Origin of the sequence: Pseudovibrio sp. Ad13 (assembly GCF_001623225.1) — a bacterium.
Taxonomy (GTDB): Bacteria; Pseudomonadota; Alphaproteobacteria; order Rhizobiales; family Stappiaceae; genus Pseudovibrio.
In genome coordinates, this window is sequence record NZ_LMCC01000004.1 from 1 (window position 1) to 57671 (window position 57671).

At 51.0% G+C, this 57671-nt stretch carries 50 protein-coding genes, 3 tRNA genes and 1 riboswitch; of the genes, 16 read left to right on the forward strand and 37 right to left on the reverse strand.

The genetic code is table 11. The features are described from left to right. Positions 1-794: 794 nt before the first annotated feature. The 3 genes from PsAD13_RS04685 to PsAD13_RS04695 form a co-directional block, all read right to left on the reverse strand. The gene (locus tag PsAD13_RS04685; RefSeq protein WP_063308148.1) at positions 795-1160 is read right to left on the reverse strand and encodes a hypothetical protein; all 366 of its coding nucleotides are present in this window, start codon (positions 1158-1160) and stop codon (positions 795-797) included. 199 nt (positions 1161-1359) lie between these two features. Next, the gene (locus PsAD13_RS04690; protein ID WP_063317440.1) at positions 1360-2736 is read right to left on the reverse strand and encodes a sodium:solute symporter family protein; all 1377 of its coding nucleotides are present in this window, start codon (positions 2734-2736) and stop codon (positions 1360-1362) included. 203 nt (positions 2737-2939) lie between these two features. Further along, the gene (locus PsAD13_RS04695) at positions 2940-4298 is read right to left on the reverse strand and encodes a P-loop NTPase fold protein (protein ID WP_063317441.1); all 1359 of its coding nucleotides are present in this window, start codon (positions 4296-4298) and stop codon (positions 2940-2942) included. A gap of 177 nt (positions 4299-4475) precedes the next feature. Here PsAD13_RS04695 and PsAD13_RS04700 point away from each other — a divergent pair, with 177 nt between their 5' ends. Continuing rightward, positions 4476-5222, forward strand: coding sequence for a hypothetical protein (locus tag PsAD13_RS04700; RefSeq protein WP_063317649.1), 747 nt, complete (start codon positions 4476-4478; stop codon positions 5220-5222). Positions 5223-5237: 15 nt separating this feature from the next. Here PsAD13_RS04700 and PsAD13_RS04705 read toward each other — a convergent pair whose 3' ends face one another. Next, a complete protein-coding gene (locus tag PsAD13_RS04705) occupies positions 5238-5660 on the reverse strand; it encodes a DUF805 domain-containing protein (RefSeq protein ID WP_063317442.1) in 423 nt (140 codons plus the stop codon). A gap of 18 nt (positions 5661-5678) precedes the next feature. On the opposite strand from PsAD13_RS04705, the gene PsAD13_RS04710 reads away from it, so the two are divergent. Beyond that, the gene (locus tag PsAD13_RS04710) at positions 5679-5864 is read left to right on the forward strand and encodes a hypothetical protein (RefSeq protein WP_063317443.1); all 186 of its coding nucleotides are present in this window, start codon (positions 5679-5681) and stop codon (positions 5862-5864) included. A 126-nt stretch (positions 5865-5990) separates the two neighbouring features. Beyond that, positions 5991-7046, forward strand: coding sequence for a helix-turn-helix domain-containing protein (locus tag PsAD13_RS04715; RefSeq protein ID WP_063317444.1), 1056 nt, complete (start codon positions 5991-5993; stop codon positions 7044-7046). On the opposite strand, the gene PsAD13_RS04720 is transcribed toward PsAD13_RS04715, so the two are convergent. After that, a complete protein-coding gene (locus PsAD13_RS04720; RefSeq protein ID WP_063290183.1) occupies positions 7043-8878 on the reverse strand; it encodes an SLC13 family permease in 1836 nt (611 codons plus the stop codon). The genes PsAD13_RS04715 and PsAD13_RS04720 overlap by 4 nt on opposite strands. A gap of 375 nt (positions 8879-9253) precedes the next feature. On the opposite strand from PsAD13_RS04720, the gene PsAD13_RS04725 reads away from it, so the two are divergent. Then, positions 9254-9961 (forward strand): DUF4336 domain-containing protein, encoded by a 708-nt coding sequence (locus PsAD13_RS04725; RefSeq protein WP_063308154.1) that lies wholly within the window; start codon positions 9254-9256, stop codon positions 9959-9961. A 90-nt stretch (positions 9962-10051) separates the two neighbouring features. On the opposite strand, the gene PsAD13_RS04730 is transcribed toward PsAD13_RS04725, so the two are convergent. Together PsAD13_RS04730 and PsAD13_RS04735 are read right to left on the reverse strand one after the other, a co-directional pair. After that, a complete protein-coding gene (locus tag PsAD13_RS04730) occupies positions 10052-10423 on the reverse strand; it encodes a DUF4345 family protein (protein ID WP_063308155.1) in 372 nt (123 codons plus the stop codon). Between the two features lie 131 nt (positions 10424-10554). Then, a complete protein-coding gene (locus tag PsAD13_RS04735) occupies positions 10555-11478 on the reverse strand; it encodes an SDR family NAD(P)-dependent oxidoreductase (protein ID WP_063308156.1) in 924 nt (307 codons plus the stop codon). A 122-nt stretch (positions 11479-11600) separates the two neighbouring features. Here PsAD13_RS04735 and PsAD13_RS04740 point away from each other — a divergent pair, with 122 nt between their 5' ends. After that, entirely contained in the window at positions 11601-12515 is a 915-nt protein-coding gene (locus tag PsAD13_RS04740) for a LysR family transcriptional regulator (RefSeq protein WP_063317445.1), read from the forward strand. A 164-nt stretch (positions 12516-12679) separates the two neighbouring features. Here PsAD13_RS04740 and PsAD13_RS04745 read toward each other — a convergent pair whose 3' ends face one another. The 9 genes from PsAD13_RS04745 to fliI all read right to left on the reverse strand — a co-directional run bounded on the left by PsAD13_RS04745 (position 12680) and on the right by fliI (position 24549). Then, the gene (locus PsAD13_RS04745; protein WP_063317446.1) at positions 12680-13726 is read right to left on the reverse strand and encodes a 4-hydroxyproline epimerase; all 1047 of its coding nucleotides are present in this window, start codon (positions 13724-13726) and stop codon (positions 12680-12682) included. Between the two features lie 86 nt (positions 13727-13812). After that, the gene (locus PsAD13_RS04750; protein WP_063317447.1) at positions 13813-15048 is read right to left on the reverse strand and encodes an FAD-dependent oxidoreductase; all 1236 of its coding nucleotides are present in this window, start codon (positions 15046-15048) and stop codon (positions 13813-13815) included. Beyond that, on the reverse strand, positions 15030-15947 hold the full coding sequence (locus PsAD13_RS04755; RefSeq protein WP_063317448.1) for a dihydrodipicolinate synthase family protein: 918 nt from the start codon (positions 15945-15947) through the stop codon (positions 15030-15032). Before PsAD13_RS04755 ends, PsAD13_RS04750 begins: the two co-directional genes overlap by 19 nt. A gap of 193 nt (positions 15948-16140) precedes the next feature. Next, positions 16141-17640, reverse strand: coding sequence for a glycerol kinase GlpK (gene glpK, locus PsAD13_RS04760; protein ID WP_063317449.1), 1500 nt, complete (start codon positions 17638-17640; stop codon positions 16141-16143). Positions 17641-17864: 224 nt separating this feature from the next. Next, complete coding sequence (gene glpD, locus PsAD13_RS04765; protein WP_063317650.1) at positions 17865-19388, reverse strand: glycerol-3-phosphate dehydrogenase; 1524 nt, start codon at positions 19386-19388, stop codon at positions 17865-17867. A gap of 307 nt (positions 19389-19695) precedes the next feature. Then, the gene (locus PsAD13_RS04770) at positions 19696-21969 is read right to left on the reverse strand and encodes a mechanosensitive ion channel domain-containing protein (protein ID WP_063305027.1); all 2274 of its coding nucleotides are present in this window, start codon (positions 21967-21969) and stop codon (positions 19696-19698) included. A 138-nt stretch (positions 21970-22107) separates the two neighbouring features. Further along, a complete protein-coding gene (locus PsAD13_RS04775; RefSeq protein ID WP_063305028.1) occupies positions 22108-22548 on the reverse strand; it encodes a paraquat-inducible protein A in 441 nt (146 codons plus the stop codon). Positions 22549-22785: 237 nt separating this feature from the next. Continuing rightward, positions 22786-23193, reverse strand: a complete 408-nt coding sequence (gene fliJ, locus PsAD13_RS04780) for a flagellar export protein FliJ (protein ID WP_057461950.1) — start codon at positions 23191-23193, stop codon at positions 22786-22788. A gap of 30 nt (positions 23194-23223) precedes the next feature. Next, positions 23224-24549 (reverse strand): flagellar protein export ATPase FliI, encoded by a 1326-nt coding sequence (gene fliI, locus PsAD13_RS04785; protein ID WP_063291574.1) that lies wholly within the window; start codon positions 24547-24549, stop codon positions 23224-23226. Between the two features lie 373 nt (positions 24550-24922). Here fliI and PsAD13_RS04790 point away from each other — a divergent pair, with 373 nt between their 5' ends. The 4 genes from PsAD13_RS04790 (at position 24923) to PsAD13_RS04805 (ending at position 28069) form a co-directional block, all read left to right on the forward strand. Then, entirely contained in the window at positions 24923-25612 is a 690-nt protein-coding gene (locus tag PsAD13_RS04790) for a response regulator transcription factor (RefSeq protein WP_008551652.1), read from the forward strand. A 135-nt stretch (positions 25613-25747) separates the two neighbouring features. Continuing rightward, the gene (locus PsAD13_RS04795) at positions 25748-26482 is read left to right on the forward strand and encodes a methyltransferase domain-containing protein (RefSeq protein WP_063305029.1); all 735 of its coding nucleotides are present in this window, start codon (positions 25748-25750) and stop codon (positions 26480-26482) included. A 154-nt stretch (positions 26483-26636) separates the two neighbouring features. After that, complete coding sequence (locus PsAD13_RS04800; RefSeq protein ID WP_063305030.1) at positions 26637-27113, forward strand: SAM-dependent methyltransferase; 477 nt, start codon at positions 26637-26639, stop codon at positions 27111-27113. Between the two features lie 110 nt (positions 27114-27223). Next, on the forward strand, positions 27224-28069 hold the full coding sequence (locus PsAD13_RS04805; RefSeq protein ID WP_084404644.1) for a DMT family transporter: 846 nt from the start codon (positions 27224-27226) through the stop codon (positions 28067-28069). Between the two features lie 3 nt (positions 28070-28072). On the opposite strand, the gene PsAD13_RS04810 is transcribed toward PsAD13_RS04805, so the two are convergent. The 8 genes from PsAD13_RS04810 to PsAD13_RS04845 all read right to left on the reverse strand — a co-directional run bounded on the left by PsAD13_RS04810 (position 28073) and on the right by PsAD13_RS04845 (position 36593). Beyond that, positions 28073-29077 (reverse strand): MBL fold metallo-hydrolase, encoded by a 1005-nt coding sequence (locus PsAD13_RS04810; RefSeq protein WP_057461953.1) that lies wholly within the window; start codon positions 29075-29077, stop codon positions 28073-28075. Positions 29078-29392: 315 nt separating this feature from the next. Beyond that, positions 29393-30319: a protein-glutamate O-methyltransferase CheR gene (locus PsAD13_RS04815; protein ID WP_057461954.1), complete on the reverse strand. Its 927-nt coding sequence runs from the start codon at positions 30317-30319 to the stop codon at positions 29393-29395. Next, a complete protein-coding gene (locus PsAD13_RS04820; RefSeq protein ID WP_193757847.1) occupies positions 30316-31551 on the reverse strand; it encodes a chemotaxis response regulator protein-glutamate methylesterase in 1236 nt (411 codons plus the stop codon). The genes PsAD13_RS04815 and PsAD13_RS04820 overlap by 4 nt, the downstream gene beginning before the upstream one ends. A 24-nt stretch (positions 31552-31575) precedes the next feature. Next, complete coding sequence (locus PsAD13_RS04825) at positions 31576-31941, reverse strand: response regulator (protein ID WP_057461955.1); 366 nt, start codon at positions 31939-31941, stop codon at positions 31576-31578. 31 nt (positions 31942-31972) lie between these two features. Further along, positions 31973-32470, reverse strand: coding sequence for a chemotaxis protein CheW (locus PsAD13_RS04830; RefSeq protein ID WP_057461956.1), 498 nt, complete (start codon positions 32468-32470; stop codon positions 31973-31975). After that, entirely contained in the window at positions 32467-35220 is a 2754-nt protein-coding gene (locus PsAD13_RS04835) for a hybrid sensor histidine kinase/response regulator (RefSeq protein WP_063317451.1), read from the reverse strand. The genes PsAD13_RS04830 and PsAD13_RS04835 overlap by 4 nt, the downstream gene beginning before the upstream one ends. A 149-nt stretch (positions 35221-35369) precedes the next feature. After that, positions 35370-36026: a histidine phosphotransferase family protein gene (locus PsAD13_RS04840; RefSeq protein ID WP_057461958.1), complete on the reverse strand. Its 657-nt coding sequence runs from the start codon at positions 36024-36026 to the stop codon at positions 35370-35372. A 93-nt stretch (positions 36027-36119) separates the two neighbouring features. Further along, a complete protein-coding gene (locus tag PsAD13_RS04845) occupies positions 36120-36593 on the reverse strand; it encodes a hypothetical protein (protein WP_208860350.1) in 474 nt (157 codons plus the stop codon). A gap of 243 nt (positions 36594-36836) precedes the next feature. Between PsAD13_RS04845 and PsAD13_RS04850 the strand changes: the two genes are divergently transcribed. Both PsAD13_RS04850 and PsAD13_RS04855 read left to right on the forward strand, forming a co-directional pair. Further along, positions 36837-37433, forward strand: coding sequence for a DUF1134 domain-containing protein (locus tag PsAD13_RS04850; protein WP_153039858.1), 597 nt, complete (start codon positions 36837-36839; stop codon positions 37431-37433). A gap of 105 nt (positions 37434-37538) precedes the next feature. Next, positions 37539-38858 carry a hypothetical protein gene (locus tag PsAD13_RS04855; protein ID WP_063317452.1) on the forward strand — a complete coding sequence of 440 codons (1320 nt, stop codon included), beginning with the start codon at positions 37539-37541 and terminating at the stop codon, positions 38856-38858. 166 nt (positions 38859-39024) lie between these two features. On the opposite strand, the gene PsAD13_RS04860 is transcribed toward PsAD13_RS04855, so the two are convergent. Further along, the gene (locus PsAD13_RS04860) at positions 39025-39837 is read right to left on the reverse strand and encodes a DeoR/GlpR family DNA-binding transcription regulator (RefSeq protein ID WP_063301085.1); all 813 of its coding nucleotides are present in this window, start codon (positions 39835-39837) and stop codon (positions 39025-39027) included. A 292-nt stretch (positions 39838-40129) separates the two neighbouring features. Between PsAD13_RS04860 and PsAD13_RS04865 the strand changes: the two genes are divergently transcribed. Next, entirely contained in the window at positions 40130-40399 is a 270-nt protein-coding gene (locus tag PsAD13_RS04865; RefSeq protein ID WP_208986440.1) for a hypothetical protein, read from the forward strand. Positions 40400-40592: 193 nt separating this feature from the next. On the opposite strand, the gene PsAD13_RS04870 is transcribed toward PsAD13_RS04865, so the two are convergent. The 4 genes from PsAD13_RS04870 to PsAD13_RS04885 form a co-directional block, all read right to left on the reverse strand. Continuing rightward, positions 40593-40667, reverse strand: a tRNA-Glu gene (locus PsAD13_RS04870). Between the two features lie 71 nt (positions 40668-40738). After that, positions 40739-40813: transfer RNA gene (locus PsAD13_RS04875), tRNA-Glu, on the reverse strand. Between the two features lie 72 nt (positions 40814-40885). Further along, positions 40886-40960: transfer RNA gene (locus PsAD13_RS04880), tRNA-Glu, on the reverse strand. 90 nt (positions 40961-41050) lie between these two features. Then, positions 41051-41407, reverse strand: a complete 357-nt coding sequence (locus PsAD13_RS04885; protein ID WP_063317454.1) for a hypothetical protein — start codon at positions 41405-41407, stop codon at positions 41051-41053. Here PsAD13_RS04885 and PsAD13_RS04890 point away from each other — a divergent pair. The 3 genes from PsAD13_RS04890 to PsAD13_RS04900 all read left to right on the forward strand — a co-directional run bounded on the left by PsAD13_RS04890 (position 41406) and on the right by PsAD13_RS04900 (position 45824). Continuing rightward, entirely contained in the window at positions 41406-42455 is a 1050-nt protein-coding gene (locus tag PsAD13_RS04890; protein ID WP_063317455.1) for an RluA family pseudouridine synthase, read from the forward strand. The two genes, PsAD13_RS04885 and PsAD13_RS04890, sit on opposite strands and share 2 nt — an antisense overlap. A gap of 150 nt (positions 42456-42605) precedes the next feature. Beyond that, positions 42606-43499, forward strand: coding sequence for an RNA polymerase sigma factor RpoH (gene rpoH, locus PsAD13_RS04895; protein ID WP_063312745.1), 894 nt, complete (start codon positions 42606-42608; stop codon positions 43497-43499). Positions 43500-43760: 261 nt separating this feature from the next. Then, on the forward strand, positions 43761-45824 hold the full coding sequence (locus tag PsAD13_RS04900) for a CHASE2 domain-containing protein (RefSeq protein WP_063317456.1): 2064 nt from the start codon (positions 43761-43763) through the stop codon (positions 45822-45824). A gap of 72 nt (positions 45825-45896) precedes the next feature. On the opposite strand, the gene PsAD13_RS04905 is transcribed toward PsAD13_RS04900, so the two are convergent. The 4 genes from PsAD13_RS04905 to PsAD13_RS04920 all read right to left on the reverse strand — a co-directional run bounded on the left by PsAD13_RS04905 (position 45897) and on the right by PsAD13_RS04920 (position 51080). Further along, positions 45897-46835 carry an ABC transporter substrate-binding protein gene (locus PsAD13_RS04905; protein WP_063317457.1) on the reverse strand — a complete coding sequence of 313 codons (939 nt, stop codon included), beginning with the start codon at positions 46833-46835 and terminating at the stop codon, positions 45897-45899. A gap of 26 nt (positions 46836-46861) precedes the next feature. Continuing rightward, positions 46862-47620, reverse strand: coding sequence for an ABC transporter permease (locus tag PsAD13_RS04910; protein ID WP_208986441.1), 759 nt, complete (start codon positions 47618-47620; stop codon positions 46862-46864). A 126-nt stretch (positions 47621-47746) separates the two neighbouring features. Then, positions 47747-47854, reverse strand: a riboswitch (TPP riboswitch). Between the two features lie 129 nt (positions 47855-47983). Then, a complete protein-coding gene (locus tag PsAD13_RS04915) occupies positions 47984-49750 on the reverse strand; it encodes a hypothetical protein (RefSeq protein ID WP_063317458.1) in 1767 nt (588 codons plus the stop codon). 37 nt (positions 49751-49787) lie between these two features. Further along, the gene (locus PsAD13_RS04920; RefSeq protein WP_057461970.1) at positions 49788-51080 is read right to left on the reverse strand and encodes an adenylosuccinate synthase; all 1293 of its coding nucleotides are present in this window, start codon (positions 51078-51080) and stop codon (positions 49788-49790) included. A 367-nt stretch (positions 51081-51447) separates the two neighbouring features. Between PsAD13_RS04920 and PsAD13_RS04925 the strand changes: the two genes are divergently transcribed. Further along, positions 51448-52368, forward strand: coding sequence for a DMT family transporter (locus PsAD13_RS04925; protein WP_063291540.1), 921 nt, complete (start codon positions 51448-51450; stop codon positions 52366-52368). A 68-nt stretch (positions 52369-52436) separates the two neighbouring features. Here PsAD13_RS04925 and PsAD13_RS04930 read toward each other — a convergent pair whose 3' ends face one another. The 4 genes from PsAD13_RS04930 to PsAD13_RS04945 all read right to left on the reverse strand — a co-directional run bounded on the left by PsAD13_RS04930 (position 52437) and on the right by PsAD13_RS04945 (position 57603). Then, entirely contained in the window at positions 52437-53483 is a 1047-nt protein-coding gene (locus PsAD13_RS04930) for a M20/M25/M40 family metallo-hydrolase (RefSeq protein ID WP_063291539.1), read from the reverse strand. Between the two features lie 143 nt (positions 53484-53626). After that, positions 53627-55225, reverse strand: a complete 1599-nt coding sequence (serA, locus tag PsAD13_RS04935) for a phosphoglycerate dehydrogenase (RefSeq protein ID WP_063290211.1) — start codon at positions 55223-55225, stop codon at positions 53627-53629. 129 nt (positions 55226-55354) lie between these two features. Beyond that, positions 55355-56527, reverse strand: coding sequence for a phosphoserine transaminase (locus tag PsAD13_RS04940; protein WP_063317459.1), 1173 nt, complete (start codon positions 56525-56527; stop codon positions 55355-55357). 281 nt (positions 56528-56808) lie between these two features. Continuing rightward, positions 56809-57603: an outer membrane protein gene (locus PsAD13_RS04945; protein ID WP_063317460.1), complete on the reverse strand. Its 795-nt coding sequence runs from the start codon at positions 57601-57603 to the stop codon at positions 56809-56811. Positions 57604-57671: the final 68 nt, after the last annotated feature.

Below are 57671 nucleotides of genomic sequence, written 5' to 3' on the forward strand. Positions count from 1 at the left end.
AAATCTTTGGTGTTCTGAAAAACGTAAACTAAGTCAGCTATTCCGTAACAGCGTCTTGTTACCAAGACACTCGCGAATAACCGCCGTCCACGTTTCTCTTTCTTCTTCCGTATTCAATTGTCAATGAGCGGAGACTTTCGCCTCAATATCCAGACTTACAAGACCTCTTAAAAACCCCGTAAATCCTTCTGTTTTTGTGCCTCCAGAACCGCGCCTCAGTGGCCCGCCCCGGTGGCGTGAAGCGGGTTATAGGGATACCAGACCGACCCGTCAACACGCAAACTCCAAAAAAACAAAACAATCGGGCAAAAACTAAAATTCAAACAATTCAATAACTTCATATATCAACCCACACACCACCACCAGCACCCCCAAAGCCGCAGAAACAAGCCAATAACAACCAGCCAAAACACCAAAACTTAACAAAACCAAAATTTGCACAGACGGGGATATCCAACTTTTTCAAACGAAACCCACACCCCCAGCACACCCAAACCACCGCAAACGCCCCTCTGATACTTCAGCGAGTCGCTCAACCGCCGCAAACCGCCCTTCACCGGGTTTGCGTTCTTATGCGTTAGTCTGCGTTATTCCGGTGTGAGACGCGCGATCTTGCGTTCCTATGTCAGCAAACACGGCAAAAGCCCGATCCAGCCGCCCGCACCCGCAGCTCCAACCGAGCCTTACTTATCCCCCTCACCGTCAGGCCCGAGCCACCCAGCCCAAACCCAACTTATGCCCGCCTCACCAAATCCTACCGCAAACCATGACAGCCTGTCCCGGCAGAACCAGCCTCACCGCCCCGGCAGGTCCACGGTTACCGTCTCACCGCCATATCCATGAACACTGTCTCTGGCACGAACAACCACCCGAGACATCCCTTCTGGAATCTGCACACCGCTTAAAGACCGTGTGAACGGCTGCTCATCCACGTGCGGATGGGCCAGCACCCGCACGGCCAGCACCTTACCGTCTTCAGAAAGCACCTCCCACGCATCTGCATAATGGTCCCACCCTTCATCGCTGTGGCGCACACTCACTTCAAACCGATAGGAGCCTTCCGCCTGCGGGGTCACATTCACGTTGACCACATCAGCCTCTCCGGCCAAAACCGGGGTCACCAACAAGCTGAGGAATAGTCCAGAAACAAAAGCACGCATAAAAGCCTCCATAAGAGCGTGATCAGTTTGATCCTATGCAATCAAACCCCATAAAACCGCTCCACCAAATATGTGAGAGCACGATGCGTGACCGTAAAGGGACGCATCAAGCTCCAGGTTAGCCGCGAGGCTAGCGCACCAACCCCGCCCTGCAACCCACAAAACATCAAAATGTCTTGAGCAAACCAGCCGCTCTCACTCACTCATGCATATAGATGGAAGATTTCGGCATGGAGAGGAACACAACCAGATTGGCAAGCACACCAATCACCAGTCCGGGCAGATCAAAAGGCGAGTCGAGCCCGCTTTGCCACAACACCGTCGCAACAACACCCGTCACCGCCCCGGCCACAAACGCAGGGGTTCCACGACGAGCGCCATAGATCGCCGCAACCAGCGGCACCAGCACAATCGGCGCCCAATAATTGTAGGCGTAAATCAGAATATCCAGAATGCTCTCTATAGAGACGGCAAACACAATAGAAAGCAGCCCCACAACCAGCGTCACCAGCTTGGCGATGAACAGCAGGTCCTCTTCCCGCATCTCTTTGCGCCGCAAAGGCCGCAACACATCATTCACAAACGCAATACTGGCGGAGTTGAGATAAGAGTCGGCGGAAGACATCACAATCGCAATCACACCGGAAAACACCAGGCCCTTCAGCACAGGCGGCATAACGCTCACAATCACAAAGGCCATGGCATTATTAGGGTTCAAATCCGGGTCCAGCGCAAAGGCCACCAAACCAATGGCTCCGGTGATTGCAAAGAAGAGAAAAGAGAACAGCCCGGAATAGAGTGTACCGCGCGCCGCAGCAGATGCGGTCTTCCCCGCCAGCAAGCGCTGCATATAAGGAGGCACCAAAGTCTCCCCAAACATAAAGACAAGAATAAGCCCAATCAGCCCCATCCAGCCAAAGTCCGGCCCGGGCAAGCTCAGATGATCCGGCGGCACCGCCGCAAACAGCGCATCAACGCCGCCAATCTGATAAATGCCAAAGCCCAGCACCAGCGGCATGCCAATCGCCAGAATAACGAACTGCACCACATCGGTATAGACCACCGCCCGCATACCGCCCAGCGTCGTATAAAGAATAACAATGCCGCAGCCGATCCCGATGCCCCAGAACCGGTCCAATCCAAAAAACACATTGAAGATGATGCCAATCGCCCCAACTTGCGCGCCCACAATACCGCAGCACAACAACAAACCGCAGACACCCGTGGTCAGTCTGGCCAGCTTGCCATAGGCCTTGCCCATAACATCACCAACAGACACCGCATCGGGAAACGCCTTCATCTTGGGCGCAATCAGCGTGGCAACCGCAATCTCTTTACAGCTGAAGCCCCACAGCGCCACAATGTTGGCAACGCCATATAAAAACACCTTCTCCGCATTGCCGGTAGAAAAGCCCCCGCCGATAAAAGAGGCGGACATGGTGGCGAAGATAACAAGAGAGCCAAACTCACGCCCCGCCGTCGCATAATCCTTCAGCCCCCGCTGAATCCGACCACCCCAAAGCCCCACCACAAGTATGCCAACCAAATAGCCAGCCACGATAATCATATCGATCATCAGCAGGGGTTCCTTTTAGACGAGACCAAGAGGGACGAACGCGCCCACGTCTAACAGGAAGACATTACGTGAGAGTAAGGCGGGAGATTAAAAGGCGGGGTTTTGGGGAATACCGCCTTCCTAGGTCTTGCTCAAAAACCAACAAACAACTCTCAAGCAATACAGGCTCGGATAATAAAGCAAGCTAACCGACCACACGAGTTTTAAAGCCGGAATAAATCAACCCAGTCTTTTTGGATCATTGCGAACATATCATTTGGTTTTCTAGGCAACATATAGTTCCCAAATTGTTGTCCAATTTCATCTTTCCACGCAGGCAAATACTCCGCCTCTTTCAAATCTTTGGGGCAACAGCAATAAGCAATTTCAACTAACCAGATTGTGAGGTCATGGTCATAGTTTTCATTGTAGGTTTCTTCAATCTTGTCAGAAATCAAAGCATTTGTGGCACCTAAGAAACTCATAATCCGTTCAAAGGAAACTGACTTAGAAATCAACTCGCTTTGGAATTGAGGATCTACTACGGAACTAACAAGCAAAACACAAAGTACATCAATCCATCCTTCATAATATTTTTTTTCAGAAGCTTCAGGTGGGACCAACGCAATTTTTGATAGTATTTTACCTACATCCCGTAAAGAAACATCATTCACTTGAACTATGTATTTAAGCAGGTGGATACATCTTTTGGAGATTTTTTCAGGCAAACCCATGCTAGAGCTCATCTGTGTAGCATATGAAATAGCTACATCAACATTGCCTTCGGTCACGAGAAACTTTGGCAAAGAAAAAGAGACATTAATAAATTTGCGCAGATAACCTTCTGCATCAACAGCATCGCCGTATCTGGCTCGGACACTGTTCTCCAGAGAAATTAGATTAACACCTAATATGAAATGAACTCGTGGTACCGAAAAGAAGTGCTTGATCACTTCTAAAACCGACAAAGCATAATCGGGTCTGCAACGATCAAGCTCATCAACAACAATGACGATTGGAGCTCCATCACTCTCTGTTAGCTCAGTGAGCACAGATTTGAATGCCAAGATTGCATCTTGCCGTTCTTTTTCTGCTTCCCATAGCCCATCTAGAGCGGCTTTCCCTTCTGAGCCAACTGCATCTGCAATAACATCCCCCATTTCATCGAAATGTTTCGTAGCCCCAAATGTTGCAAACGAAAGCCCAACTCTCAATGCAGGCTTCACAAGCTTCGTTGCTGTCGATTTCCATTTTTTAACGGTGTCAGCTTTATTGCTTGGAATACGCTCACCAACAGCGGCAATAATAGAAACCAACGGATCTGAGAGATAGTCATTTTCGAAGGCATCGAAATATACGGTTGTAGCCTTTCCAGCATTATCATTTTTGTGTGCGGCGACCCATCGCTTCAAAAAAAACGATTTACCCGATCCCCACTTGTCATCTAAAGCGAGAACGAGCGGGTCCTCTATCTTCTCAATAAGTTCCGATAATTGCTTTGATAGTTTATCTCGACCAAGCAGGTCGTCTTCAAACCCACTCTCATAAAGAACAACTTCGTTATCTTGCGGAAACAGTCTCACTTACAGCACCTCAAATGAGTTAGACCCAAGCATAAGGAATCTTGCGCTGGACCTACCTGCTCAAGTTACAGGCAATGCTGCAAAATTACCCTCCCATAAATTGCAATTACAAGATTAAAACAATCGTGAGCTGCAAATTTCAAAGCTCAGGGTTGCTTGGACGGGATTATTGAAGACATGAAAATCATTTTCATAGCACTGCTGGCACTGGCCATTGCATTTGCGGCTTTTTACGCGATCCGGCAGGGCATGTTTGATGCGGAACGGGTGCGGCTGGTTCGCATGCTAACCAACAATGATTCAAGAGCAATACAGGTCGCAAGAGCGATCGAGGCAGGTGTTACTGACAAGAACGCCAATGCAATCCAAAATGCGATTGGAAAAGAGTTTGTTGTCAAACCAGAAAGCAGAAGTGTCACTCTGGCTTGGTATCTCATTGAGTTTTTCGCCTTTACGCACCCAGAACACGCTTACTTTGATTGGAAAGATAACAGCGAAGAAATCGGCCCGGAGTTTGATGATATGCTAAATGCACATGGCGTATCTGAAAGACCTGACATGGCGCTACTGAGACAGCATGAGGATGACTACTACTCTGAACACACTGCTTTCCCAGTCAATTTAGCCCATTATGCGCCCATATTTGACAAAGCCGGTCTCGCGCTTGTCACACTGGATGCCAACTGGGATTCATATTACGTTTTTGTTGTCGAGAAATCGACCGCTTACGCTTGGCGCAATGTAACCATCGAAGATCCTAACAAAGAGGATCGCCTGATCATCCAGATTGTAACCCCGCCTCAGGAAAACCTTTCCAAAGCTCAGGATCTGGATGAAGTGTTCGATCAGATGATGTCCTCACCTGGCCGGATACCAGTACCCTACAGCGCATCACTCCCCTTAAAGAAGATCCTCACACTCTGACAAAAACATTCTAGCTCACGCAGCTACCGGGGCCGGCTCAACATCATACTTGTTCGGTCCCTTCGTCCCCGCTGCAAAACCAACGTTCGCCAGTCCGCCCATTGCCACGAATGCAAACACAAGACTGACGACAAGTGAGGCACCATATTCCGGGAGTGTTGGGAGGACGGCGAAGTAGATGGACGGAACAAGGAAATAGAGAACAAACCACCAGCCGGATTTTCCCATGTCGTGCAAGCGCCTGATCATTAGCGAAAACTGGATGTAGTAAAGGGCAATGGACATGAGAACTACCAGTGTCTTTGGGACGGGGTGAGAAGCGATCGGGAACACTTCAATCATGAACACCAGACCACACATAAACAGGCCAATCCAGAACAGGTTAAACAACCAAAACTTCGCTCTGCTCAACCTGCCTTTAAACCCAAGATAGAACATCCCACCACCATATTGCTCATGTGCGCTGAAGTCGGTCTGGCAACTCTAAAGCGCCCAAACTCATCGCAGTATTCCCAAAATATTGAGGGTGCAGATAACAAACCTGTTTCTGATGCAAAACCGATTGCAGGTGGTAAGAAGCAAACCGTCGCAACTATCATGAGGGTGCGGGCTGCGAAACGCATTTCTGCTCGTGATAACTGAGGCTTCAAAAACCTCCTGAACGCCATAGGCATCTACTAAATTATATATGTGCCTGCAGTTGTGCACTTGTCAAATACATCACATAGTATGCATGTCTAAAGCATTCATGCAGCAGGAGGCGGGCCGTTGAGTGAGGCAATTCAAACGGAACCGATCGTCGGCCTACCAAGAAACTCATTCTCATTAAATTCCATCCGGCGAAAAGACAGATTTGCGTTTTGGCGAGAGAGCTTAGCCTGTCTTTGCGAGGCAGAAATTCACCGCGGCGAGGATCAGCTGGATTTCTTTGGTGAGATCCAGTCTGTGCTGTTCGATTCCCTCATGCTCTCTCAGGTGACAGCACAGGCCCACATCGCCAACCGCACCAATGCGGCCATGGCACGAGATGGCGTAGATCATTATTTGCTGATGGTTCATGATGAGGGCGACGCCGAATTCTATGCCGGGCAAAAGAGCGTCAACCTCAACAAGGGCGACTGCATTTTTCTGGATTTCTCACAGGAAGGTGGCTCAATCTCGGGCAGTTACAGCAATCGCTCCATTCTGATTGCACGCGAGCAGCTGGCGCCCCTGCTGCACAGCCCGGATGACAGCAACTTAAAAACACTCCCGGCGGCCCATCCACTAAACGTGATTTTGCGCGAACATCTCTCGTCAGTCAGCGCCCAGACCAGCAAACTAAACATGCAGCAAGCCCAGCAACTCGTGCCCGCAACCATGGGGTTGATTGCAGCGTGCCTGAATGGAATGCCTCATGAAAGCGAGGCAGGGCGGGAAGGTGTCAATCTGGCCTTGATGACCCGCGCCCGCCGCATTATCGAGGCAAACCTGACCAACCCCAACCTGTCTCCGGACTATCTCGGCGGCGCTATAAACGTATCGCGCAGCAAACTCTACGAGTTGTTTCTGTCTTTCGGCGGCGTCAGCAAATACATCCGCGACAGGCGCATGAAGGCCGTCTTGCGCGCACTGCTAGACCCGCGCAACGCCTACAGAGCAACCTATCAGGTGGCTTTGGACTTTGGCTTCATGAATGAAAGCAGCTTCAGCCGTATGTTCAAACAATATTTCGGCTTCTCCCCCCGCCAGGTGCGCTCAAAATCCTTTGAGATCACCGCAGCCGCTCAGGGAGAAATCAAGCAAGGCCGACAATACGAAGACTGGATCCTGAACCTCAGCTAGAACGGCAAAAACACCGGAATGAGCAGGGTGGCAATCGCCAGCGCCATGATCTGCAGCGGCACGCCAATCACCACGTAATCCTTGAACCGGTAGTTCCCCGGCCCCATCACCAGCGTATTGATGGGCGAGGCCACAGGCGTACAAAACGCCGTCGAAGCCGCAATCGCAACGCTCATCAAAAACGGCTCAGGCCGCACGCCCATAATCGCAGCCACCTCAAACGCAACAGGCGCAATAAGCACCGCCGTCGCCGTGTTCGACGTAAACTGGCTGAAAACAGAGGTGAGCAAAAACAACGACATCAGCATCACATAAGGCGGACTATCGCCATAAAGCCCAACAATCTGGTCCACGATCAACAACAGCCCGCCCGTCTTTTCCAGAGCGGTGGCCATGGGCATCATCCCCGCAATCAAAATCAGACTGGGCCAGTTGATGGAGGTGTAAGCCCGATTGACCGAAACACACCCCGCACACACCATAGCCGTCGCCGCCAGCACAACCGCCGTCACACTAGGCACCACGCGGAAAATGATGAGCGCAAGCATAACCGCCAGAATACCAAGCGCGACAGGCGCCAGCTTGCGCCGCGGCAGATAGTTCTTGATCTCCTCCGGAAACGCCAGCAGAAGAAAACTCTCGCGCGCCGCCTGCAGTTTGCTGATGTTCTCCCAGTCCCCAACCACAAGCAACTGGTCCCCAAACTTCAGCTCAATGTTCCCAAAGTTCCCGTGCAGAGTTTCCCCCTTACGGATGAGCCCAACAACGCTCAGGTTGTGGTTGGTCCGAAACCCGGCACCACTGATCTTTCTGCCGATCAGCTTGGAATCCGGCGCCACAATCAAATCCGCCATGCCAAGCTCACGAGCAGAAAGGTGATGCCCCTCTTCGCCCATCGGCAACAGCTCCAGCCCGATGCAGGCAAACACATCCCCGCTGATAGGCTCCTGCATCACCCCAAACACAATATCACCAGCCTTGAAGGCACGGTTTGTCTGGGTCGACGTCACCTTCAGCCGCTTGGTCGTGGTGGAGGTATACTCCAACCCAAACAGTGTAAGCCCAATCCGCCGCCGCAGCTTCGCGCTCACAACAGTCTGCCCAACCAGCTCAGAATCCTCACGGACCCGCAAGCGGACAATCTTGTCCTCAATATCGTAGGCTTCCAAAAAACCCTGCAGCGTCCGGCGCCCTTGCTCCGTCGCCCCTTGTGGCCGCTGCTGACCGCGCAAAAACAGGCGGCCATAGACCAGCATGTAAATCACAGCCACAATGAGAATAACGAGCCCGATCGGCGTGAAGATGAAGAAGTTGAACGGCTCCATGCCAGCATTTTGCAACTGAGCATTGGCAATCAGGTTGGGCGGTGTACCGATCAAGGTCAGCATCCCGCCAATCAGCGCCCCATAAGCAAGTGGCATTAGCAGCCGCGAAGGAGAAAGGTTGGAGCGGCTCGCAAGGCGGATAGCAACCGGAATAAAGATCGCCCCTGCCCCGGTTACACTCATAACAGACGCCAGCGCCGCAACCGTCAGCATCAACAGCACGATCAGCTTCCACTCCTGATCCCCCGCAATCTGAACGATCTTGTCTCCAACCGCATAAGAAATCCCGGTTTGAGCCAGCGCCTCACCAACAATGAACAGTCCGGCAATCAGAATAACAACGGTGGATCCGAAACCCGAAAGCATTTCAGCAGGCGTCAGAATACCAGACAGCCCAAGCGCCAACATCACCATGATCGCAACAAGGTCCAACCTCAGCTTGTCGGAAACAAACAGGATGACGGCTGCAAACAATACGAAGAAGGTGAAAAGCATTTCCCAAGACATCGTCTTAGAGTCCTTCGAGAAGTAAATCAGAGAGTTCTGGTCGCAAAATCTGTGCGATGCATACGAGGCATACTCGGCAGATCTTAATAAGACAGGAGGTCTTATAGGCCACCGCTTAGTTTATCACGAGATATATGTAAACGTTTTGCTATCAAACCGCGTATTTGTGACTGTGGATATATTATAGGTTATTACCCCTATACTTTATTCAATTTCGCAAAAGAGCATGAATTCCCTTCATCAAGCTGGCATTCATCCCACTTTTGTCCTCCACTCTTGGCAAAACAGATGGTTTCATCACATCCCGGGATATTCTAGAATTATGACCATAGGGCACAAAATACCACGCGCCTGACTTCCACAATGAGGAACGTCATGTCAACGCTTTACTCATTCGCTCCGGAAATTTGGTTGGCAAGTGGACCAGTCATCACAGCCGCACTTGGCTTTCGTTACTCAACCCGCATGGCGGTCATCCGCCTGCAAAATGGCGAGCTCTTCATCTGGTCGCCCATAGCTTTGTCAGACAAGTTGAAAGACCAAATAGATGCGCTCGGCCCCGTTCGCCACATCATCGCACCAAACCATCTGCACGACAGCTTCCTCACGGAATGGGCCACGGCTTATCCTCAGGCCCAACTTCACGCCGCTCCCGGTTTGGCTGAAAAGAGACCAGATCTGTCCTTCGCCTCTACCCTGAGCAACACGCCTCAGGCAGATTGGCAAACAGAGATTACCCAGTCTGTCGTGGGTGGCAACTCCATTACAACAGAGGTGGTGTTCTTTCACAAAGCCAGCAGAACCACGCTGTTCACAGACCTGTTGCAGCAGTTTCCTAAAGGATGGTTCAGAGGATGGCGGGCCCTCGTTGCACGGCTCGATTTGATGACAGAGCCAACACCAAGTGTGCCACGCAAGTTCCGCGTCGCCTTCCGCGATAAGACAACAGCCCGAAAAGCACTCAAAAAAATTCTCGGCTGGCCGACAAAAGCGGTCGTAGTCGCACACGGTGATCCTGTAACCACTGACGGTGCTGCTTACCTTGACCAAGCCTTCCGCTGGTTGAAGATCAGGTCACGCTAGCTTATCGACCCTTTTAAAAAAGCAAAACGGCGGAGAACTCTGGTTCCCCACCGCCTAAAACTCCAAGCCCTTAAAGGAGCATTGGTCCTCTTAGAAAGGCCGTAAGAAAGCACCAAGCAAAGCTGCGATAAGAACGAGCTCAACAATAAGCGGCGGAACAACCTCTTTTACAAATCCATCTGCCAGCAAGCCGACAACACGGCCCAGCGCAACAACACCCAGCAAAATGGCAACGGCAACATAGGCTTGCGGCTGCGCCGTCACAAACCCAATAATCAAAAGCGCAACACTTGATAAGAACAGCCCACCAATCACAGATCGGATCGTGCTCAGACCGGCAACACCAACGGGCTCAAGCGCAAAGTTCTTCGTCATGCGCGACGGAGCAAACATTGAGACGGTCCCCAGACCGAGAAGCATAAGTGTCGGGGCGCCAACCATAATTAGATAGATAAGATCCATAGGTTCTCTCCAGATTAAATAACTACAGCGTGTCTCCGAAAAGTGGAAACCGGATTTCGGATAAAGATACGCAAAAACAAAGACGAAAGCAGTTCAGGTGTTTCAACTTAAATGCGAACTGCTTTAGGGAATTAGATGAGTTGATGGACAGCCTGATTGGCGTTGTCCTGAAAACTGTGATTGTTGAGAGCAGAAAAGAGAGTGGCCTGATCAGTCAGCTTGCCGATAGCACCTTCGCCAGCACTGGCGTAGAAAACACCGCTCCTGAACTTCGGATCCAGAATGCCATCCACATAGCGCTTCGCACCATCTTCAACGCCATGCATCATGCCCAGCAAAGGCATCAGAACGCCGCCCACATGCTTGAAGAAAAGCCTTTTGAGGAAGGGCATATCATCAAACCCGTTGGTGCCAGTGGTACCGCCCGGGCTCATGGTCACAAAGCGAATATGCGGGTGCTGACGAGCCATGGAAGACATCCACAGAGCGCCAATAAGCTTCACGCTCGCATAGGCATCCATTGGATCACTCTTTTTAGTAAACGTGCGCCCATCCGCCATAGCGCGGAACTCGTCCACGGATGCTTCTTTCAACACTGGGCGGGCAACACCCATCTTAGGAATACCACGCGCAGCTTCAGAACCAGCGTAAAGCACGGTAGAGGTGATCAACTGACGCTCAAGCATCTCGTCCACCAACACCACATGACCCAGCAGGTTCACGGCATAAATGTTGGTCACGCCATGTGCAGTCATGCCATTGGGCGACCGGCCACCCACGCCGCCTGCATTGAGAATGAGAGCATCCACCGGTGCCGCCATCTGGCTGATGGCCTGACGCACAGACTCCGGGTCCATCACGTCCATCAGGATAATTTCAAAAATTGCGCGTTTGGCCTCAGCTTCGAGCGCAGCTTTTGCTGCCAAAGCTTTGGCTTCATTGCGACAGGCGAGGTAAATCCTCTCAATACTGCTGGTCTTTGCAAGTTGTCGTGCCGCCTCACGGCCTAACCCTGCATTCGCACCGGTAATCAAAACAGATCTGATCGGAGACATTGCTGCGTTTCCTGTTGAAGTATGTTCGATGAAGGAAACGTACGCTGGTTGAAATTTGAAGTGTAGATAGGTAAAAGTGGACGTTATGTTCCAAATTTGAACCACAGGGTATAGGCCTGATCATGCAAGAAAACTACGCTCTGAACTGGGATGATCTAAAGTACTTTCTGGCCGTGGCCCGCAGCGGAACACTGAGAGGCGGCGCAAACCTGATCCGGGTCAACCACACAACTCTTGCCCGACGACTGGAAGTTCTGGAAGAACGTGTTGGCAACCGCTTGTTTGACCGCTCCAAGACAGGACTTGTTTTAACAGAACTGGGCGAAGCGCTTTTTCCCTACGCAGAGCGGGTTGAAGACGAGATGACGGCAGCCTCACGCATCATCGTCGGGCGAGATGCAGAGCCGCACGGCACCATCTACGTCACCATGCCCCATGGTCTGGCCATGACGTCCATCATGGATGATCTGGTCTTGTTTGCAGAAAAGTATCCGGAAATCGAGCTGAACCTGAACTTCACAAACAATGTCGCTGACCTAACCAGACGAGAAGCAGACGTTGGCTTTCGCATCGCTGACGAGGTGACACAAGACGTTGTGGGCAGAAAGCTCGTGCAGATGTCACAAGCAGCGTATTGCACACGGGAATACGCTGAAAAGATCAAAGACAACAGCGGCGAAGGCCTGAGTTTCATCGGCTGGCATGAGGCAGAAGGCGAGACAACGGCACCATGGATCAAAAGTGGCTGCTACCCAAAAGCGCTCCTGAAGCACAGGGTCTCAGAACTGGTGCCGCTCATTTCTCTGGCCGCCGCAGGCTTAGGCATGGCTTACCTTGCCTGCAATTTGGGCGACAGGCATCCCTTACTCATCCGCGCGCCCTTCCAAAAACCAATGCCCTACCGCAGCATCTGGCTCCTCCTCCACCGAGACCTCCGCAACACCGCCCGCGTCCGCCTCTTCGTTGACTTCATAGCCCAACGCATCACCACCCGCCGCAACGAATTCTGGGTCGCTGGAACGACATCTGACACCTAGAGCGCGTTCCGTTTGATTGGATTCAATCAAACGAGAAGAATTCGCTCCACCAAAGATGTCAGAGCACGATGCGTGAATGCTAATGAACGCGACGTGCTCTAATGCTTGGAAAGGTAAGAGTGGCTTGCCAAAGCAAGAAACTCACTCTTGCCTACCATTCACAATCACTCTCCGTATGTCCCCTTCTCCGGAAAGTGCTTCACACCGTCGGCTGCCAGTTGGAAACCGGTCATGTAGGGGTCGCGGTCGTCGAGGAAGAGGGTGTTGTAGCCGGTTTTGCGGGCCCAGCCTTCAATGGTTGGGATAATGCCGTCATGGCCGCCCACTTTGGCCGCTTCCTTCACACCGCCCACAAACACAGATCCAATGACGGATTCATGGCGCATGGTGTCACCAACCTTTAGCTCGCCCTTGGCGTAAAGGTGCGCAAGGCGGGCAGATGTACCGGTCCCACACGGGCTACGGTCCAGTGCTTTGTCGCCATAAAACACCGCATTGCGCCGATCAGCAGCATCAGAGGTTGGCTTGCCAGTCCATTGAATGTGACTGATACCGTGAATGCGCTCATCTTCGGCATGCGTCACAGAGTACTTCTCATTCAAAGCAGCCCGCAACCGTGGGCTCCAGTCGAGCAGCTGTGAGACACCTACATTCTCAAGACCCGGAAAGTTTTCCTGCTCTTCAACAATGGCGTAGAAGTTGCCGCCATACGCCACATCAACGCTGATCTCACCCACACCCGGCAGGTCAACGCTCAAACCAGTCTCTGCCAGATAGCTTGGCACATTGGTCAGGCGAACACTCTCAACATATCCGTCTTTTTCAAAATACTCGGCAACCACAAGACCAGCAGGCGTATCCAAATACACCTTGCCCGGCTCACGAGGCTCAATGAGCCCCTCTTCCAGCGCCATAGTGATCGTACCGATGGTGCCGTGCCCACACATGGGCAAACAGCCGGATGTCTCAATAAACAGCACCGCCATATCACAGTCAGGCCGTGTTGGAGGAAACAGCATGGAGCCGGACATCATGTCGTGCCCGCGCGGCTCAAACATCAGTCCGGTTCTGATCCAGTCATAGCGCTTGAGAAAATCCGCCCGCCGCTCCAGCATATCATTGCCGCGCAAGGCTGGCGTGCCGCCCGCAACCAGTCGCACGGGGTTACCGCAGGTATGCCCATCAACACAGAAAAAACTCTTGGAGACCAAGCTCCCCTCCCCTTATTCCATGGCATCAATGCAGGATGCCGGCGGTCAACCGATGGAGCCCTCTCTCTCCTCCGGCAGAACCGCGCTTAAAATCGTTGAGCACTGTAAAGCGTGCAATCTATTTTTGGTGTTTCACCGCAAATCAGGTCACTGACCAGCTCAGCCGTAATAGCTGCCTGTGTGAGCCCATGATGACCATGCCCAAACGCATAAGTCACGCGGTCGCTTTGTTTAGAATGTCCAATCACCGGCAAGGTATCCGGCATAGAAGGCCGATGTCCCATCCAGCGAATGCCGTTTTCACGGTTCAGGCCGGGCAACAAACGAGATGCCTTCTCGGCCATCGCGTCAGCCCGCTTCCAGTTGGCCTCCATCTCCAGTCCGCCAAACTCAACAGCACCACCAACCCGTAATCCGTGAGAAAGCTGCGTCACTGCAAAGCCAAGTCCTGGCACCATAACAGCATGCTTCAAAGCAACATTCGGCTCAGAAAATGTGGTGTTGTATCCGCGCTCCGTTTCCAGCGGCACCTTGTCTCCCAACTGCGCCGCCAGCGTCTTGGACCACGCACCACAAGCAATCACCGCATGATCGCTGAGGATTTGCTCTTCACCTTCCAAATGCAGAACAATGTGATCGCCCTGCGGCTGAACATAGGAAACCGATTTCTTGAGGATCTTGCCACCGTTGCGCTCAAAAGCCTCTGCAAGGCTCAGGCACAGGGCATGCGGATCATCAACACTCATCCATCCCGGAACCAGTGCTCCGCCAACAACATTCTCAGAAAAATCAGGTTCTAACTCACGGATCTGGTCGCCATTGAGCTCTTCAACTTCAATGCCATGCTCACGTTGCTCCTGCCAGCCTTTGCGAACACCCTCAATCTGACTGTGCTCGGTATAAACCTCAAGACAGCCCTTCATAAACACATGATGCCGCGTGCCTGAGGATTGCCACAGCCGTTCCCATGCAGGCAGCGAAGCCTTGTTGATCGCAGCTTTGCCAAGAACACTATGTTTCAGTTTGTCAGGAAGCGATGCCCGCGAGAACCGCAGCATCCACGGCAGGATCTTGAGTGCATAAGCAGGGCGCACAGAAAGTGGCCCCAGCGGGTCTAACAGCCAGCCGGGTATTTTCCGCCAAATGCCTTTGGATGCCAAAGGCGCAACATCAGTCCATGCAATGCCAGCCGCGTTGCCACGGCTGGCCATTTCACCCGGACTATTGCGGTCAATCAGAGCAACCTTGTGGCCTTCTTGCTGAAGGCGCAGGGCTGTTGCCAATCCAACAACCCCGGCTCCGATTACATGGATGTGTCGCATAGCTCTTTAAGCTCCGGCAGTTCCGGGCGGCATGCAACTGCATCTTCCACCACCTTGATGACACGCGCACGCTCCGCACCGGACAAAGCCAGACGTGGCGCACGAACACGGTCATTAGAGCCGATAGCGACCATCTCTGCCAACTTGATATTTTGGACTAGATTGGTGGAGACATCCAGATCCAGCAGCGGACGGAACCAGCGGTAAATCTCAAGCGCTTCCTGATAACGCCCAGCTTTTGCCAGCTTGTAGATCGCAACAGTTTCGCGTGGGAAAGCCACAACAAGACCAGCAACCCAGCCATCAACGCCCATCATCAGGCTCTCAAGCGCAAGGTTGTCAACGCCGGTCAGCACCTTGAAACGATCGCCAAAGCGGTTGATCACTTCTGTTGCGCGGCGAATGTCATCGGTGGACTCTTTCATCGCAACAATAAGCGGCTCGTCTGCCAGCTCAGCGAACATGTCCAACGTCACATCAACACCGTAAGCAACCGGGTTGTTGTAAACCATCACCGGAACGCCGCCAGCTTTGGTAACAGCCTTGATATGCGCCACAGTCTCAGGCGGTGCAGAGCGGTAGGGAACGCCCGGCAGAACCATCAGACCATTTGCGCCAGCTGCCGCTGCATCCGCCGCTGCTTTCATCGCGCGGCGTGTGGAGCTTTCGCACACAGTCATGATAACGTGTTTGGACCCACAAACCTTTTTGGCAAGCTTGAGAATTTCGATTTTCTCTTCTGGCTCCAGCGCCATCGCTTCACCAAGAGAACCACAAACAATAATGCCATCGCAGCCAGCGTCCATCTGCAGTTGGAAGCAACGCTCCATCTCTGCAAAATCAAGCTCATCGTTCTCTGTAAACTTTGTTGTGACAGCCGGGTAAACACCAGTCCACATTTTGATTATCCTCACCTGTGATATATTACAGGCAATATGACCCTCAATCCCTCAAAGGTCAATACTGTGATATATCTGAAAGCAAATAAATCCAGCACCACAGTGGAAAAGCAATAAATTCAGCAAGTTAATAACACTGCGGAAAGTGTGTAACCGGCAATCCGGCACCTCCCGCAGCTTAATATCACTTAGGTCAGGAGGCCTGAGAACGGGTCCGGGAAACCGCGTCATGCCAACCGGAGAGTCGCTTCTCACGCTCGGCTGCGTCCATGTTGGGCTCAAAACGACGGTCCAGATGCCAGCGCTTGGAGAATTCTTCCATGCTCGGCCACACACCCGCCTTCATACCAGCAAGCCACGCAACGCCAAGCGCCGTGGTTTCCTGAACAACAGGGCGATCCACCGGACGGCCAAGAATGTCGGCAAGGAACTGCATGGTCCAGTCAGAAGCAACCATACCGCCATCAACGCGCAGCACGGTGTCCCCATTCAGCGGTGAGCCCATGTCGGACGACTTGGAGTTGATCAGATCAACAGTCTGGTAGCCAACACTTTCCAGTGCCGCCCGCGCAATCTCATCCTGACCGGTAGAACGAGTCATACCGAAAATCGCCGCACGTGCTTCAGGGTCCCAGTAAGGAGCACCCAAACCAACAAACGCCGGAACCAGATAGACATGGCTTTCCGGATCTGCATTTTCCGCCATCAACTGCGTCTGCGCAGCGGTCTCGATGATCTTCAGCCCATCACGCAGCCACTGCACAGCAGCACCGGCAATAAAGATGGAGCCTTCCAGCGCATAGGTCGTTTTGCCGTTAAGGCGATACGCAATGGTAGAGAGCAAACGGTTCTTGGAATAAACCAGCTCTTCACCTGTTTTCAGCAATGCAAAGCAGCCAGTGCCGTAAGTGGACTTCACCATGCCTTGCTTAAAGCAAGCCTGCCCAACCGTTGCCGCCTGCTGGTCGCCAGCCACGCCATAAATCGGCAGCTCGGCACCAAACAGATCCGCAGTGATTGTGCCGAAATCATCCGCACAGTCTTTCACGTCCGGCAGCAGGCTCTTCGGGATGTTCAGCAAAGCCAGCAGCTCGTCATCCCAGCGGTTCTCGCCAATGTTATAAAGAAGAGTACGCGAAGCGTTGGTCGCATCTGTCACGTGAGAGGTGCCGCCAGTCAAACGCCAGATCAGCCAGGTATCCACTGTGCCAAACGCCAGTTCTCCAGCTTCAGCCCGCTCACGCACGCCCTCAACATTGTCTAAAATCCAGGCAACCTTGGTGCCGGAGAAATAAGGATCAAGCAGCAAACCAGTCTTGCTGGTGAACAGCTCCTCATGACCCGCCGCTTTCAATGTGCTGCAGAAGGCAGAGGTTCGGCGGTCCTGCCAGACAATCGCGTTGTAAACTGGCTCACCGGTCATGCGGTCCCAGATCAGCGTTGTCTCACGCTGGTTGGTAATGCCCACACCGATAATCTGCCCGGCAGCAAGGTCAGCGCCGGACAAAGCCTCGCGGCATGTCTCAACAGTCGTCGACCAGAGGTCTTCAGGATCGTGCTCTACCCAGCCTTCATGCGGAAAGTGTTGCGGAAACTCCCGTTGCCCGACACCCACACTTTCAAAACTGTCATTGAAAACGATCGCACGCGTTGACGTCGTCCCCTGATCAATGGAGAGCACCCACCCTGTCATTTATTCCTCCCGGAAGAGGGTTCCCCTCTTCGAAAATCCAATTTGGCACCAGTTTATTCTCTGAGGCGCCGAAACAATCTGATGATGAACCTAGAATGTCACTTACCAAAATACAAAGGTCAAAACACCAAGATATAGGCCAACCTTTGTGTATACCATCCCATACAAGGCGCCATGACATAAAACAGGCTCTGCCTTTCACCAGGAAAAACAGAGCCTGAAACTTAACCAGCCATGCGGCTCGCTTCAAAGTAGCTGGCAAGGTAATGCTCAAGCACACCTGCAGCTTCCTTCGGCAGATGCAGTCCCAGCTTGGAACGCCGCCACAAAATATCATCAGCCGTGACCGCCCATTCCTGCTCAACCAGCCAGTTCACTTCGCAGGCATAAAGATCACCGCCAATATGCGCGCCCATCTCAGCACTGGTTTTCGCATACCCGAGGATCTTCATGGCATCAGAACCATAAGAACGCACCAGACGATAAGCATGGTCATGCTCAAGGAACGGATAAGCTGATTTCAAAGAAGCAACCTTCGCACCAAAGTCACCAGGCTCAAAGTCACCACCTGGCAAAACGCTGTCCTTGGTCCAACTGTTCTTCTTGGCAGCCTGCGGCAGATAATCCGCCAGCTTCTCCAACGCATGCTCCGCCAGACGGCGGTGTGTGGTGATCTTGCCACCAAACACGCTCAGTAATGGAGCCTTGCTCTCACCCTCATCCATCTCAAGAACATAATCACGCGTCGCCGCACGCGCTTCGCTCGCACCATCATCATAAAGAGGACGCACACCGGAATAGGTTCGCACAACTATGTCCGGGGTCACTTCTTTAGAGAAGTACTCACTCACCGCGCTGCACAGATACGCAACCTCATCCTCAGAACAGGAAACCCCTGCCGGATCATCCTGATAATCAACATCTGTGGTGCCGATCAGCGTGAAATCATCTTCATAAGGGATCGCAAAGACAATACGGCCATCCGCATTCTGGAAAATGAAGCTGCGATCATGGCCAAACATCTTCGGTACAATGATATGGCTGCCCTTCACAAGACGCACATTCGCCTGACTGTTCAGCCCAATGGCGCCTTTCAGAACGTTAGACACCCAGGGCCCTGCCGCATTCACCAGCGCTTTCGCCTGCACCAGCTCGCTCTTGCCGCTCACGCTATCGCGAATTTCAATCTCCCAACCACCAGCGGTACGGGAGGCGCGGACAACTTCAGTGTTACGGCGAATTTCAGCACCACGTGCAGCGGCATCCCGCGCATTCAGCACAACCAGACGCGCATCATTCACCCAGCAATCGGAGTATTCAAAACCGCGCGTAAAAAGAGACTTCAAGCCATCATTGAACGGAGCGCTGTCCAGCGGCACAGTCTTCGTTGCTGGCAACAGTTTACGACCACCCAGATGGTCATACATGAACAGACCAAGACGCAGGAACCACGCCGGACGCAAGCCTTTATGGTGCGGAAGAATAAAGCGAAGCGGCCAGATGATATGCGGCGCCATGTTCAAAAGAACTTCGCGTTCCTTCAAAGCTTCACGAACAAGACGGAACTCATAATATTCCAGATACCGCAATCCGCCATGGATCAGCTTGGTCGAGGCAGAAGAAGTCGCGCTTGCAAAATCAGTCTTTTCCGCCAAAAAAACTGAAAGTCCGCGACCAGAGGCATCCCGAGCAATGCCGCAGCCGTTGATCCCGCCCCCTATGACAAATAGATCATAGCTCTTACTCATGGTCTTGCTCATGACTGGCCCCTCAATGTCACGGTTCTCGCCAGTGAATCCGTGATAGCACGCATATTCATTACGCCGAACCTATTCGAATATTTTCGAAAGTCAACGAAACCTATTATCATATATATGTATTAAAACGAAACTCCCATAAGCAAGCAAAAAAAACGTCTGTTTGGCTTAATTCTCTCGTCCATTTGTTTAACATCGTGCAACAGCAAAAAGGCGCGTTCGTGATCAAAACGAACGCGCCTTTTTCATATGAAACCGAAACTGCATTGTTTCGGTGCCTGTTTCAACTCAAATCACATTAATTGGGACCATCGTCCGGCGGAATGTCCTCTCCCTCTCCACCAGAATTTTTGGTACCCTGTGCTTTTGTCTGCGCAGCTTTCTGCTCAACCTGAGGAACCTCCTCTGGCTTGCTGTCGCCTGCCACATGGTAGGTCACTTGCGGGAATGGAATATCAATGCCGCGCTCGTCAAACACGACCTTCAGATACTCATTATAAGCCCGCCCGATTGCCCACTGGCTGCCCGGCAAGGTTTTAATGCGCGCCCGAATATTGATGGCAGAGTCACCAAACGCCGTCACACCATGCATTTCCAACTCACCAAGGATCGCAACATTGTGCGGTGTTTCCTCCAATCGGCGGAAGGCTTCCTGCATGGCTTCTTTAGCGACTTCAATATCAGTGCCATACCCAACACCCATAACCGACACCGCATAAGCGAAGTCGCGGGTGGAGTTGGAAACGCTCGTCACAGAAGAGAATGGAATGATGTGCGATGTACCATTGAGATCACGCAGGCTCACGCTGCGAATGCTCAATCGCTCAACGGTCCCGGAAATACCACCAACCTCAACAAAGTCTCCTTCGTTCATCGCATTCTCAAGCTGAATAAAAGCACCAGTGATCACATCCTGCACCAGCTTTTGCGAACCAAACGAGACCGCCAGACCAACCACACCAGCACCAGCAATCAACGGAGCAATCTGAATGCCAAGCTCTGATAGAGCCAGCAGTGTGAACATCACAATCATTAAAATGGAAATTGCATTGCTGAACAGCTTGAACAGCGTCTTGGTCCGGCTGGAAACAACTTTCCCCTCCCGCTCAAGAATGCGCAGGTCAATCCAGGACATAATCGTCAGCCAGAGAGCAAACCCAATAAGGATGACAATGACAGCAGACATGATGGAGTTCGCAAAGGTAATACCGTCACCCGACCAGATCCACTGCCAGAAACTGCCAACACCCCAAACTTCCAGAACACCAACAATCACACAAAGACCCACGATAACCCGCAGCACCATGCAAACAGTCGGCAGGAAGGAGTTCAGGCGGCTTTCAAACGTAGGCAGCACATGATCCAGCGCATCATAAAGGTTCACCCCCTTCCGGATCACCCTCGTCAGCAACATCATGATGCCCAGCCCGATGAAGATGACAAGCAGGGACATAGCGCTGGTTCTGGCAATATAATTGATGGCATCAAGCGGCGTACGCAGCCATGCAACCATGATTGCAAACACATAAAGCAACGCTAGCAAATGCCAGCCAAAGCCGAGCGCCTTAAAGAGTTGAACTGAGAAGTTGGAGCCTCGAAAGCTCTCGGCATATCCGCGAATAGCGTGGCGGACCCGCATCCGTGACCGAAGAATAATCGTCACAAGATAAACAAGGCAAACAAGCACAACAGTGACCCGCACACTGCCCGCAAGCTGCGCAGATAAATTCACCCCAACCATCGGCACGGCCAAGCGAATGCCAAAGCCAAGGATCCCGACAATCATAATTAGGTGCCGCGACCAAAAAACAGCTTCCTGATCGGAAAATGGCAACAGGCGGAAGGCTGATCGATGCGGTGCAAACACAAACCGGATCACCACCCGCGACATCTCAATCAGGAAAAAGGCATTGATAGCAAACAACTCGACATTGTTGACGCTCTGAACCGTTGGGTCCGTCGAAAAAATGTAAGCCGACAGATAGCCAGCGCCAGACGCAACCCCAACAAACACGGCATCAAAACCGGAGGTAATCGCCAGCAGTCCAACACGGAAGAACAGCGGGTGCCGGTCTACTCTCTTCTCATACCGCCGCATATAAGCGGTTGATATCTTATGCAAAATAATCAGTACGATATACGCAGGCAACAGCACCCGGATGATGCTGAAAATGCCATCCAACAACCGCGAATGATCCACTTTAGACTGGCCATCCAGCAAGTCCTCATAACCGGATAGCCCTGTGATGATGAGCGTACCAAAGTCATAAAAACTCGAAACACCATCCTGCACATAAGTCCCGATCTGCGCCGCAATCGTTGCTTTGGCAGCCGGGTTTGCTGTGGCCGTGGATGCCCCGGAACCAGACGAGCCATTGGCCTGCTGCTCCTGCAAGATTTTGACAAGCGCCTCACGCCCTTTCGGGTCTTCAAGCACCTTGATCAGAGCTTGCTTGGCCTGCTGCACATCAGCCCCACCCTCAGCAGAAGTGGAGGAGGTTTGAGCCTGCGCAGTACTGGCAAAACTGAGAAAGAACGCAGCGAATGCCGCAATAAGAAACCGGAAAAGCATGGATCACCCAAAATGGAAACGAGCAAAATTCAAGCGAACACTATCGCTTTACACCATAAACGAGAAGATCCAGTGAAGACAAACCGACAAAATAACCCTGCGCAATCAGAGTTTTTGACAGAAGAAAGCATGCATGTGTTATCTGGCAACCCGCCCAACCATGAATGCAGCAGTCGCCGTTGAAAGGGTCGCAGCAGCGTAAAACCACAATCCCGGCAAAACCTGAGCACTGGCAAGCCCGCTTGTCTTGGCTGCAAAAATCACCAAGGCCACCAGCATCACATCCATCATGGACCACTTCCCAAGATAGCTGAGCGCCCGAAGCCACTTGCTGGATGACCGATGCAATGCGGAAATACCGAGTACGAGAATCTTCAGGGCAGGTAGAAAGACAGAAAACACAAAGACAAGTCCGGCAATTGAAACCTCACCACCTTCATAGAGCCCGCCAATCACCTGCAACAGGCTTGGCGTATCCTCCAAAAAATAAAGGCGCTCCATACTCAAGAGTGGCAATGTCAGCCCCAGACCGAACGAAAACGCGGCAAGTGGAATTAAAAACCCAAGTAAAACAGGCATAAAGGCTCCTGAAGCGTCTTCCCGAAAAGTGGACACTGCTCAGTTCTCAGCGCGAGACCTGGACGCAACAGCCTATAAATAAACATTGGTGAAATGAAAGCAACCACGAGGTATCGCACCGCGAACAGGCGCAGTGCGATCAATAAAGGATTATGAAGAGGTTAAGACCAGTTCGGGTTATCAGAGTATCAGGTCATTCCGTCTAAGAACGAGAGACACCCTCAACCTCGGGAAGAATTAGCGACGCGCCATCCGCCCCGCAATGTCGTCCATTCCGTCTTGTTCAATCGCATCCATGGCAGCACGCTGACGCATTTGGTCACGCTCATCCATCAACTCGATCTTTTTCAACTCGGAAACAGCGTCAGTCAGCTCGTCCTGCGCTTTCTCAAGCTGAGACTTCAATTCCTCAGTCGAGTGCTTCAGGTTATCTCGGCGCTGTGCAGCCGCGCGAGCGAAAGTCGGATACGCAAAATGGCTGATATCATCAATACCAACACGCTTTTGCTCCTGAACAATCTGGTTCTCCAGATCTTCAGCCATTCGATCAAAATCACTCAACATCGTTTCAATCTGAGTCACCTGACGGCGCTTCTCATCAACATTGAACTTCTTAAGCTTCAAAAGGCCTTCACGATTCTTCATACGCAATACTCCCTTTACCGGAGAGTGAGCTTACGCCTGAGTCATTTCCAAAAGATGAGCAAGCTGGAAATATCCCTCTTCAATTGTAGTTTTTTCCCCCTTCATTTGCCCCAAATACGCTTCAAGGGCGTCATTTTTGGCAATTGCCTCATCAACAAGGGGGTCTGCACCTTCTTTATAGGCACCCAGACGGATCAGTTCTTCCATGTCCGCATAAGCAGACAACAGCTGCTTGGCACGCCGGAGAATCGGTAAGGCTTCTTCAGGCACACAACGCGGCATGGTTCGACTGACGGATTTTAGCACGTTAATAGCCGGGTAGCGACCGCGCTCTGCAATCCCACGCTCCATAACAATGTGCCCATCCAGAATACCGCGAACAGCATCGGCCACAGGCTCATTATGGTTGTCGCCTTCCACCAGCACAGTAAAGAGAGCTGTCACAGCCCCTTTGCCAACTGCACCCGGTCCGGCTCGTTCCAGCAATTTCGGCAATTCAGTAAAGACGGTGGGCGTATACCCTTTAGAGGTTGGCGGCTCTCCAACAGAAAGACCAATCTCACGCTGCGCCATGGCAAAGCGCGTAACAGAGTCCATCATACAAAGAACATTCTTGCCCTCATCACGGAAATATTCAGAGAGAGTAAGAGTGAGATAAGCCGCTTCCCGACGCATCAAAACGCTTTCGTCAGACGTTGCGACAACAACAACAGATTTCGCCAGCCCCTCTTCACCCAGATCATCCTCGATGAACTCCTGAACCTCACGTCCACGTTCACCAATAAGACCAATGACAGACACTTCTGTTTCCGCGTTACGTGCAAGCATGGACATAAGGACCGATTTACCCACGCCAGACCCGGCAAAAATACCGAGGCGCTGCCCCTGACAACACGTTACAAAACTATTAAGGGATCTCACACCCAGGTCGATCGGGCTCCCAACACGGGCTCGTTCTGCAGCCGGAGGTGGTGAATCACGTAATTTTCTCGGGATCGAACCGAATGGAAGAGGTCCTTTTCCATCGATCGGTTCGCCTAAAGCGTTAACAACACGCCCCAGCCAGGCACTCGATGGATGGACAATACTCTCGCGTGAAATCAGCTTTGCCTTGCTACCATGACGCACACCATCGAGCTCACCGAATGGCATACAAAGGGCTCTTCCGTCTCGAAATCCGACGACTTCAGCTTGAATTGACGCTGCGTTCTCCCCTATTTCTATTAGTAGACGCGCGCCGACGCTCATGGCGTAAACAGGCCCTGCGACTTCAATCAGAAGTCCCTTAACTGCTTCTACTCTCCCGTAAATTTCGGTTGGGAGGCATGATTCGATTTCTGCAAAAAGCGAGTCCAAAACAGATTCCCTATTAATCATTTTCGTCGTTGGTAACCGATCGTTTACGCTTCTGCTTAATGTTATTGGGGAGACTTTGAATGGCGTATAGCCCTTTCAAGGAAACGAAGCGTCTAAACATGGCTTTCAGTAGCACTTGATTCGATTGAAAGCCAACCGGTCTCAAATTGGTGAACAGGAAAGGTTACACCCTTGAATTCTAGGTTGTACCCAGAGAACTGTTCTACGTGAGAGTAAAACGCTTGCGGTAGCGATTCGAGTTCTGTTAACCATAAACTCATTCAATTGAGTCGGGTTTATAGTATTCCTTCGCAACGGTTTGTGTTTTTGGGCCGGCGCGACTGCCCAGGAAAGGCAACACGAGGGGATTAACATGCGTGTATTGTTGATCGAGGACGATAGTGCTACTGCACAAAGCATTGAACTGATGCTCAAATCCGAGAACTTTAATGTCTACACGACAGATCTCGGCGAAGAAGGCATCGACCTCGGCAAACTGTATGATTATGATATTATCATGCTGGATCTGAACCTGCCGGACATGTCCGGTTATGAGGTACTGCGCACACTGCGAGTATCCAAGGTGAAGACACCTATTCTTATTCTGTCCGGTTTGGCTGGCATTGAAGACAAGGTCCGTGGCCTTGGGTTCGGCGCTGACGATTATATGACAAAGCCATTCCACAAGGACGAGCTGATTGCACGTATTCATGCAATTGTGCGTCGTTCTAAAGGTCATGCCCAGTCTGTTATTGTTACCGGCGACCTCACTGTAAACCTCGACACCAAAACTGTCGAAGTTGCAGGTCAGCGCGTACATCTGACTGGTAAAGAATATCAGATGCTAGAGCTTCTTTCCCTTCGTAAGGGCACAACCCTCACTAAGGAAATGTTCCTCAACCACCTCTACGGTGGCATGGACGAACCAGAGCTCAAAATTATCGATGTGTTTATTTGTAAGCTGCGCAAGAAGCTCGCTTCCGCAACAGCTGGCAAAAACTACATCGAAACAGTATGGGGCCGCGGATACGTTCTGCGCGAACCAGAAGAGAAAGCAGCTTAATAGCTTTATCAGCTGACTTTCAAAGAGTTTCAGTAGAAGCCCCCTTACAACCCTGATTGTAAGGGGGTTTTTTATGTGCGCTCCCCTTCGCATTATGCATCAGCAACACTTCCACTGTTTCAAGGAACAAGCCAGATGCAACCGTATGACGAAGGTTTCTACGACAACCAACAGGATGGCTCGCTGGCTTCAGCTAAAGAAATCCTTCCCATCGTCTTCCAACATCTGTCGCCAGAGAGCGTCATAGATTTTGGATGCGGTACCGGCAGCTGGCTTCTGGCAGCTACACAACTCGGTGCAAAAGAAATCCTCGGTTTGGACGGCGTATGGGTGCCTCAACCTTCCCTCCGCATACCCTCGGAAAACTTTGTTCAGGTTAATCTGGAAAAGCCAGAGAACATTCAAACAAAAAGACATTTTGACTTGGCCATGAGCCTTGAAGTGCTCGAACATCTGTCAAGCTCTGCAGCGCATACAGTCCTGGAGAAGATGACTGAAAGCGCAGACAATGTCTTGCTTTCCGTTGCCGTCCCAGAGCAAGGCGGTATCCATCATATCAACGAGCAACGGCAAAGCTATTGGGCGAAGCTGATGGAGGAGAAAGGGTTCTTCCCGATAGATATTGTCAGACCAGCGATATGGAACAACCCTAATGTGAGCGTCTGGTACAAGCAAAACGTCCTGCTGTACTCCAAAACCAATCATAAAGCGGCACAATCGACTTCCCCGCTCCCCCTCGATATCATTCACCCCGATCTTTACGAGAATACTGTCGCAGACCTAAGAGGCCGCGTAACAAAACTCAGATCAAAGCAGATCAAGAACAGGATCCGCCGAGCACTCGGAATGAAACCAAAACTCCCGCATTAACCCGAAAGAAGACACCCTTCTGATTCTTCTGTAACCATCTGAATTCAAAAGCACTTCCTCCTCAAATCGGCCAAAGCTTGCACTTTTGTGAAAGCAAGCGGAGGGTAGGTTCATCAAGCTTGATGACTTCCGAAACACATATGAGGATACGAAGATGCAATCTCTTGCAGAGCTGAGATCTATCGGGATCATCACAGCAACCAACGGGCAGTTCCAACTCAATATCCACCCGGAGTACACGCCAGCCCTCCTGCACCTGTCAGACTTTAGCCACGCACTCATCCTGTGGTGGGCAGATCAGGCAGCAACAGCACAAGACCGGAGCACTCTGCAGTTCCCAGCTCCATATGCCAAAACAAATCATGAGATCGGCACGTTTGCGTCAAGATCCCCTGCCCGTCCGAACCCAATCGGCCTCTCATCAGTTTCACTTTTGAACGTGGATGAGCAAAATGGTCTCATCACCGTCCCTTACATTGACGCAGAACCCGGCACGCCGCTGCTGGATATAAAGCCCTACTTCCCTGCTTCAGACAGGGTAGAAACCAGTCATGGACCAAACTGGTGCAAACACTGGCCGCAATCCTATGAAGCTTCAGCTGATTTCAACTGGGCAGCTGAGTTCACATAGTAAAGCCAACTGTTAGCCTCTGCGGTCTTAGTGGAGGCTAACAGGTAAAACACCTTCAATAACGCCTAAGTGTATTGCCCATGACCTGTCTTTGTTGCCATGGTACGGCCATGAGGCTTTTTATTCTTACATCTATTGTCATGGTCGCATTTGCCGCCAACTCAGTTCTGAATCGTCTGGCATTGGCAGACGGAGAGATTGGTCCATCTGCATTTGCCAGTATTCGCATTGTCGCTGGCGCACTCATGCTTCTGGCACTCATCTTCTTTCGAGGCGGCAACAAGCTCTCATTCTCAAAGCCCAACGTCACAGCAGTCCTTGCGCTGTGTGTCTACATTCTTGGCTTCTCGCATGCTTACATCTCACTTGATGCTGGCTTCGGTGCGCTTTTGCTCTTCGGCGCTGTGCAAATCACCATGTTCATCGGTGCGTTCATTCAGCGCGAAAACCTGACACTCCAGAAGTGGATCGGCGCAACGCTCGCATTCTCTGGCCTCATTTACCTTCTCTCCCCTTCAAACGCAGGCATAGATCCGCTTGGAGCAGGATTGATGACAATTGCCGCCATAGGCTGGGGAATTTATTCCATCATCGGCAGAGGCGCAGCAAACCCGCTCAAAGACACAGGAATGAACTTTCTCTACGGTGTGCCAATCATCTCATTGGCACTGTTTCTGTTTCCGGACACAACCACCATCACAGCTTCAGGCGTTCTCCTCGCCATCATCTCCGGTGCTATAACCTCCGGACTTGGCTACGCTCTCTGGTATGCAATCATTCCACAATTACAGACAAGCACGGCAGCAGTTGCTCAGCTCACCGTGCCAATCATCGCAACAGCCGGTGGAATTGTTTTCCTTGCAGAAGCCATCGATAGCCGCTTCATCATCGCCACCACATTGGTGCTCTGCGGTGTTGGGATTTCCGCCTACCGGAGAAAACCCAACACACCCTGACAATTACTCAGGCCTGTTCTGCTCATCCTCATGGCCAAGCTGTAGCTGATAAGTTGCAGGGACAAATCGGAAGCCCTCTCCCACGGCTTCAACAAAGCCCATGGCAGGGAACGGCATGTGGTAACCAATAAACGGAATGCGTTCTTCCGCAATCATCCCAAAGATACGCCGACGCGTTTCCGCCGCACGCGCTTTATCGATGTCAAACACGACACGCCAATCAGGATAGGCCAGTGACCATACAAAGTGGTTGGCTGTATCTGCCGTGAGCATCAGCTTGCGTCCATTGGCTTCAACCAAATACGCCATATGCCCCGGTGTATGGCCATAAGCCTCAACGGCGGTGATACCGGGAACAACTTCTCTACCCGGATCAATAAAGTCGAATTTATCTTTGAGAGGCAGCACATTTTCAGCAAAAACGCGAGCGCTTCCATTGGCGGCTGGACCAAGCTTTTCCCAGTAATTGAACTCAATCGGGCTCGTGACATACTTCGCATTTGCAAAAGTTGGGACACCGTTTTGCATCAACCCACCCGTATGGTCCGCATGCATGTGCGTCAGCACAACCACATCAATATCAGCTGGCCGGATGCCTGCTGTCGCAAGCGCCTTCAGTAAATTCCCACTTTGCGGCTGAGAAAGGACGCCTCGTCCCGTGTCAAACAAAATGAGTTTATCGCCTGTATTCACCAGAACCGGTGTGAAGAAACCTCGGAACTTGTTGGAGGAGATGAAGTGATCCTGGCTCGCTTTTTCAAACACCTCACTCGTCTGCTCCATACCAAACGTATCCTGCGGGTGCTCAGCAATAAAGGTGCCATCGAGCAAAGCGTAGACCTTGAACTCACCAAGCTGAAATTCAGTTGCTGGCGCACGCTGATTGGAGCTTTCTATCGGAGTTTCTGCAGCTGCCTCCAAACTCCGCATCCCTGTGGCAAGCAATCCACCAGCCCCCAGAGCAAGGGCACCTCGTCGGCTCAATTTCAAGAAATCACGAGAACTCATCACTCACACTCCATTAGCCTGACACACCACAAACAAAGGTGGTCAACAGTCACAAACTATCGGGAAACTCTAAGTATCGTTTGGAGAAATTTACTCGCATTGAACTTGAATTGCGACTGACGACAACCAGTCACATAGTAAATCTTCGTTCAAAAAAATGAGAGAGTCAGCTCGTACTTCCGAAAAACGGCTCCGGTTTTCAGATGAGAATACGCATAAAATAAAAAGTGAGAGCTTGGGGCTTGAATGTATATGAACGCAACAAAGCCTAAAGAAAAGGCCAGCAAATCTGCTGGCCTGTTTCATTTTGCATCCCTAAAACCGGGAACCACTTGCTAAGGCCTGAATGGTAGGCCGCGTTTTGGAAGGTGTGGTCGAAGGCTTCGCCGTAGAGCGTGAGAAGCTGGAGGAACCAGCCGGACGGCTTGCAGCCTGCTTTTTGCGGTATACACCACGCAGATTTGGATAGGGCTCAAAGCCATCCGTCAAACCAACCACAGTTTCCGCAGCACCAAGCACGAGGAAGCCATCATCTGGCAACTGCCGATAGATGCGGTTGAGCACATCAATCTTCGTTTGCTGATCGAAGTAGATCAGCACGTTACGGCAGAAGACAACGTCAAACTCACCAAGGTGGCTGAAGTTTTCCAGAAGGTTCAGCTTACGCCACTGCACCATAGCCCGGATTTCCGGAGCCATCTGCCACAGTTCGCCCTGCTGCGAGAAGTACTTCAACAGCATCTGAATAGGCAGACCACGCTGAACCTCGAACTGGCTGTAGATACCAGTACGGGCTTTTTCCAGCACTTCAGTGGAAATGTCAGTTCCCAGAATCTCGAAACGGAATGTACCGATCTTGGCCTTGTCTTCTTTCAGATACATGCTGAGAGAATAAGGCTCCTGACCCGTAGACGCCGCCGCACACCAGATGCGCGCACTCCGGCGTGTTTTGCGTGCCTCAAGCAAATGAGGAAGCATCACATTCCGGAAGTTCTCGAAAGGGCTCTTGTCACGGAAGAAGAATGACTCATTGGTTGTCATAGCTTCAACCACATCATTCTGCATAGACATGGAGCCGGGCTTGCTGATCGCAAGAATAAGCTCACTCAGTCCATTCAGGTTGTGACGTCGAGCAACTGGCATCAGTCGGCTTTCGACCAGATACTGCTTTTCATCAGAAAGAACGAGGCCGCTACGGGATTTCAGAAATTTCTTCAAGAAATCATATTCAGAAGTCATCATCGCGCGGCTCCTTTTAAGATACGCTTGACATGTGCACCAATCTGATCGAGAGGCACGATACCGCTGCAGTTCCCAGTACGGGCAGCAGCACCTGGCATTCCCCAGACAACACTGGAGGCCTCATCCTGCGCGATGACGCTACCGCCTTTACCAGCAATGACATTGACGCCACTTGCGCCATCACTACCCATGCCGGTTAAAACGAGTGCCAAACACGCGGTACCGAAAACTTCGGCTGCACTTTCAAAAAGTGGATCCACAGATGGCTTACAGAAATTGACGGGAGCTCCGTCTTCGAGCAACGAAACCGCCTGCCCGTTCTGCTTGCCGATTTTCAAATGAATTCCGCCTGGAGCGATATAAACGTGCCCAGGTTTCAATACATCCATGTGCTCAGCTTCTTTTGAAGGAAGCTGAAGTTGTTTATGTAAATGCTCTGCCAGAATTGTCGTGAACGTACGCGGCATATGCTGCGTAATCACAACAGGCACCTTCAGCAAACCATCGCGTGCATCTGTCAGCACACGCTGGAGCGCTTGTGGCCCTCCGGTAGAGCTGCCGATCACAAGAGCCCGTGGCACGACCGAAGAATACGGCTTGAGCGTTATCTCCTGCTTTCCAGCAGCATTTACCCCTGTCCCGCGAGGACGTCGCAACGCGGCGCGCGCTTCAGTTCTCTCAGTAAGGGCATCATTCCGTTTTTTGTGCGGATCATTGACGATCTCAGCACGCATTCTGCGAACAGGTTCTGCTGTCGTTCTGGTTCGCTTAACGCGCTTCCCACCGCGCCCAAGCAACCGCAATTTTTCCAGCAATTCTCTCTGAAACTCAACTGCACCAGCCGTTTGGCCAGTCGTTTCAGGCTTGGCGACATAATCGGTGGCACCAAGAGAAAGAGCCTTCAAACTCACTTCAGCATTCCGTCGCGTCAGCGTGGACGCCATCACAATGATAAGATCGCGTTTTTTCTCAAGAAGTTTAGGAAGAGCTGTCAGGCCATCCATCACGGGCATTTCAACATCCAGCACAACCACATCAGGGTTGCTGCGCTCAATATCTTTTACAGCCAATTCGCCATTACGGTGGGTTGCAGCAACTTCCAGCTCTGGATCAGCTTCAATCCACCTGCTGAAAAGCCCACGAATAACAACGGAATCGTCTACGACCATGACCCGGATAGGTGCCATCTGACCAGATCTCTCTGACTTCGGCTCCTCAACTTTTGCATACATGCCCAGCCGGCCCATATCCATTACTTAGACCAATCCAACTTCCTGAAATTTCGCTGAAAGAATCTCCCGATCAAACGGTTTCATAATGTATTCGTTCGCACCGGCCCGGATAGCTTTGGTAATATGAGCAACATCGTTTTCTGTCGTACAGAAAACAACAATTGGGTCTTCTCCACCGTCTTCCTCACGGAGCTTGGCCAAAAACTCCAGTCCGTCCATCACAGGCATATTCCAGTCCAACAGAACCGCATCCGGCATTGACGCTTTACAAGCATCAAGTGCCTTCTGTCCGTCCTCGGCCTCGGTGATTTCAAATCCAATGTCCTCTAGAATGCGGCGGGCCACTTTGCGGATTACGCTGGAATCGTCAACAACCAGACACTTTTTCATTAAATCGGCTCTCTCGCTTCGAAGGTATGCTTTACGCAGCTTTAGGTTCAATCAGGGAGCTGAGCAGACGGTCCACGTCAAGAACCACCATCAATCGCCCATCCAGACGATGAACCCCGCCAGAAATTTCGGCCCAACGGAAATCAAGGTTGGATGGGTTTGCTTCCATCTCGTTTCTTGGCAAGTTAAGTACCTCTCCTACGGCATCAATAACAAGGCCATAGGACTCCCCTTTGTACTCAATACCAACAGCCATCATGCCTTGGTCAGCATCATTTGGCTTAAGATGAAGCTTACGACGCATATTGATAGCAGTTACAATGCGTCCACGCAGGTTCAACACCCCTTCCACTTCAGGCGGAGCCAAAGGAACCTGCGTTACTTTTTCAGGCACAAAAACATCATGCACCTGTGAAATTGGCAGACCGAACAACTGGCTGCCAATCACAACAGTCACATACTGGATGTGATCGGCACTGCCCTGACGGTTGTCATCACCGTCGACTGTGGTGAGTTTATGAGCGGTCATGCTGCAACCCCGAATTCATTGGTCAAAACATCTTTGAGCGCTGCCAACAGACCCGGACGGTCAAACTTGGCCACATAGTCATCGAACCCGGCCTGACGGCCTTTTTCGATAGAAGCCGGTGTCACAACAGCAGAAAGCGCGATGATTGGCATATGACGGAAGCGGGTATCACGACGCAGGCTCTCACAGAACTCATAGCCACTGATGTCCGGCATTTCGATATCAGTCACAATCGCAGCAAAGTCGGTGCCTTTTTCCATCAACTCGTAACCACTTTGGGCACTGGAGCAAACAGTAACATCGTAACCAGCAGCTTTCAGAACAGGTGTCAGCATGTTGCGGAAGAAGGCACTGTCATCGAGGAAGAGAAGTTTTCTCACCTTTGTGGTCGTATCGATTTCCTTGCGCATGAACCAGTCATCAAAGGCCAATGGCAGATAATAGCCAAGGTCGATCACTTCAGTCGCACGCTCACGAATAATCGCAGAACCAAGCACACCCTGGCGCTCAGAAACCACTTCAATCGTCATCCGGTCTTCAACAATGTCTACGATCTGGTCAACAACCAGACCCATTGAGCGACCATTGTCAGAGAACACCAGCATCGGCTGAGTACCCTCAGACTTATGACGATCGCCTTCATTCACGTAAACCAGAGGCATCAGCGAACCGCGGTACTGCACCAGATCACGGCCATTGGAGTGTTCGATCTTGTTGACATCAAACTCTTCAAGGCGTGTCACCAGCGACAGCGGCACAGCTTTCGGCTCTTCAGAACCAGCACGGAACAGCAGCAGTGAAATTGGAGCATCAGCATCAATCACATGATCCTCCGCGTTTTCGTACTCATCTTCAGCTGTATCGGTCAGAGTACCGGAAGCATGGCTTGCCATTGCACTTGCAACACCGTTCGGATCAATGATCATGATCACAGAACCATCACCGAGAATGGTGTTACCGGAGAACATGTTGATGTTGCGGAGCATGGAAGACATTGGCTTCACAACGATCTCTTCGGTGTGGAACACACCATCAACAACAACACCGAAGGACTGGCTACCAACCTGCATCACAACGATAAAGCCGTTGTCTTCATCAAGATCAGCCTCTTCAGTCTGACCAAGCAGTTCCGACATATGCACCAGTGGCAACAGCTTACTGCGCAGGCGCAGGACAGGCCGATCTTTAAGCCGCTCGATGCGATGTTCAGAGTTGGACTGAACACGAACCAGTTCAACAACGGACAGCTGTGGGATCGCATAACGGTCACCACCAGCTTCCACGATCAGTGTGGAGACAATGGCAAGTGTCAGCGGAATTTTGATGATGAAGCTGGAACCGCGTCCTGGTGTCGAGCGCAGATCAATAGAGCCACCAATGAGCTCAACATTGTTGCGCACAACATCCATACCAACGCCACGACCAGACACACTGGTCACGTTAGTCGCGGTAGAGAAGCCAGCAGCAAAGATAAACTTGTAGATCTGATGATCTACCATCTTTTCAAGTTCAGCTTCGGTGGTCACACCATTCTTAAGCGCTTTTTCCTTGATCTTCTCAAGGTTCAGACCACGACCATCATCCTTCACTTCGATGATGATATGTCCGCCTTCATGATAAGCAGAAAGGGTGATGTTACCCTTCTCAGGCTTACCAGCAGCCACACGATCGGCAGGATCTTCCAGACCGTGGTCGGCAGAGTTACGGATCATATGTGTCAGCGGATCTTTGATGAGTTCCAGAACCTGACGATCAAGCTCTGTTTCCGCACCAATCATCTCAAGACCGATAGGCTTATCGAGTTCCTGAGAGAGATCGCGAACAATACGTGGAAGCTTCTGCCATGCATTCCCAATTGGCTGCATACGGGTCTTCATGACCCCTTCCTGCAACTCACCGGTAACGTTGGACAAACGCTGAAGTGGAACTTTGAATTCGCTGTCTTCATGACGACGAACAATTTCCAGAAGCTGGTTGCGTGTCAGCACCAGTTCAGAAACCATCGTCATCAGGTGTTCCAAAGTCTCAACATTCACACGAATAGACTGGTTGGAAACACCCTGACTGGATGCCTTCCCCTTAGCGCTTGGATTCTTCGGCTTGGCAACTTCTTTCTGAGAAGTCTTCGCTTCCGAAAAATTAGGAGCAGCAGCGCCAACTGGCTCGCCATCTTCCTCAGTTTCTTCTTCAACTGCAGGCAGCTCAATCTCAACTTCAGCTTCCTGAAAAGCGCGTTCAAGATCATCAAGAGAAACTTCACCAGGACGCAGAGGCCGCTCCAGCACCTGATAGATGTCGGTACCGACTTCTTCCTCAGCAGCTTTTTCTTCCGCCATCGCTGCCGCCATTTCGTCAGCCATGTCGTCATTGTCAGCGCTTAAGGAAAGGCGTTCCAGCTCATCAATCAAATCACGGTCCGTGCCATCAGGCTCAGCACCGTTAGCAGCCTCAAGATCCGCAAGAATATCTTTAATGCGATCAATAGAAGCGAGGACAAGTGTTACCGCTTCGTGTGTCACAGGAACACCGTCGCGGAACTTGCCCATCAGGGTTTCAGCAGCATGAGCAATCGCTTCCAGACGCGGCAGGCCCAAGAACCCACAGGTGCCTTTGATTGTATGCACTAACCTGAAAATGTTATTTAGAATGGTGGCGTTATTCGGCTCTTGCTCGAACTTCACCAACTCAACATCTACAACATCCAGGCTTTCATTGGTCTCAGTGAGAAACTCTCTGAGAAGATCGTCCATGGCCCGCACCCACTCAATGCTTAGGGGAGCCTCAAAAACCGAGACTCCTAAATTTCACTAAGGTTGAGTGTTAAGCGAAACGGTTAACATAGGTTGAAAGATTGTAAGATTCATCCAACCTACAATAACTGGTTGTTTTTGACAGAGGATCAGACAGACTCTGAAACTTGAGTATTTGCCTTGCATATGACGGCATCACCGTCTTTCAGGAGCTCGATATTTAGACCCGCTTCACCTGCCAACAAAACCGCATAGATCGGTTGAACAGTGTGGGCATCAATGCGTTCTGGCTCCTGACCGGAAAGAATCTCACTTACAACCTGAGGGATTCGCGCATTCGTTCCTTCAGCTTTAAGGAGAAAGTTCGGAGCACCCTCATCCCCTTCCATACTGATGGTAATGGTACCACCCCGTGGAACACACTGATTCATGAGTAGCAGCAGGTTCAAAATCAGTTTGACCTGATTCTTAGGCAGAAGCAGGCGTGGCATGGTCCACTCCAGATTCGCCTTTTCATTGCTCATGTATCCAGTCGCTACTTCTTGCGCATCGCCCAGATCAATTGAAGCACCGGCAGATCCGGCAGCGCCAAAAGCAAGACGGGCAAACTGAAGTTTTGCAGAAGCCTGACGCGCTGACTTGCGGATGAGATCCATCGCAAAGTCTGCCATGTCCTCATTGCCTTCTTCATCCAGCACTTCCAGACCGTTCGTGATCGCCCCGACTGGTGAAATGATGTCGTGGCACACACGGCTTGCGACGAGTGCGGCAAGATCAAGAGATGACAAATCTTTAAATACTGACATAACCGCTCCAGAACTTTGGCCAATAGGCCCTATGATTGATTCGAGATGTGGCGAAAAAGGTACAATCCTGCTGGTTTAATTCCAAGCTGGACATCATTGATATGGACCGCATTTTACATCGCGTGCACGACTTTGTGCCTTCGCGAGCAAACTCTCCGGTGCTGTCAGAAACAAAGCCCGGTGTTCACGGCTCTGAAACAGCAATAATCGCTGGTTATAAACAAGGTAGATTTTCGCCAATCCCTCAGCTCGGTAGCCTTGCGCAAGTGAGAGGGCATCGCATCCCTGAAATAATGGGGCATAGACCTCTGGAGCATGCCGAAATGCATCTCGGTTGCCCTCGTTGCTAAACGCCCAAACGCGTCCTCCCCAAGACAGCGTCAGGTCCTCACGCCCCTTTTCAGGAGTTTCCGAGACCTGATAGGTCACTGGATCACACATGGAGAGCGTGTAGGTGAACCGCTCCTGCGCAGCCGCAATAACTGAGGTGGCGCACAAAAAAACGATAGAACTCCATAGAATCTTGCCAGTTTGCGCAAATTTTCTGTAGAAAACCTCAGAAATCATGGGAATGTCCATCCAGAGTCCGAATCACCTGCATTAACTAAAGCAGCAAGTTCGACAACAGATACAAAATTCATGACTGCAGGCCAACGGGATGTACATCATTTACCCAGCTATACCATGATTAACCACTAGGTAGATGTAAGACCCTATAACTTGTTGTACCTAAAAGTTGCACTATGCCCTTAACATTTGAATTGCTCTGAACAATCCAAATTCTCGGGTTTCTTAGAAGGAGACGTTGGCATGATGACGAGCCTGTTCGCCAATCTGCGCAACAAAGCTGCAATCGTCCTTTGCGCCAGTTTCGCACTGCTGGCGCTCAACACAAATTCATTTGCGCAATCATCCGTTGATCAGTCGCGCTACCACCAGAAAGATATCATCACGGCAGGTGGCGAGTTTTTCGGTTCCATCTCCACCGGCCTCGCAAAGGTTGTTGAGCGCGCAGTTCAGCAGTACGGCGAACCAAACGGTTATATCCTGGGGCAGGAAGGCTCAGCAGCGTTCTTCGCAGGCGCTGCTTATGGCGAAGGTACACTGTACACCCGCAACGCTGGCAACCATCAGATCTTCTGGCAAGGTCCATCCCTGGGCTTTGATGTTGGCGGTGACGGCGCCCGCGTTATGATGCTGGTCTACGATCTGCCAAGTGTCGATGCCATCTATCGCCGCTATGTTGGTGCTAAGGGCTCAGCCTACCTTGTCGGCGGCTTCGGCATGCAGGTTCTGTCCAACAACGATATCTTCGTTGTGCCTGTTCGCGCAGGCGTTGGTGCTCGCCTTGGCCTCAACATGGGCTATTTGAAATTTACTAGGAAGCCAACATGGAATCCTTTCTGATATAACTAACCCTGCGTTAGTTATATTTTGGCAAGTTAGTGTGTGAGAGAATGCGCTTAAGTCTGCAGCAGTCCCTCACACCGTTCAACAGATCAGGCATAGTTTGTGATTGAAATTGCACTATACATTGCACTGGGTTTCTTCCTCGCGAGCATTCTAGCGCTCGCCGCCCTCCCCTTTATCTGGGGCCGTGCTGTACGCCTCACGCGGAAAGCGATTGAGACGTCCAACCCCATAAGCTATGCCCGTGCCACAATGGCAAAAGACGCGTTACGCGCTCAACATGCCATTGCAATCCGTCAGATGGAGGTGCGCCTCGAAGGGATGACGGAAAAACTCGCTGAGAACGCATCTGCCCGTTCAGCAGCTGAAGCCCAACTTGCAGAGCTCAAAGAAGAGCTCAGCGTTGTTCAGCTCAAATCGGCCCGCGAGCGGAAGAACATGGCTCAGAAAGCAACACGCTTCCTCCGCCGTAGAAACCCATCCGAGCCGATCCCGTTCTCTGCAGATGATCGCATCACGACAGAACCGGAAGCAGAAGTTCAGGATGAAGCTGCCGCACAAACTGCAGATCAGGCCACGTCCGCTGAGATCATCCAACTCAGCAAACAGGCTGCTGCAGATAAAACACGTGAGCTGGATGCAGAGCTGAAAGAAGAAGAAGTTGCCACCAAACCGATAGGTCCAATCGATACCTCGGACCTACAGGACATGGACAACCCTCTGGCAGAACTGGCAACGCAGATCTCCCAGCAAGTTTCGGAAATGACTGCTGAGTCTGAAACCAAACATCAGCCAACATCTCCAGCAGAAGCCGCCGAACTGGCCTCGCGGTCTTTCACAAAATTGAAGAGCCGTTATGGTTCGCTGGAACGAGAGCGCGATAACCTAAAGCACGCGCTCCAACTCGAAAAAGCGGCAAATGAAAAAACTGCCAAGCGCAGCACCAGGAATCCGAACATTAAAACGCCCGAGCCTATGAAAAGCCTAGAAAACGATCTGGACGAAGCAAAGAAAACCATCGAGCAGCTGACAAAGCAGCTTGAGGAAAGAGCAAACAGTTCCTCTAAGATCGAAGAAGCCGTCGATCTGCGCAATGAACTGAAAGATCTGGCGGCTCAGATTACAGCGAAGGCAATCTCGGAGAACCCACCACTCTCTGAAAAGTACGACGAAGTCCTGAACGATCTCAGCACGATCGCCGCAGGTGCTCCAAGGGCAGACACGCCAAAGCCGAAACCGACACGCGCCAAGCGCGCACCAGCAAAGCCGCGCACCCGTAAGCCAGCTGCGGCAAGTAAGACAGCCGCGTCAAAAAGCACTCCAGCTGCAAAGGCCGATGATGCAGCGCCCGCGCCTCAGTCCGATAAAAATCTGGCAGAGCGTATCGCAGACGCTAGAAAAACCGGAAGCTCAAGCGGTTAAACCCAAACAACTTGATCCAAAGACAAAGGCGCCAAAAGGCGCCTTTTTTGTTTTCTTGCAGATCGATCTCGGTTTACGGATAAGAATACGCGGAAAATATAGAGTTGAGGCTTGATGTGTGAATGCGCATGAACTCGACGCGCTCTACACAGCTCCAAGCAGAGGCTTAAGCCTCCGTTGTACTTCGTGAGCCATTGCCCGGCTCATTCTGAGCCTTACCAGCCACTTCTACCAGCCGCACCTCATTGTCAGCCAGTAGCTGCCGGTAGTCCTGAGAAACCAGAGTGTCCGTCACAAACGTATCCACCTGAGCAATATGGCCGATGCGGACTGGTGCCGAACGCTCGAACTTTGTCTGATCAGCCACCAGAATAACGTGTCGTGCGTTCTCAATGATCGCCTGTGCCACGCGCACCTCACGATAATCATAATCCAGAAGCGCTCCGTCACGATCCAGAGCAGATACACCGATCACAGCATAATCAACCTTAAACTGGCGAATAAAGTCTGCAGCAGCCTCACCAACAATACCGCCGTCAGTCGCGCGCACCAGCCCACCAGAAATGATGACTTCATTTTCTGAGAACGGGCGCAGCGTACTCGCTACATTAAGGTTATTGGTAATGATCATCAGGCCACTGCGCTGGATAAGTGCCCGCGCAACCGCCTCTGTGGTCGTTCCAATGTTCACAAACAAAGAAGCTCGATCCGGGATCAGGTCCGCTGCCGCCTGCCCGATAATCTCTTTTTCTTTGCCTGCCAGATCTTTACGAGCGGAGTAGCCAAGGTTTTCAACGCCAAATGCCAAAAGTGCGCCACCATGCACACGGGTCAGCAATCCTTGGTCACTCAACTCTTTCAGGTCTTTACGTATTGTCTGAGGAGACACAGAAAACCGTGTGGCAAGTTCATCAACTTCCACCTTCCCGGTCTCTCGGGCAATATCAAGAATAGAGTTGTGGCGCGAAACCAGCATCATGAATCAAGTCCGATAATTTTTTTGTACATTGCCATCAGTCTATAATCTGCGATGTTTCACAGTACTATAGCCAAAAGCACAGAAGCATCCAGACGACTATTAGATGAGTTCAAAACAAAAGTCCTCTTGCCTCTGCTCCCCTACTCTTAGTACTAATACGTCACAAAAAGGGGACAAGCTGCAACTTTTTCCATCTTTGTCATGATACCGCCCAAAGAAGCCCGTTAAAGCTCACGCGGATCAATACACTGTCTTATCAAAGTTCAGCTAAAAAAGCGAAGAGGGACAAACTGTGACTCGCGTAATGGAACGGCCACACAGTGCCAATAGATTTGCTGGCAAAAAACCGGCTGCACTGAAAAGCAAACTCCAGACTGCTGAGGCTCGCGTCGAAGTTCTTGATGACATCGATGCCCTGAAAGAAATGAATGCTCAACTCAGCGAAAGTCTGGCAAAAACTGTTAGCAATGAATCTCAGACAGACGAAAAACTCTGGGCTGATGTTGATGGGGATAAAGAAGACCACCACCTGGGTGCAGGACTAAACGGCCGCTGGTTCTAAATCGCGCCCCAGGACTGCCTGCTGCAAAACACCAATTCGCAATCTCGAAGTGCCGCATCCCCCCATCTAGGGGAACCAAGCCCACATCTTCTTCTTTGCAAAATCGCGGATCATATAGCTCAAACACAACGTATACGTCGTGAGAAAAACTCTGCGCGCAGATTTATCAAAGATGTATTGGGTAGATAAGAAGTGGTACGCCCAAGGGGAATCGAACCCCTGTTTCCGCCGTGAAAGGGCGGCGTCCTAACCGCTAGACGATGGGCGCTCACAAAGTGAGAGAACTCTTTCAAGCTCTGCCTTCGAGCAGATAACCACTCGGTATTGAGAAGACAACTATGGTACGCCCAAGGGGAATCGAACCCCTGTTTCCGCCGTGAAAGGGCGGCGTCCTAACCGCTAGACGATGGGCGCTCACATAGTGAGAAGACTTTTCACAGTCTTGTCTTCAAGCAGATAACTGCTTGGTATCGCAATAGAAGCCTTTGGTACGCCCAAGGGGAATCGAACCCCTGTTTCCGCCGTGAAAGGGCGGCGTCCTAACCGCTAGACGATGGGCGCTTAGGCTTCGCTTTCGCGATGGACGGGGGTATATTGGCTAATCCCCCGCTTGGCAAGCCCCCTCCTTGAAAGAAAAGGGGGTTTATCCACCTATCTCGCAACAAAATCCGTACGTGCGATTTTTCGTCCGGTGACAGGATCAACATAGACAAGAGCCTGCGTCGGACCTTCTTTGATCAGCATCACCAGATTTCCGTCTATCTGAGTAACAGATATAACCTGTGCTTCAGGGCCAATCGCAATTGTTGCAGCAATACTATCTGCGCTAACATTGGAATTGCCGGCGTTAATCTTATAGAAGATAGCCGCAAAGACAGCTAATAAGCCAAGCACCATGACAAGGCTTGATCCCATCAGGAGGCGACGTAACTTCCCTTGAAGCCTCAAAGCTGCTGGATCAAGTTCGTTCTGTACAGTCTCATCGCTGTCAGTATTAGGATCACGCATGAACGATAAATCTCCTGAGGGCACCCAGCCACTCACAAACTCTGTAATTGCCGACGAGCAACAACCAACAGTCATCACCCCGGAGCCGGAAGATACCGGTCGCCGCTTGGATGCTGTGCTTGCTGCGCATATAGATGACTTCAGTCGCAACCGACTTCAAGCCTTGATCCGGGCTGGTCAGGTTCAAATTGGCCAGCGCACGGTGTTGGAGCCTAAATATAGAGTCTGTGCCGGAGATACAATCACTCTTATTGTTCCAGAGCCGGAAGACGCAGAACCGCAGCCAGAGGACATCCCGCTCAATATCATTTTTGAGGATGACGACCTGATCGTCATCGACAAACCTGCAGGCCTTGTTGTGCATCCAGGTGCCGGGAACCCAACGGGTACACTGGTCAACGCCTTGATTCATCACTGCGGTTCATCTTTGTCTGGCATTGGCGGCGTCAAGCGTCCTGGCATCGTTCACCGCATCGATAAAGACACAACAGGTCTGCTCGTTGTTGCTAAAAACGACATGGCCCATCAGGGCCTCGCAGCTCAGTTTGCCGACCATGGCAAAACCGGCCCACTGGAGCGCGCCTATAAAGCTCTTGTCTGGGGTGCCCCAACAGCACCAAAAGGCACAGTAGACGCCAACCTTGCCCGCTCAACGGCAAACCGGCAGAAAATCTCGGTGCTGAAAACCGGCGGTCGCCACGCCATCACTCACTGGCAGGTGCAGGAACGGTTTGGCCCTCAAGACGCAGCACCCGTTGCAAGCTTGATCGAGTGCCGTCTGGAAACAGGCAGAACCCACCAGATCCGCGTACACATGTCCCACATCGGAAATCCGCTAATAGGTGATATGGATTACGGTTCCGGGTTCAGAACCAAATACAATAAATTCCAAGAACCACTGAAAACCCAGTTGGCGGATTTCAAACGACAGGCCCTGCATGCAGGACTTTTGGCGTTTGCGCACCCAAGAACGCAGGAATTCATGAAGTTTGAATCGGAGTTACCTGCTGATTTTGCTGGTATTCTTCAATCATTACGAAAAATTTAGGCCAAAAAGATTGCCGATCTGGTAGCGTTTTGGCCACAATGTTCCCATATAGACACTTCAGGTGCGCTTCATCTGAAGGCACCAATGTGTGTTTGCCGAAAAGCCTGATCCCTCGATCAGGCGGGAACACCAAGCAAGGAGGGGTGCTTTATGGCCCGTAACCTACCAGCCCTCACGGGCGGCGAAGGCGGTTTAAGCCGCTATTTAGATGAGATTAGAAAATTCCCGATGCTTCAGCCGCAGGAAGAGTACATGCTCGCCAAGCGCTACCGGGAACACGACGAACCAAAAGCTGCTGAAAGACTTGTAAATTCTCACCTGCGCCTCGTTGCAAAAATTGCAATGGGCTACCGTGGCTATGGCTTGCCTCTGGGCGAAGTTATCTCAGAAGGTAACGTCGGTCTGATGCAGGCTGTAAAACGCTTTGAGCCGGACAAAGGCTTCCGCCTGGCAACCTACGCCATGTGGTGGATCAAGGCTTCCATTCAGGAATACATCCTGCGCACATGGTCGCTCGTTAAAATGGGTACCACAGCAAACCAGAAGCGCCTGTTCTTCAACCTGCGTCGCGTCAAAGGCAAAATTCAGGCGTTTGAAGATGGTGATTTGCGTCCGGATCAGGTCCAGCACATTGCGACAACTCTCGGTGTAACCGAGAAAGAAGTTGTTTCCATGAACCGCCGTCTGGGTGGCGACTCTTCCCTGAACGCACCTCTGCGCTCCAGCGAAGGTGAATCCAGTGAGTGGCAGGATTGGCTCGTGGATGATGCCGAGAGTCAGGAAGCTGTACTGGCTGAGCAGGAAGAATACGATGTACGCCGCGATATGCTGAAAAACGCAATGGGCGTACTGAACCCCCGCGAGACCCGCATTTTTGAAGCTCGTCGACTTTCTGAAAGCCCGATCACTCTGGAAGAACTCTCGACCGAGTTTGGCGTAAGCCGCGAGCGTGTACGCCAGATTGAAGTGCGTGCTTTTGAGAAGGTTCAAAAGGCCGTTCAGGAAAGCGCCATGGCAATGGCAGGTCATGAGGCAGGTGCATAAAGTGTGCTCCCCTCACGGGGCTACCGATTTCTCAGGTAAGGCTAAAACTTAAAGCAACTCGCTCAGTCAACACGACAGCAAAGTGCTTTAAGACGTCCAGCTGCATAAAAGTTGAGTTGAATTAACTTAAAATACAAATCAACTGTAGGAACACCCTTTTAAATAAACAGCTAAGCTTGTCGTCCCCTCAGAGCTTTCCTAAGGTTAATGATGAGGGGAATTTATGTGAGTTGGGTCACTTCCCCTTTTGGGGGGAATTACATGTTCGGCTCTAGCTGGCTGTCACAAACCAACCGTGCACTTGCAGCGGTTGTATCCTGTCTATTCATTGCAATAGCAATACTTGTCCGCACCCTATACCCGCAGGTACTGGATAACGTCGGATATCTCAGCCAAAACGCGCTGCAATTGGCATGGCCAAACACAACTTCTACGCCGCCAGTTTACACGATCCATCTTACACCAGAATCAAACCAGCAAACGCAGGAGCCGATATATCAGCGTCTGGAGCTTGCACAAATCCTTCAAAAACTGGGGGAGTATAATCCCAAGCTTCTGATTATAGATGCAGACTTCAGAAAAGCCGATCCGACCTCCCCCACCTTAAGAAGCCGAATCTACGACGATCTGCAGCCCTCATTGCGGGCAATTTATCCAAATCACGACCTGCTCTTACAAACCATCATCTCCCATTACCCAGTCCTGCTCAGCAGACCGTTGAGCGAGGCCGTAGCTGAAAAACCTCCTCTTTCCAACTACATAAGGTTCTCGCAGGCTACAGGGTATCAAAGCGACACCCAATACGCACACGGTTCAAATGCGCTGCTCTATCCACTTCAATTCCAAAGCAACACAGCGCTGTTGCCATCTCTCGCATTAACGGCATGGAGCCTGTCCAATCAGACAAACATGCAACCGTTCCAAGTCACGCAAGCAGAAGATGGCTATCAGCTGAAAAGCACTTATTTTCAAATTCCTGTCACTGAAAAGACGGAAATGCTGGTGTTCAAAACAAGCAATGCCAGCAATTTCATCCTTGCGGCGAGCGATGTCTTAAAAAACAGAGTACCCTCCAAACTCTGGCCTCCAGCTTCTGGAAGTCAGTTCGTCATAGGCACTCAGGACAGAAGTTCAGAACGACATGCACAGGCACTGCAAACACTTCAGTCTGACAACTTCCTCAATATCCCTACATGGGCGCGATACGCTGAAATACTGGCATTAATCGGATTTGGTATCGCCATTGCTATCATCTCCGCCACGCAAGGTTTCTGGTTAAGTCTGTCACTTACAGGCGTCGCTGTCTTGGTCATCAACGGAGTTGCATTCCACCAATTCGCTCTGCAAAACACCGTCCTTGAGCCATTCTTCCCATCTTTCGTTGTCCTTCTGATATTCGCTTTCTCCTGCACAATCCGGCGTGTGACATTCAAGAGTCACAGAAACCAAACAACTGAACGATTTGCAGGAATTCTTTCTCCCAAACAAATGCAAAAGGTACTGGCGAAGTCAGAGCAACTCCCTCTGGAGGGCCAGCAACGTGAAATCACGAGCCTCTCGACACGTTTGAGGCACTTTCACCGGTATTATGAGGGTTTGTCTCCTCAGGATCTCGCAGGCTTCTCCAACGGCTTCCAAACAGCTCATCTCGATGAAGTGCATATCCACGATGGTACATTGAACACGCTGAGCACATCCGGCCTGAATGCTTACTGGAACGCACCACTCGATGATCCATTCCATGCTGCTCATGCCTGCCGAACAGCGATTGAAATGCAGAAGCAAATGAAGCGCTTCAATCTCAAGGACCGGTTCAACTTCAACCAGAAAAATATGAAGGACCACGCGGTCACAATCGATATCGGCATCTCAACCGGCCTGGCAACGCTTGGCGAAACAGGTACACGGCGTCATTTCAGGTACGCCCCACTCGGTAAATGCGTTGATTTAGCAGAAGATTTAGCCCGTCATTGCAAAGAAGCCGGTCACAGCGTTCTTATGTGTGAAACGACACGCGGCCAGATGCCTGAACTGGCAGCATTGGAGACAATCCCAGTCAAAACCAGCCGTTACCAGATGCGTTCCTTTGCGTTGCTAGGTGATCCATCACTTGCCTTCTCAGAAAACTTCCTCAAGCTCAAAAACATCCACTGCAACATGGTCTTTGCGCTCTTTGAGGAGAATGACAAGAAGAAAGCCCTGACGCTGGTAGATGAATGTAAATCACTCTCTGAGGGTGAGTACAACACCATCTATGCTGCTTTTGAGAAATACATCCTCAGCGATCTGGCTCAACACGAAGCGGTCAAGGATGCAGCGCAATAACGGCATTTGGCCTACAAATAAAAAGAGCCCCCGAAACTCGGAGGCTCAAATTTTAGTTTAGACCTATACCGGTTAGCGCAGTTCAACCGCGTAGGTTTCAACTGGAGGCGCTGTTTTAATGAGCCCCTGCTCAATCAGAAAGTTTGCAAACCGTTCATAGCGACCATTGTCCAAAGCAGCTGGACGGCTGGCAAAACGCGGCAGAGTATCCGCCCAGGCACGCTTGTTCAGCTCATCATCCAGATTTGGATAGATCTCAAGGAAGCTCTTCCAGGAGTCCTGCGGATTATTAAGCAGATAAACAGTAGCCGCCTCAATCGCATTAATGAACTTCTTCAAACGCGGATCATCCAGCTTATCTTTGTGAGCCACATAAATCAGTTCATCATAGACTGGCACGCCGTTCTCTTCAGGATAAAACGCGCGGCCTTTCGCACCTTCAATCTCCATCTGGTTCAGCTCGAAGTTACGGTAACCACCAATCACCGCATCAACCTGCCCAGCCATCAGAGATGGTGAGAGCGAGAAGTTTACGTTGATCAGCTCCACATCGTCAGAACTCAGACCTGCATTGGAAAGCATCTTCCCAAGCATGGCGTTCTCAAACCCGGATGTGGAATAACCAATACGCTTGCCTTTCAGGTCTGCAATCTCCTTGATTGGTCCATCTTCCAACACAATCAGTGTGTTCAAAGGCGTAGAGACCAACGTCCCGATCCGCATCAGCGGCATGCCCTCATCAATCTGCGGGTGCAACGTCTGCTGATAGGAAACTGCAATATCACCCTGCCCTGCTGCAACAAGCTTTGGTGGCATGGAAGGATCAGCAGGCTCAATCAGCTCAACATCAAGGCCCTCTTTTTCAAAGAAACCCCGTGCCTTGGCAACCACGATTGGTGCATGGTCTGGATTCGCAAACCAATCCAGCAACACAGTCAGCTTGCCCGCTGCTTGCACTTGAAGCGTACTCGCAAGCATTGCCGCACCAAACAGAATACCTAGTTTTTTCATAAGGTTACGTCCTCATACTCTGAGACCTAGATCTCTTTCTGCCAATAGATCATCCGAGAAGTGGCGAACTCAACAACTGCCCTCAGGCTCAACACCATCACCGCAAGCAAAATCAACGCCGCAAACATAGTCGCTGTTTGCATGCGGGCATTGGATTGCAACATGATGAATGCCAGCCCCCCTTTAGCACCAACCCACTCTCCAACCACCGCCCCAATAGGCGCGAAGACCGCAGCAATGCGCATACCAGATGCCAGAGAAGGCAAAGCTGCGGGAATGCGTATGTAGCGAAGTGTTTGCCAGCGGTTCAGGCCGTGCAGCTTACCAAGATCAAGCAGCGACTGATCAGTCCTGCGCAAACCATCGAAGAAGGTCGAGGTTACAGAAAAGAAGATCACGATCACGGCCATGACAACCTTGGAGGCGAGCCCAAAGCCGAACCACAGCACTAAAAGTGGGGCTATTGCAAACACAGGAAGAGATTGGGTCGCTGCAATTGGAGGCAGCAGAAACAGGCGTATCCGGGGAGACACTGCCAGCAAAACAGCCAGCGAAGCTCCAGCACTCACGCCAAAGAGAAAGCCGAGAACAGTCTCCCAAGCGGTAATGCCTGCATGATGCAGCAGGAAAACACCTTGATTGAGAAAAGCGGAAAAAACCGCCGCCGGACCTGGCAAGAGAAACGGAGGAAACTCTCCAATCTGAACCACACTTTCCCAAATGGCGATAAAAAGCAAAATCCCGAAAAGACTTCGGAGAATTCGTTTCAAAGCTCGCTTCAGCATGCAGACTCCCAACAATGGTATTGGGCATCACAAACAGGCGGAAGAACGGAGCTACATTAGCTCTCTGGGATGTTTTCAGCACAGGATCTCCCGTTACAGCAAAATGCAAACATGGAGATCCGGGAAGAATGGCTCAGGTCCCGTCCCTTCGCCGGCATTACCCGGATCAGGTTCAAAGGGTTTAGCTCATCGCAATCTCAGCTTTTCGAAAGAAAAGCACCCCTCGGAATAGCAAGGAACATGCGCGTTTCTGCTGAAGGATGCAAGCAGATTTTGCTCTGACGGACGACAGCATAATGAAAAAGGCCTCAGCTCTGAGAGAGCCAAGGCCTTTGAAATCTAATCTAAATATCTGAAACTAGATTACTTCCAGCTCTTGATTGCCTCTGCGATAACTTTGTTGCCGGTTGTACCTTTTTCAAAGGTCAACATTGCACGGCGACCGCTGTTATACAGCAGTGGAACATCAATCCACTCACGCTCAGAAAGACGCTTCAGGTTCTTTGCTTTTTCTTCATCACTGTCAGACAGCGCAATCCAGAAGAGAGTGTCAGAAACCTTCACGGCAGCACCATCAAGCGGATCACCTGCTTCGGACTCTGTCTTCTTCAGGATCAGGCCAGGCACCTTCTCAACACCTTTGCCATCAAATCCTTCTGGGAAGATGAAGTTCAGCTCAAGCAGATGGCTGGCTGGCAAAGACTGATCACTATTCGGCTTCAACGTCATCTCAACAGAGAAGTTACGAGATGGCAGCGTCGCAACAGCCTTGATGACAGAATCGCCATTAGCTTCATCCAATGACCAAACAACGTTCCCGCGTGATGCAGAACCTGCAGCACCCGGCGTCAATGCCTCTTCGTAAAGTATGCTCTGTTGTGCAACAGGAGAAACCGCAGCTTCAGTTCCAATGGTTTCAGCTGGCGGAACAGAATTGGTCTCAACTGCAGTACTTTGCTGTGCAGGTTCCGTCACCGGCAAAACCTGCTCAGAAGATGTGTCTTCTGCCGGTGCTGCTGGAGTTTCAACCACACGCACGACTGGAGGCTCAGCTGTTGTCTCGGTTGGCGCAGCGCTGGATGAATTCCGGGTAATCCGGGTCGTCTGCACCCGTGTCGCATCCGGAGAGACCTTTGCCCCTTCATCAGATGGCAACAGGCGGTCAGTGTTCTTCTTCGGCGTACGTTCCGGCTGAACCCGAAGCGGCTCATCTTCATTCGAAGGTGCGCTCTCTGGCGCAACAGTCTCACCGGTTTCAACTGGAAGAACTAAGGAGAGAATAACATCGCGCAGACTATAGACACCTGCGGTAACGCCCAAGATTATCAGTATGACCACAATTATACCGACAATACCCGATGTGTTGGAAGGCTTCAGCCCTTCTTCCTGCTCAATCGCATCACCAACGCGCTGCGCAACGGCTGGCTTGCGGGAGGAAGCAGGTTTACGGCTTGTCTTTGGCTTAACCTTGGCAGGCTCATCGATCTCAGGACGCGACTTACCTTTTGTTTCCAGCTTGGTTCGGCGTGCCTCACCCGGCACCCAAGAGCGCTCTTCTGCGCTCGTCTCGACAGCACCTTTGGTTGGCAGAGACGCGGCAGGTTCACCTGTCTCTTTGTCATCCATGGAGCCAAGATCAGGCTCTTTACGCTCGCTGGAAGCTTCAGGCAGCTGATCACGCGCCATCTGATTGGCTTGATGTGCGGCGTTGCCAAGATCCTGCGCAGCACGAACCGCCTCTTTAAACACATCTGCTTTAGCAGCAGGTGCTTTCGGCTCATCGCGCGCTGGAGTATCGGCCTTTGTACCTGCCTTAGGCGGATCGCCAGCAGGTGAAGATGCAGCAGAGATTTCTGGAGCTGCAGGTTTTGGAGCACTTGGAGCTGGGGTGGTTTTAGACCGCCCCAACCCGAGAGACTCACGAGCAGCTTCCGCTTCGACCTTACGAATGGCCTCTTCAAGCTTCAGCTGCTCCTCAGTGATCTGGGAGGGAGACAGAGGTGGGTCGTAACTTTTAAGTTGCTTTACAATTGCATTCCGCGCGCGTTGATAAACTGCCCGCCGTGCAGAACCTGTGTTCTCTTGTAAACCAGCTACCGCTTTTTTTAGAACGGAATTGTAGTCCGCCATTTAACTGCCCATTGCCCCCAGAGCTTCATTTCAAGACTTAATCCTGGAATGGATTCTGAACCAGGATTGTGTCATCACGTTCAGGGCTTGTTGATAACAGAGCAACCGGAGCACCAATCAGCTCTTCAACATGCCGAACGTATTTCACAGCTTGTGCTGGCAATTCTGCCCAAGTCCGTGCGCCTTTGGTCGTTTCCTTCCAACCAGGCAGGGTCTCATAAATAGGAACAACCCGCGCCTGAGCACCTTGAGATGCCGGAAGGTAATCGATTCGCTCACCATCTAGCTCATAACCAACACAAATCTTAATTTCATCCAGTCCGTCCAAAACGTCAAGCTTTGTCAATGCAATCCCATTGATTCCGCTGGTGCAAACGGTTTGACGGACAATCACTGCATCAAACCAGCCACACCGACGACGACGACCAGTGTTCGTTCCAAACTCGTGCCCGCGGGTACCAAGGAACTCACCAACTTCATTCTGCTGTTCGGTTGGGAACGGACCTTCACCTACACGAGTGGTGTAAGCTTTGGTGATACCCAGAACGTAATCGATGGAGTTTGGACCCAAACCACTACCAGCAGCAGCCTGACCTGCAACTGTATTGGAGGAGGTTACAAACGGATAAGTGCCGTGGTCGTTGTCCAGCAGCGCGCCCTGCGCACCTTCAAACAACAAACGCTTACCTTCACGACGCGCTTTGTCCAGCATGTACCAGGCTTTATCCATGTACGGCAGGATCTTATCAGCTACGTCTTCCAGCTCTTTGTAGATGGTCTCAGCAGAGATCTCATCGCGACCCAGACCGCGCAGAATAGCGTTGTGGTGGGTCAGCAGACGATCAATCTTGGCTGGCAGCGTGCTCATGTTTGCCAGGTCCATCACGCGAATTGCACGACGACCGACTTTATCTTCATAAGCAGGGCCGATACCGCGTTTGGTGGTACCGATTTTGGTGCCTGCCGGGCTTGCATCTTCACGCAAAGCATCAAGCTCGCGGTGCAGGCTCAAAATAAGAGTAGCATTGTCAGCAACACGCAGGATTTCCGGGGAGATCTTAACGCCCTGCTCTTCAAGACGTGCAATCTCAGCAACCAGTGCATGAGGGTCAATCACAACGCCATTGCCAATGACAGAAAGTTTCCCACGAACAACACCAGATGGCAGCAGTGCCAGCTTGTAGCTCGTTCCGTCAATTACAAGCGTATGACCTGCATTGTGTCCGCCTTGGAAGCGTACAACGATGTCGGCTTGCTCAGAGAGCCAATCGACAAGTTTACCCTTACCTTCGTCACCCCATTGTGACCCAACTACGACAACGTTGGCCATGATTCTTCAGCCCTCCTGCGGCTGCCAGCGTATTCCTAAAATACGCCGTCATACGATTTGCTATTTCTGTATAAAGTGGCTTGCCAGCTCAGAATGCAAATCGTGAGAGACAACATAAGAAACCCCGGCGTAAGAGCCGGGGCGCAGTTACAGCGCCTTATAATCTGTCAATCTCTTAAATACGAGCCCTTTTCCTTCAAAATTAGGCCAAGACTGTAATTTTTGCGATCAGAGTGAACCTCTGTTGATTGTTTTACTCGCAAATCGGGTGGTACAGGCACAACAGCAAGTGATATTACTAGCGTAAGTTCCAATTTCTCATTTTTTGCAATTCCTGCAAGAAATTTCACTAAGTTGAATACGCTTTATGAACGCACAAAAACTTGACTGGCTGGGCTGGTCTATTCTTCTATTGCTGGGCACCCTGTGGGGTGGCGCATTTTTCTTTGCCAAAGTCGCGGTTGCAGAATTTAATCCCATCACACTTGTTTTCTTAAGAGTAGCAATCGCAGCACTCGCCATGTGGGGCTTCTTACTCATCTCAAAGCAGTCCATACCGCTCTCTACAAAATGGATTGGCAGCTTCCTCCTGCTGGGCTTCTTAAATAACGTAGTCCCCTTCTCCCTCATCTTTTGGGGGCAGCAATACATTGCCTCCGGATTAGCATCCGTGCTCAACGCCTTCACACCCATCTTCACGATGATTGTCATGCAGGTCCTCAGCAATGAGGAGAAGCTGACAGCAACCAAGCTCATCGCGGCAGTGATCGGGGTTATCGGAGTTGCCATCATGGTTGGCAGTGATGCTCTAAGCGGTGCCAGCAATCAGGTTTGGCCTCAGCTCGCAGTTTTAGGGGCCGCTCTCTCGTATGCATTCGCCGCGTTCATCATCATGCGCCTCAAAAAGCTACCACCAGCAGCTCTGGCAACCGGCCAGCTCTCCGCTTCAACAATCTTGCTGATACCTGCGCTTATTTATACAGCGCCAACTCAGCAACTGATGGAGGCATCCGCTTCAACATGGGCAAGCGTTCTCGTTCTCGCTCTCGCTTGCACTGCTTTTGCTTACATCCTGTACTTCCAGCTTTTCAAACTCGCAGGAGCAACCAACGCAGCTTCTGTCACGCTTGTAATACCAGTCAGCGCAATCATTCTGGGCGCAATTTTCCTGAATGAACGCCTCGAAGCCAACCACTGGATTGGCATGGCAGCAATCTTCATTGCACTGCTACTGATCGATGGTCGCTTAACCAGCAAATGGATAGGCAAGAAACAAGCAATCGCATAATAAAAATGCCTCCAGACCCTACCACAGTTAGGATCTGGAGGCTTCTTATTAAGCAACAGTCAGCGGTATCAGCAGCGCTTCAGATAAGCAGCCAAAATATCGCGTGCAGCAAGCAGATCACTCTTATCAATCATCTCGGTCACTGTGTGCACATAACGAGTGCCAACCATGATACCGACTGCTTTAGCACCAGCAGCGGCTTGCTGAGCTGCTGCCCCATCCTGCCCACCACCGTTTAACATGGTGCGCTGGTATGGAATTTCTTCTTCAATAGCCAGATTTTCGATTTCTTTCACAAGTTCCAGGTCAGCAATGAACCAACCGTCCTTCACGTGAAGCCCAAAACCTTTACCTTGCTCAGTCGTTTGATCTTGCTCCGGCACCCCTGGCGTATCACAGGAAAGCGTAATATCAACGCCAAGACCAATATCCGGTTTAATGGCATAGGCCGCAGTCTTCGCACCGCGCAGCCCAACCTCTTCTTGACAGGTAAAAGCGACATAGATTTCGCAGGAATGATCCGCATCGCCAAGCGCACGCATAGCTTCAATGCCAAGCCAGCATGCAACCCGGTTATCCATCGCTTTGGAGACAACCTTTTCACCCATCTCGATCAGCGGCTCATCAAGAGTGACCATGTCACCAACCTTGACCACTTCCCCGGTCTTCTTACCTAAACCAAGATCGATGATGAACTCAGTAACTTGAGGGATCTTTTTGCGCTCTTCAGGCGGAGCAATGTGAACCGGTCGCCCGGCTGGATTCATCACCGCCTTCAGATCACCCTCATCTGTGGAGACCAGCACTCGACGGGAGAAGAGATTGCGTGCATCAAAACCGCCAACCGGCTGTACATAGACAAAGCCTTTCTCGGTAATATGCGAAACAAGGAAGCCAATCTCGTCCATATGGCAGAGCAGCATAACCTTTTTTGGCTTCTCACCATTTTCAGGCGCTTTGCGTGCATCACGGCGGCAGATAAGAGACCCCATGGCATCCGTTTGAACATCATCAAACAGGCCTTCAATCTCTTTCAGAATAATCTCGCGTACTCGATGCTCATGCCCAGGAACGCCGGGGGTTTCACAGAGACGGCGCAGCAGATCAATATTCATAATAGCTTTCTACTTCAAAATGGAACCAGCCTGCATCATGGAGCCAAGTTCAAAGATAAGCAATTTCCACTAGTCATATGACCACCGGAAAAAGAAAAGGCGGCCCGAAGACCGCCTTTTCTTAATCTATTCCCCAAAATAGCTTAGCCCTGTTGAGGGAAATGCAGAAGTTTCGCCTGGTTCACCTGCGCAATCGCAGCGATTTCATCCACGGTCGTCTCAGCAATTTCACCATCAATCTCAACAAGACAAATCGCTTCTTCACCTTCAACCTTACGGCCAAGGTTAAATGTCGCGATATTGATCTTCGCATCACCAAGAATGGAGCCCAGCTGACCAATAAAGCCTGGCTTATCCTGGTTGGTCACATAGAGCATGTTCTCGCCAAGCTCTGCTTCCATGTTGATGCCTTTGATCTGAATGATACGCGGCTTCTGATCACCAAACACCGTACCAGCAACAGAACGTTCCTGACGCTCGGTGATAACTGTCAGGCGAATATAATTTTCATAAGCACCATGCTGTTCGCGGCGAACATCTTCAATCACAATGCCGCGCTCTTTAGCAACTTCAGGAGCAGAAACCATATTCACAGTCTGCAGCAGAGGACGCAGAACACCTGTAAGTGCAGCAGCGGTCAAAGCCTTGACGTTCATTTCTGCAACATCACCTTCGTATTCAATACGAACCGCTTTGATGCCTGTCTCTGTCGCCTGACCAGCAAAGGAACCAAGCTGCTCCGCCAGTTTTACAAATGGAGCAAGCCGTGGTGCTTCTTCTGCAGTAATAGACGGCATATTCAGAGCGTTGGAAACAGCACCATTGACCAGATAGTCAGACATCTGCTCAGCAACCTGCAGAGCAACGTTTTCCTGAGCTTCAGAAGTGGAGGCACCAAGGTGAGGCGTACATACGAGGTTTGGAGCACCAAACAGAACGTTCTCTTTAGCTGGTTCTACAGTAAACACGTCAACCGCAGCACCCGCAACCTTGCCACTGTCCAGCGCAGCACGCAGAGCATCTTCATCAACGAGACCACCACGGGCACAGTTGATGAGGTAGACACCGTCTTTCATGGTCTCGATTGCATCCGCATCAATAATGTTACGGGTACGGTCAGTCAGTGGTGTATGCAATGTAATAAAGTCAGCGCGCTTGAAGAGGTCTTCCAGCTCAACCTTTTCAACGCCAAGGTCGATAGCACGTTCATGAGACAGGAACGGATCGAACGCAATCACCTTCATTTTCAAGCCGATAGCTCGGTCCGCAACAATAGAACCAATGTTCCCACAACCAACGAGACCCAGTGTCTTGGAAGTAACTTCGTTACCCATAAAGCGGGATTTTTCCCACTTGCCAGCCTGCGTGGAAACATCCGCAGCCGGGATCTGACGGGTAACCGCAAACATCATCGCAATCGCATGTTCAGCAGTCGTAATCGCGTTACCGAACGGGGTGTTCATCACAACGATACCCTTGGCAGTCGCTGCCGGAATATCAACGTTATCGACACCAATACCAGCGCGACCAATAACCTTCAGGTTAGTCGCCGCTTTGATGATTTTCTCTGTTGCCTTGGTCGCGGAACGGATCGCCAAACCATCATATTTACCAATGATTTCAGCGAGTTTTTCTTTATCCTTGCCAACATCTGGCAGGAAGTCGACATCGCAACCGCGTTCTTTGAAAATCTGAACTGCTTTATCAGAGAGTTTATCGGAAATAAGAACTTTAGGAGCCATCGGGCTAACCTTTCAAGTCAACGAAGGTACCCTCCCATTCATGTGTTGCGGGAGCCAGATACACTTCTTGCGTCAGGTTAACCGGTCACACAGGGCGACCGGAACTTTTTCGTTCAAAAATAAGGAATTTTAAGCAGAAACCAGCTTCGCTTTTTCAGCAGCAAAAGCATAATCCAACCAGGGAATAAGCGCTTCTACATTGGCAGTTTCAACCGTCGCACCACACCAGATCCGAAGACCAGACGGCGCATCGCGGTATGCTCCAATATCGAATGCCACTTCTTCTTTGTCGAGCAGGTTCACGATCGCTTTGGCAAATGCAGCTTGCGCTTTGTCATCAAGCTTCGTGATTTCCGGATCAACAATCTTCAGACAAACAGAAGTATTGGAACGGGTTGCCGGGTCTGCTGCCAGGAAGTCAACCCAATCAGTTTTCTCAGCCCAAGAGGTGATTGCAGCAGTATTGGCATCAGCACGCGCAATCAGTGCTTTCAGACCACCCAGTTCTTTGGCCCAACCCAAAGCATCCAGATAATCTTCAACGCAAAGCATACTCGGCGTGTTGATGGTAGCGCCCTCAAACACACCATCGATCAGCTTGCCACCTTTAGTAAGGCGGAAGATCTTCGGCATCGGCCATGCAGGCATATAGCTCTCAAGGCGCTCAACAGCACGAGGCGACAGGATCAGAATGCCGTGAGCAGCTTCACCACCCAACACTTTCTGCCAAGAGTAAGTTACAACATCCAGCTTATCGAATTCCAGTTCCTGCGCAAAAGCTGCAGAAGTCGCATCGCAGATGGTCAGGCCTTTACGGTCTGCCGGAATAAAATCACCATTCGGCACACGCACACCTGAGGTGGTACCGTTCCAGGTGAAGACCACATCGTGGTCGAAATTTATAGAGTTGAGGTCTGGCAACTCGCCATAGCCGGCTTCAATCTTGCGTGCATCCGCAAGCTTGAGCTGCTTCATGACATCGCTAACCCAACCGGAGCCGAAGCTTTCCCAGGCAACCATATCAACTGGGCGCGCACCAAGCAGCGACCACAGTGCCATTTCAACAGCACCAGTATCAGAAGCAGGAACAATTCCGATTTTATAATCAGCAGGCACTTCGAGGACTTCACGCGTCAACTCGATAGCTTCTTTCAGCTTCGCCTTACCAATCTTTGCACGGTGAGATCTGCCAAGAGGCGCATCTGCAAGGATTGCAGGTGTCCAGCCCGGACGTTTGGCACATGGACCCGAAGAAAAGTTCGGGTTTACCGGCTTTGTGGCCGGCATTGTCGTATTCGTCATAATGACTACCCTTTCAGATAGGTGCCCCTCGTTGGGGAGGGGTGTCCCACTGACGGGTCTATGCGAAACGTCTTATCTCGTCAACAAATGTTTTTTTGCAGAGCAACATTCAATCAATTAAACGCTGCGTACGATTAGATATATTTTACATATCCACCCAGTGGATAACCAATCTTTCAATTCCGCATATCCTCTGGTTTGCTCAAAAAAAGAGCCTGTCGCAGGACAGGCTCTGGAACGTTTTGATCAGAAGTTAAACTGGAGATGCTCCAATATGTGACCTAGTACTTCGTGACGATCGGCTGGTCATATCCACCATCGGAAGACCCACCAAATTCATAACGCAACCCAACACGCACTTCATGCGCTGCAAGCTTGTCATACTTGATGCCGGAGACGGTCCCATTACTTGCAAAAGACTTTGTCTTCACCGCACCAATGTTCAGATAACGGTAACCCGCATCAATTTTCCAATTATCACCGATCTCATAAGACGTACCCGCCATAAGAGCCCATGAGAAATTCCACCAATGCCCTTTAGGATACTTGACTCTGGTACCATCTGCATTGATCGCATGGACGTTCTTGGCATTCACGTAAGACGCACCGATACCTGCGCCCACATATGGAGTGAACCCATTGTAATTGCCCAGATCTGCATAAGCATTCCAAAGAACGGTCCACACATCTAGCGTGGCAAACTCATCAGAGCTACCTGAAACGCCACCGCAAGCCCCGATACACTCAGCTTTTGCCGTAAAGTCAGCATCCCATTCATAGTCCAGTGTCACATCTGTGCGAATGAAATCGTTCACACGATAACCAACACCAACACCAACAATTCCCGTTGGCTCAAATTCTTCATCATTGAATTTGATATGAGAGAATTTCGCTTTTGGATTCTGATAGACTTTGTAGCCGATATCACCACGTAGATACCACCCTCCACCGATTTCCACTTGTGGGAGCTCTGGCTCTTCTACGAATACAGGTGCTGGGAGGTCGGCTGCATAAGCAACACCAGACGAAACCAGCGCAGCTGCGCTCAATGTCAGCACCTTACTAAAATACTTCATGCTTATGTCCCCTCAAACGGCACCTGTCACGCGAGATGATTGCCCTTGATTAAAACCTAAGCACTTTC

Excerpts from the sequence above, each read along its gene's own strand:
- PsAD13_RS04830 (WP_057461956.1), bottom strand. The coding sequence starts at position 32,470 with ATGACCGCTCATAAACTCACCACAGTCGACGGTGATGACAACCGTCAG.
- PsAD13_RS04940 (WP_063317459.1), bottom strand. The coding sequence starts at position 56,527 with ATGACGAATACGACAATGCCGGCCACAAAGCCGGTAAACCCGAACTTT.
- PsAD13_RS04820 (WP_193757847.1), bottom strand. The coding sequence starts at position 31,551 with ATGTATGCAAAAGTTGAGGAGCCGAAGTCAGAGAGATCTGGTCAGATG.
- PsAD13_RS04740 (WP_063317445.1), top strand. The coding sequence starts at position 11,601 with ATGCAAGAAAACTACGCTCTGAACTGGGATGATCTAAAGTACTTTCTG.
- serA (WP_063290211.1), bottom strand. The coding sequence starts at position 55,225 with ATGGCTCCTAAAGTTCTTATTTCCGATAAACTCTCTGATAAAGCAGTT.
- PsAD13_RS04885 (WP_063317454.1), bottom strand. The coding sequence starts at position 41,407 with ATGCGTGATCCTAATACTGACAGCGATGAGACTGTACAGAACGAACTT.
- PsAD13_RS04860 (WP_063301085.1), bottom strand. The coding sequence starts at position 39,837 with ATGATGCTGGTTTCGCGCCACAACTCTATTCTTGATATTGCCCGAGAG.
- rpoH (WP_063312745.1), top strand. The coding sequence starts at position 42,606 with ATGGCCCGTAACCTACCAGCCCTCACGGGCGGCGAAGGCGGTTTAAGC.
- PsAD13_RS04900 (WP_063317456.1), top strand. The coding sequence starts at position 43,761 with ATGTTCGGCTCTAGCTGGCTGTCACAAACCAACCGTGCACTTGCAGCG.
- PsAD13_RS04800 (WP_063305030.1), top strand. The coding sequence starts at position 26,637 with ATGCAATCTCTTGCAGAGCTGAGATCTATCGGGATCATCACAGCAACC.
- PsAD13_RS04890 (WP_063317455.1), top strand. The coding sequence starts at position 41,406 with ATGAACGATAAATCTCCTGAGGGCACCCAGCCACTCACAAACTCTGTA.
- PsAD13_RS04815 (WP_057461954.1), bottom strand. The coding sequence starts at position 30,319 with ATGATGACTTCTGAATATGATTTCTTGAAGAAATTTCTGAAATCCCGT.
- PsAD13_RS04925 (WP_063291540.1), top strand. The coding sequence starts at position 51,448 with ATGAACGCACAAAAACTTGACTGGCTGGGCTGGTCTATTCTTCTATTG.
- PsAD13_RS04850 (WP_153039858.1), top strand. The coding sequence starts at position 36,837 with ATGATGACGAGCCTGTTCGCCAATCTGCGCAACAAAGCTGCAATCGTC.
- PsAD13_RS04755 (WP_063317448.1), bottom strand. The coding sequence starts at position 15,947 with ATGTGGACTGGTGTTTACCCGGCTGTCACAACAAAGTTTACAGAGAAC.
- PsAD13_RS04705 (WP_063317442.1), bottom strand. The coding sequence starts at position 5,660 with ATGTTCTATCTTGGGTTTAAAGGCAGGTTGAGCAGAGCGAAGTTTTGG.
- PsAD13_RS04725 (WP_063308154.1), top strand. The coding sequence starts at position 9,254 with ATGTCAACGCTTTACTCATTCGCTCCGGAAATTTGGTTGGCAAGTGGA.
- PsAD13_RS04690 (WP_063317440.1), bottom strand. The coding sequence starts at position 2,736 with ATGATCGATATGATTATCGTGGCTGGCTATTTGGTTGGCATACTTGTG.
- PsAD13_RS04700 (WP_063317649.1), top strand. The coding sequence starts at position 4,476 with ATGAAAATCATTTTCATAGCACTGCTGGCACTGGCCATTGCATTTGCG.
- PsAD13_RS04770 (WP_063305027.1), bottom strand. The coding sequence starts at position 21,969 with ATGCTTTTCCGGTTTCTTATTGCGGCATTCGCTGCGTTCTTTCTCAGT.
- PsAD13_RS04775 (WP_063305028.1), bottom strand. The coding sequence starts at position 22,548 with ATGCCTGTTTTACTTGGGTTTTTAATTCCACTTGCCGCGTTTTCGTTC.
- PsAD13_RS04790 (WP_008551652.1), top strand. The coding sequence starts at position 24,923 with ATGCGTGTATTGTTGATCGAGGACGATAGTGCTACTGCACAAAGCATT.
- PsAD13_RS04910 (WP_208986441.1), bottom strand. The coding sequence starts at position 47,620 with ATGCTGAAGCGAGCTTTGAAACGAATTCTCCGAAGTCTTTTCGGGATT.
- PsAD13_RS04685 (WP_063308148.1), bottom strand. The coding sequence starts at position 1,160 with ATGCGTGCTTTTGTTTCTGGACTATTCCTCAGCTTGTTGGTGACCCCG.
- PsAD13_RS04710 (WP_063317443.1), top strand. The coding sequence starts at position 5,679 with ATGTGCGCTGAAGTCGGTCTGGCAACTCTAAAGCGCCCAAACTCATCG.
- PsAD13_RS04930 (WP_063291539.1), bottom strand. The coding sequence starts at position 53,483 with ATGAATATTGATCTGCTGCGCCGTCTCTGTGAAACCCCCGGCGTTCCT.
- PsAD13_RS04805 (WP_084404644.1), top strand. The coding sequence starts at position 27,224 with ATGAGGCTTTTTATTCTTACATCTATTGTCATGGTCGCATTTGCCGCC.
- PsAD13_RS04835 (WP_063317451.1), bottom strand. The coding sequence starts at position 35,220 with ATGGACGATCTTCTCAGAGAGTTTCTCACTGAGACCAATGAAAGCCTG.
- fliJ (WP_057461950.1), bottom strand. The coding sequence starts at position 23,193 with ATGAAGAATCGTGAAGGCCTTTTGAAGCTTAAGAAGTTCAATGTTGAT.
- PsAD13_RS04795 (WP_063305029.1), top strand. The coding sequence starts at position 25,748 with ATGCAACCGTATGACGAAGGTTTCTACGACAACCAACAGGATGGCTCG.
- glpK (WP_063317449.1), bottom strand. The coding sequence starts at position 17,640 with ATGACAGGGTGGGTGCTCTCCATTGATCAGGGGACGACGTCAACGCGT.
- PsAD13_RS04945 (WP_063317460.1), bottom strand. The coding sequence starts at position 57,603 with ATGAAGTATTTTAGTAAGGTGCTGACATTGAGCGCAGCTGCGCTGGTT.
- PsAD13_RS04905 (WP_063317457.1), bottom strand. The coding sequence starts at position 46,835 with ATGAAAAAACTAGGTATTCTGTTTGGTGCGGCAATGCTTGCGAGTACG.
- PsAD13_RS04750 (WP_063317447.1), bottom strand. The coding sequence starts at position 15,048 with ATGCGACACATCCATGTAATCGGAGCCGGGGTTGTTGGATTGGCAACA.
- PsAD13_RS04840 (WP_057461958.1), bottom strand. The coding sequence starts at position 36,026 with ATGTCAGTATTTAAAGATTTGTCATCTCTTGATCTTGCCGCACTCGTC.
- PsAD13_RS04720 (WP_063290183.1), bottom strand. The coding sequence starts at position 8,878 with ATGTCTTGGGAAATGCTTTTCACCTTCTTCGTATTGTTTGCAGCCGTC.
- PsAD13_RS04735 (WP_063308156.1), bottom strand. The coding sequence starts at position 11,478 with ATGTCTCCGATCAGATCTGTTTTGATTACCGGTGCGAATGCAGGGTTA.
- PsAD13_RS04920 (WP_057461970.1), bottom strand. The coding sequence starts at position 51,080 with ATGGCCAACGTTGTCGTAGTTGGGTCACAATGGGGTGACGAAGGTAAG.
- PsAD13_RS04825 (WP_057461955.1), bottom strand. The coding sequence starts at position 31,941 with ATGAAAAAGTGTCTGGTTGTTGACGATTCCAGCGTAATCCGCAAAGTG.
- PsAD13_RS04810 (WP_057461953.1), bottom strand. The coding sequence starts at position 29,077 with ATGAGTTCTCGTGATTTCTTGAAATTGAGCCGACGAGGTGCCCTTGCT.
- PsAD13_RS04845 (WP_208860350.1), bottom strand. The coding sequence starts at position 36,593 with ATGATTTCTGAGGTTTTCTACAGAAAATTTGCGCAAACTGGCAAGATT.
- PsAD13_RS04730 (WP_063308155.1), bottom strand. The coding sequence starts at position 10,423 with ATGGATCTTATCTATCTAATTATGGTTGGCGCCCCGACACTTATGCTT.
- glpD (WP_063317650.1), bottom strand. The coding sequence starts at position 19,388 with ATGAGTAAGAGCTATGATCTATTTGTCATAGGGGGCGGGATCAACGGC.
- PsAD13_RS04915 (WP_063317458.1), bottom strand. The coding sequence starts at position 49,750 with ATGGCGGACTACAATTCCGTTCTAAAAAAAGCGGTAGCTGGTTTACAA.